Origin of the sequence: uncultured Sphaerotilus sp. (assembly GCF_963924895.1) — a bacterium.
Classification (GTDB): domain Bacteria; phylum Pseudomonadota; class Gammaproteobacteria; order Burkholderiales; family Burkholderiaceae_C; genus Sphaerotilus.
Genome location: NZ_CAWURG010000025.1, coordinates 1 through 57671 on the forward strand (window position 1 = coordinate 1; position 57671 = coordinate 57671).

Annotated in this window: 49 protein-coding genes (1 of these 49 running past the window's edge); 28 read left to right on the forward strand and 21 right to left on the reverse strand. The window is 66.8% G+C overall.

The window, feature by feature from the left end:
* Window positions 1–222: 222 nt before the first annotated feature.
* Window positions 223–1392 carry a glycosyl hydrolase gene (locus AABN02_RS10370; protein ID WP_338414857.1) on the reverse strand — a complete coding sequence of 390 codons (1170 nt, stop codon included), beginning with the start codon at window positions 1390–1392 and terminating at the stop codon, window positions 223–225.
* A gap of 96 nt (window positions 1393–1488) precedes the next feature.
* On the reverse strand, window positions 1489–3282 hold the full coding sequence (locus tag AABN02_RS10375; RefSeq protein WP_338414858.1) for a diguanylate cyclase: 1794 nt from the start codon (window positions 3280–3282) through the stop codon (window positions 1489–1491).
* A 203-nt stretch (window positions 3283–3485) separates the two neighbouring features.
* On the opposite strand from AABN02_RS10375, the gene AABN02_RS10380 reads away from it, so the two are divergent.
* Entirely contained in the window at window positions 3486–4496 is a 1011-nt protein-coding gene (locus AABN02_RS10380; protein WP_338414859.1) for an AAA family ATPase, read from the forward strand.
* Here AABN02_RS10380 and AABN02_RS10385 read toward each other — a convergent pair.
* Both AABN02_RS10385 and AABN02_RS10390 read right to left on the reverse strand, forming a co-directional pair.
* Window positions 4493–6232 carry a diguanylate cyclase gene (locus AABN02_RS10385; protein WP_338414860.1) on the reverse strand — a complete coding sequence of 580 codons (1740 nt, stop codon included), beginning with the start codon at window positions 6230–6232 and terminating at the stop codon, window positions 4493–4495. The genes AABN02_RS10380 and AABN02_RS10385 overlap by 4 nt on opposite strands.
* A 145-nt stretch (window positions 6233–6377) precedes the next feature.
* On the reverse strand, window positions 6378–7115 hold the full coding sequence (locus AABN02_RS10390) for a Crp/Fnr family transcriptional regulator (protein WP_338414861.1): 738 nt from the start codon (window positions 7113–7115) through the stop codon (window positions 6378–6380).
* Window positions 7116–7287: 172 nt separating this feature from the next.
* Between AABN02_RS10390 and AABN02_RS10395 the strand changes: the two genes are divergently transcribed.
* The 10 genes from AABN02_RS10395 to AABN02_RS10440 all read left to right on the forward strand — a co-directional run bounded on the left by AABN02_RS10395 (window position 7288) and on the right by AABN02_RS10440 (window position 18881).
* Window positions 7288–9234 (forward strand): AMP-binding protein, encoded by a 1947-nt coding sequence (locus AABN02_RS10395; RefSeq protein WP_338414862.1) that lies wholly within the window; start codon window positions 7288–7290, stop codon window positions 9232–9234.
* Window positions 9235–10032 (forward strand): ABC transporter ATP-binding protein, encoded by a 798-nt coding sequence (locus tag AABN02_RS10400; protein ID WP_338414863.1) that lies wholly within the window; start codon window positions 9235–9237, stop codon window positions 10030–10032.
* A 25-nt stretch (window positions 10033–10057) separates the two neighbouring features.
* Window positions 10058–10987, forward strand: a complete 930-nt coding sequence (locus AABN02_RS10405) for a branched-chain amino acid ABC transporter permease (protein WP_338414864.1) — start codon at window positions 10058–10060, stop codon at window positions 10985–10987.
* A gap of 24 nt (window positions 10988–11011) precedes the next feature.
* Entirely contained in the window at window positions 11012–12076 is a 1065-nt protein-coding gene (locus AABN02_RS10410) for a branched-chain amino acid ABC transporter permease (RefSeq protein ID WP_338414865.1), read from the forward strand.
* Window positions 12077–12158: 82 nt separating this feature from the next.
* On the forward strand, window positions 12159–13481 hold the full coding sequence (locus tag AABN02_RS10415; RefSeq protein WP_338414866.1) for an ABC transporter substrate-binding protein: 1323 nt from the start codon (window positions 12159–12161) through the stop codon (window positions 13479–13481).
* Between the two features lie 85 nt (window positions 13482–13566).
* Entirely contained in the window at window positions 13567–14376 is an 810-nt protein-coding gene (locus tag AABN02_RS10420) for an ABC transporter ATP-binding protein (protein ID WP_338414867.1), read from the forward strand.
* 44 nt (window positions 14377–14420) lie between these two features.
* Window positions 14421–15683 (forward strand): AMP-binding protein, encoded by a 1263-nt coding sequence (locus tag AABN02_RS10425; RefSeq protein WP_338414868.1) that lies wholly within the window; start codon window positions 14421–14423, stop codon window positions 15681–15683.
* A 125-nt stretch (window positions 15684–15808) separates the two neighbouring features.
* Window positions 15809–16783, forward strand: a complete 975-nt coding sequence (locus AABN02_RS10430) for a tripartite tricarboxylate transporter substrate-binding protein (RefSeq protein WP_338414869.1) — start codon at window positions 15809–15811, stop codon at window positions 16781–16783.
* 87 nt (window positions 16784–16870) lie between these two features.
* Entirely contained in the window at window positions 16871–17515 is a 645-nt protein-coding gene (locus tag AABN02_RS10435) for a response regulator transcription factor (protein WP_338414870.1), read from the forward strand.
* Window positions 17505–18881, forward strand: a complete 1377-nt coding sequence (locus AABN02_RS10440) for an ATP-binding protein (protein ID WP_338414871.1) — start codon at window positions 17505–17507, stop codon at window positions 18879–18881. Before AABN02_RS10435 ends, AABN02_RS10440 begins: the two co-directional genes overlap by 11 nt.
* Here the strand turns inward: AABN02_RS10440 and tyrS are convergent.
* A complete protein-coding gene (gene tyrS, locus AABN02_RS10445) occupies window positions 18865–20091 on the reverse strand; it encodes a tyrosine--tRNA ligase (RefSeq protein WP_338414872.1) in 1227 nt (408 codons plus the stop codon). The two genes, AABN02_RS10440 and tyrS, sit on opposite strands and share 17 nt — an antisense overlap.
* 198 nt (window positions 20092–20289) lie before the next feature.
* Between tyrS and AABN02_RS10450 the strand changes: the two genes are divergently transcribed.
* The 4 genes from AABN02_RS10450 (at window position 20290) to AABN02_RS10465 (ending at window position 23731) form a co-directional block, all read left to right on the forward strand.
* Window positions 20290–21684, forward strand: coding sequence for a peptidoglycan DD-metalloendopeptidase family protein (locus tag AABN02_RS10450; protein WP_338414873.1), 1395 nt, complete (start codon window positions 20290–20292; stop codon window positions 21682–21684).
* The gene (locus AABN02_RS10455) at window positions 21681–22826 is read left to right on the forward strand and encodes an anhydro-N-acetylmuramic acid kinase (RefSeq protein ID WP_338414874.1); all 1146 of its coding nucleotides are present in this window, start codon (window positions 21681–21683) and stop codon (window positions 22824–22826) included. The genes AABN02_RS10450 and AABN02_RS10455 overlap by 4 nt, the downstream gene beginning before the upstream one ends.
* A gap of 93 nt (window positions 22827–22919) precedes the next feature.
* Window positions 22920–23240 (forward strand): DUF1778 domain-containing protein, encoded by a 321-nt coding sequence (locus AABN02_RS10460; RefSeq protein WP_338414875.1) that lies wholly within the window; start codon window positions 22920–22922, stop codon window positions 23238–23240.
* Entirely contained in the window at window positions 23237–23731 is a 495-nt protein-coding gene (locus AABN02_RS10465) for a GNAT family N-acetyltransferase (protein ID WP_338414876.1), read from the forward strand. The genes AABN02_RS10460 and AABN02_RS10465 overlap by 4 nt, the downstream gene beginning before the upstream one ends.
* A gap of 108 nt (window positions 23732–23839) precedes the next feature.
* Here AABN02_RS10465 and AABN02_RS10470 read toward each other — a convergent pair whose 3' ends face one another.
* Window positions 23840–24043 carry a hypothetical protein gene (locus AABN02_RS10470; RefSeq protein WP_338414877.1) on the reverse strand — a complete coding sequence of 68 codons (204 nt, stop codon included), beginning with the start codon at window positions 24041–24043 and terminating at the stop codon, window positions 23840–23842.
* Between the two features lie 517 nt (window positions 24044–24560).
* On the opposite strand from AABN02_RS10470, the gene AABN02_RS10475 reads away from it, so the two are divergent.
* Both AABN02_RS10475 and AABN02_RS10480 read left to right on the forward strand, forming a co-directional pair.
* On the forward strand, window positions 24561–24893 hold the full coding sequence (locus AABN02_RS10475; RefSeq protein ID WP_338414878.1) for a hypothetical protein: 333 nt from the start codon (window positions 24561–24563) through the stop codon (window positions 24891–24893).
* 32 nt (window positions 24894–24925) lie between these two features.
* The gene (locus AABN02_RS10480) at window positions 24926–25150 is read left to right on the forward strand and encodes a hypothetical protein (protein WP_338414879.1); all 225 of its coding nucleotides are present in this window, start codon (window positions 24926–24928) and stop codon (window positions 25148–25150) included.
* A 62-nt stretch (window positions 25151–25212) separates the two neighbouring features.
* On the opposite strand, the gene AABN02_RS10485 is transcribed toward AABN02_RS10480, so the two are convergent.
* From AABN02_RS10485 to AABN02_RS10495, 3 genes are all read right to left on the reverse strand, one after another.
* On the reverse strand, window positions 25213–26679 hold the full coding sequence (locus AABN02_RS10485; protein ID WP_338414880.1) for a glutamate synthase subunit beta: 1467 nt from the start codon (window positions 26677–26679) through the stop codon (window positions 25213–25215).
* 47 nt (window positions 26680–26726) lie between these two features.
* A complete protein-coding gene (locus tag AABN02_RS10490; protein WP_338414881.1) occupies window positions 26727–31493 on the reverse strand; it encodes a glutamate synthase-related protein in 4767 nt (1588 codons plus the stop codon).
* Between the two features lie 182 nt (window positions 31494–31675).
* Window positions 31676–32389, reverse strand: a complete 714-nt coding sequence (locus tag AABN02_RS10495) for a transposase (protein WP_338414882.1) — start codon at window positions 32387–32389, stop codon at window positions 31676–31678.
* Window positions 32390–32539: 150 nt separating this feature from the next.
* Between AABN02_RS10495 and cysK the strand changes: the two genes are divergently transcribed.
* Entirely contained in the window at window positions 32540–33463 is a 924-nt protein-coding gene (cysK, locus tag AABN02_RS10500; RefSeq protein ID WP_338414883.1) for a cysteine synthase A, read from the forward strand.
* A 6-nt stretch (window positions 33464–33469) separates the two neighbouring features.
* On the opposite strand, the gene AABN02_RS10505 is transcribed toward cysK, so the two are convergent.
* The 9 genes from AABN02_RS10505 to AABN02_RS10545 all read right to left on the reverse strand — a co-directional run bounded on the left by AABN02_RS10505 (window position 33470) and on the right by AABN02_RS10545 (window position 43722).
* Window positions 33470–34627: a deoxyguanosinetriphosphate triphosphohydrolase gene (locus AABN02_RS10505; protein ID WP_338414884.1), complete on the reverse strand. Its 1158-nt coding sequence runs from the start codon at window positions 34625–34627 to the stop codon at window positions 33470–33472.
* Window positions 34628–34643: 16 nt separating this feature from the next.
* Window positions 34644–35756 carry a 3-dehydroquinate synthase gene (gene aroB, locus AABN02_RS10510; RefSeq protein ID WP_338414909.1) on the reverse strand — a complete coding sequence of 371 codons (1113 nt, stop codon included), beginning with the start codon at window positions 35754–35756 and terminating at the stop codon, window positions 34644–34646.
* Between the two features lie 2 nt (window positions 35757–35758).
* The gene (locus tag AABN02_RS10515) at window positions 35759–36376 is read right to left on the reverse strand and encodes a shikimate kinase (protein WP_338414885.1); all 618 of its coding nucleotides are present in this window, start codon (window positions 36374–36376) and stop codon (window positions 35759–35761) included.
* A 107-nt stretch (window positions 36377–36483) separates the two neighbouring features.
* Window positions 36484–38490 (reverse strand): Ig-like domain-containing protein, encoded by a 2007-nt coding sequence (locus tag AABN02_RS10520; protein ID WP_338414886.1) that lies wholly within the window; start codon window positions 38488–38490, stop codon window positions 36484–36486.
* Between the two features lie 20 nt (window positions 38491–38510).
* The gene (locus AABN02_RS10525; RefSeq protein WP_338414887.1) at window positions 38511–40697 is read right to left on the reverse strand and encodes a type IV pilus secretin PilQ; all 2187 of its coding nucleotides are present in this window, start codon (window positions 40695–40697) and stop codon (window positions 38511–38513) included.
* Window positions 40694–41257 (reverse strand): pilus assembly protein PilP, encoded by a 564-nt coding sequence (locus AABN02_RS10530; RefSeq protein ID WP_338414888.1) that lies wholly within the window; start codon window positions 41255–41257, stop codon window positions 40694–40696. Before AABN02_RS10530 ends, AABN02_RS10525 begins: the two co-directional genes overlap by 4 nt.
* Window positions 41254–41979 carry a type 4a pilus biogenesis protein PilO gene (locus AABN02_RS10535; protein ID WP_338414889.1) on the reverse strand — a complete coding sequence of 242 codons (726 nt, stop codon included), beginning with the start codon at window positions 41977–41979 and terminating at the stop codon, window positions 41254–41256. Before AABN02_RS10535 ends, AABN02_RS10530 begins: the two co-directional genes overlap by 4 nt.
* A 10-nt stretch (window positions 41980–41989) precedes the next feature.
* A complete protein-coding gene (locus AABN02_RS10540; protein WP_338414890.1) occupies window positions 41990–42646 on the reverse strand; it encodes a PilN domain-containing protein in 657 nt (218 codons plus the stop codon).
* Window positions 42643–43722, reverse strand: a complete 1080-nt coding sequence (locus AABN02_RS10545) for a pilus assembly protein PilM (protein ID WP_338414891.1) — start codon at window positions 43720–43722, stop codon at window positions 42643–42645. The genes AABN02_RS10540 and AABN02_RS10545 overlap by 4 nt, the downstream gene beginning before the upstream one ends.
* A 337-nt stretch (window positions 43723–44059) precedes the next feature.
* On the opposite strand from AABN02_RS10545, the gene AABN02_RS10550 reads away from it, so the two are divergent.
* Window positions 44060–46453, forward strand: coding sequence for a penicillin-binding protein 1A (locus AABN02_RS10550; RefSeq protein WP_338414910.1), 2394 nt, complete (start codon window positions 44060–44062; stop codon window positions 46451–46453).
* A gap of 16 nt (window positions 46454–46469) precedes the next feature.
* Here AABN02_RS10550 and cyaY read toward each other — a convergent pair whose 3' ends face one another.
* Window positions 46470–46841 carry an iron donor protein CyaY gene (gene cyaY / locus AABN02_RS10555; protein WP_338414892.1) on the reverse strand — a complete coding sequence of 124 codons (372 nt, stop codon included), beginning with the start codon at window positions 46839–46841 and terminating at the stop codon, window positions 46470–46472.
* Window positions 46842–46859: 18 nt separating this feature from the next.
* Between cyaY and AABN02_RS10560 the strand changes: the two genes are divergently transcribed.
* The 3 genes from AABN02_RS10560 (at window position 46860) to AABN02_RS10570 (ending at window position 49160) form a co-directional block, all read left to right on the forward strand.
* A complete protein-coding gene (locus tag AABN02_RS10560; RefSeq protein WP_338414893.1) occupies window positions 46860–47027 on the forward strand; it encodes a lipoprotein in 168 nt (55 codons plus the stop codon).
* The gene (gene lysA / locus AABN02_RS10565; RefSeq protein ID WP_338414894.1) at window positions 47024–48310 is read left to right on the forward strand and encodes a diaminopimelate decarboxylase; all 1287 of its coding nucleotides are present in this window, start codon (window positions 47024–47026) and stop codon (window positions 48308–48310) included. The genes AABN02_RS10560 and lysA overlap by 4 nt, the downstream gene beginning before the upstream one ends.
* Before the next feature lie 79 nt (window positions 48311–48389).
* Window positions 48390–49160, forward strand: a complete 771-nt coding sequence (locus AABN02_RS10570) for a ferredoxin--NADP reductase (RefSeq protein WP_338414895.1) — start codon at window positions 48390–48392, stop codon at window positions 49158–49160.
* 195 nt (window positions 49161–49355) lie between these two features.
* On the opposite strand, the gene AABN02_RS10575 is transcribed toward AABN02_RS10570, so the two are convergent.
* Together AABN02_RS10575 and AABN02_RS10580 are read right to left on the reverse strand one after the other, a co-directional pair.
* Window positions 49356–49661: a c-type cytochrome gene (locus tag AABN02_RS10575; protein WP_338414896.1), complete on the reverse strand. Its 306-nt coding sequence runs from the start codon at window positions 49659–49661 to the stop codon at window positions 49356–49358.
* A 223-nt stretch (window positions 49662–49884) separates the two neighbouring features.
* Window positions 49885–50748, reverse strand: a complete 864-nt coding sequence (locus tag AABN02_RS10580; RefSeq protein ID WP_338414897.1) for an amidohydrolase family protein — start codon at window positions 50746–50748, stop codon at window positions 49885–49887.
* Between the two features lie 189 nt (window positions 50749–50937).
* Here AABN02_RS10580 and AABN02_RS10585 point away from each other — a divergent pair, with 189 nt between their 5' ends.
* The 6 genes from AABN02_RS10585 to AABN02_RS10610 all read left to right on the forward strand — a co-directional run.
* A complete protein-coding gene (locus tag AABN02_RS10585; RefSeq protein WP_338414898.1) occupies window positions 50938–51765 on the forward strand; it encodes a crotonase/enoyl-CoA hydratase family protein in 828 nt (275 codons plus the stop codon).
* Window positions 51762–53654: a feruloyl-CoA synthase gene (locus AABN02_RS10590; protein WP_338414899.1), complete on the forward strand. Its 1893-nt coding sequence runs from the start codon at window positions 51762–51764 to the stop codon at window positions 53652–53654. The genes AABN02_RS10585 and AABN02_RS10590 overlap by 4 nt, the downstream gene beginning before the upstream one ends.
* Window positions 53655–53675: 21 nt before the next feature.
* The gene (locus AABN02_RS10595) at window positions 53676–54446 is read left to right on the forward strand and encodes an SDR family NAD(P)-dependent oxidoreductase (protein WP_338414900.1); all 771 of its coding nucleotides are present in this window, start codon (window positions 53676–53678) and stop codon (window positions 54444–54446) included.
* 111 nt (window positions 54447–54557) lie between these two features.
* Window positions 54558–55715, forward strand: coding sequence for an ABC transporter substrate-binding protein (locus AABN02_RS10600; RefSeq protein WP_338414901.1), 1158 nt, complete (start codon window positions 54558–54560; stop codon window positions 55713–55715).
* A gap of 57 nt (window positions 55716–55772) precedes the next feature.
* The gene (locus AABN02_RS10605) at window positions 55773–56810 is read left to right on the forward strand and encodes a branched-chain amino acid ABC transporter permease (RefSeq protein ID WP_338414902.1); all 1038 of its coding nucleotides are present in this window, start codon (window positions 55773–55775) and stop codon (window positions 56808–56810) included.
* A gap of 3 nt (window positions 56811–56813) precedes the next feature.
* Window positions 56814–57671: the 5' portion of a branched-chain amino acid ABC transporter ATP-binding protein/permease gene (locus AABN02_RS10610; protein ID WP_338414903.1), read on the forward strand. Its footprint extends 921 nt past the window's final position; only the first 858 of its 1779 coding nucleotides appear in the window; the start codon lies at window positions 56814–56816; its stop codon lies beyond the right edge, outside the window.

Genomic DNA, 57671 nt, shown 5'->3' on the forward strand with positions numbered 1-57671 from the left:
GCGGGCACAGCGAGAACGCGGACCTGAACGCCGCAAAGAACATACGGGCCGCGGGACACGCGGTCTGGGTCGAAAGGCCCGAAGCCTGTGGAGCGGAGGTCAGACGCGCCAGACCCGTGAGGGGACGACGCGCAGCCGCGAGGAAGCAGGAACCCGCCGAAGGCTCGGCCGCGCAAGCGGTCGCGTCCGCCGGAATCCCCGTCCTTTAGGGCGGGGTGGATGTCAACGCAGAGCCACCACGTCGAGCGCATAGATCTCCGGCAGATGCGCCATCAGCGGGGACCATGCGGCGCCCTCGTCGCGGCTGAGCCAGAGTTCGCCGCTGGTCGTGCCCAGGTACAGCCCCACCGGATCGCCCGCGTCGGCGCACATCGCCTGGCGCTTCACCGTCCACCAGGCCTGCTGGCGCGGAAAACCGCTGTCCTGGCGCTGCCAGGTTCGGCCGGCGTTGTGCGTGACATAGGCCGCCGGCTTGCCCTGCGGACTGGTGCGGGGCCAGACCGTGCTGCCGTCCATCGGAAAGACCCAGGCGGTGTCCGCGTCGCGCGGGTGCACGACCATCGGGAAGCCGATATTGCCGACCTTGGCCGGCATGCCGGCGCCGATCGAAACCCAGTCCGTGGCGGGCTGGTCGAGCCGGTAGATGCCGCAGTGGTTCTGCTGGTAGAGCCGGTCCGGCCGGCTCGGGCACAGCCGCACGCAGTGCGGGTCGTGGAAGGTGACGACGGCCGGATCGAAGCCTTCGACCACGGCCATGCCGCCGACACACGGGGTCCAGGTCTGGCCGCCGTCGGTGGTCTCGTGGACACCGCCGCCGGACATGGCGATCCAGAGGTGCTGGCCGTCGCGCGGGTCCACGAGGATCGAGTGCAGCTTGGGGCCGTCTGGCGTGCCGTCCTGCACCGTGCCCATCCACGCGCGGAACTGCGGGTCGTCGTTCAGCGTGGAAAACGGCGCCCAGGTGACGCCGCCATCCTCGGACCGGAAGAGCCCCTGCGGCGAGGTGCCGGCATACCAGACGCCCGGCTCGCTGGCGATGCTGGGCGTGAGCCAGAAGGTGTGGTCGACAGTGCGCCCGGCCATGCCGGCCGAGGGTTTGGCGAATGCCGGCGGGCGGGCGGCCTCGGCCCAGGTGTGGCCGAAGTCGGTGGAGCGAAACACGGTCGGGCCGAGGTGGCCGGTGCGGGCGGCGGCGAGCAGGGTCTGCCCATCGCGTGGATCAAGCACGAGGTGGCTGATCGTGTGGCCGAGGAAGTGCGGGCCGTCGACACGCCAGGTCTGGCGTTTCGCGTCACCGTGCAGGATCCACGCCCCTTTGCGCGTGGCCACCAGCAGGACCAAGGCCCCGACACGTCGGGAGCGGGAAGACACCGTGCGGGGCAGATCGGCCATGGGAACTCCTTCGAACCAGGCGGCGCCGAGTATGTCGCGCGCCGCGCGCCGAGTCCACCCGTACCGACCCGGTCCGGCCGGCGTTCCGTCCGGGGTTCAGGCTGGCACCAGCCGGCGCACCTGCCCCTTGCCGGACTGCTTGCCCAGGTACATCGCCTGGTCGGCCCGCCGCATCAGCTCGACCACGTCCCAGCCATCCACCGGCGACAGCGCGTAGCCGATGGTCGCCCCGACCGCACAGGGCCCCGTGCGCAGCAGCATCGGCGCCACCAGCGCCTGCTGCAGCGCGGCGCCGATGCGCCGGGCGGCCGCGTCGTTCGGCAGGTCGCCGACCAGCACGACGAACTCGTCACCGCCGGTGCGCGCGGTCAGGTCGGCTTCGCGCACCTGCCGGCGCAGCCGGACACCCGCTTCGACCAGCACCGCGTCCCCCGCGTCATGGCCCAGCCGGTCGTTGATCTGCTTGAAGCCGTCCAGGTCGATCAGGTAGAGCGCCACGAGCCGCTCCGGATGCGCATGCGCCAGCAGGGGCGGCACCGCGGCATGCAGGCCGCGCCGGTTGAGCAGGCCGGTCAGTGCATCGGTGTCGGCCAGCTGGCGCAGGCGGTCGCTGTCGCGGGTGGCGAGTTCGGCGGCGCCGCGCAGCTGCTCGACCCGCATCCCCATCACCAGCAGCCAAAGCACCATCTCCAGGAGCGAGCCGACCTGCAAGGCATTCATGGTGTAGACCGTGGCCGCGACCTCTCCGTTCACCAGCCGGGCCATCGTCACGCCGCCCACGGCATAGAGGGCCCAGCCCAGAAAGACATAGGCGGCGGCCCGGTCCCCCTGGCGCCAGCGCATCCAGGCAAAGGGCAGTGCCAGGAACATCGGCAGCTGGCCCATGAGCTTGGCCACCTGCTGGGCGCTGCGGTAGCCGATGACGTCCGTCACCAGCAGCACGGCCGAGACCGCCGCGACCAGCGCGCCGGCATGCATGACCCGGGACATGCGCGGCGACAGGCCGCGGATGTCCAGCACCCGGTCGATGAACAGGAACGCACCCAGCGCGCTCAGCAGCACGCAGGTGGGCGACAGCACCGCCGAGACCCAGACATGCTCGCCCCAGAGGTGCTGCAGCCCGAGTCCGTTGTAGGAGAACAGGTAAAGCCCGATGCCGAAGACGCTGAGGCCGTAGTAGAGAAACAGCCGGTCGCGCAGGCTGAACCACTGGGTGAGGCTGTACAGCAGCAGGCACAGCATCACGCCGGTGGAGATACCCTGCACCAGCTGCACGCGGTCCTCACCCTGGTGGTAGACATCCGGGGTGACGAAGCGGATGGGCGCGATGACGGTGCCCTCGCTGGCCACTCTCAGCACCAGCGTGTAGCGGCCGGGGGCCAGATCCAGCGGCAGCACATGCGTGCGGGTCGGCAAGGCGCGCCAGGACAAGGGGCGCCCGTCGCCCGCGCGCTGGGCGGCTTCCGGCAGCGGATGGCCATCGTGCAGCACCTGCAGATCCACCAGATCCAGCTGGGGATTGCCCACATCGAGCAGCCAGGTGCCGAGTGCGGACGACCGCAGCTCGATCTCCCAGACCAGCCAGACGGCCCCCCGTCGCTCGCCAAAATTCGCTGCGGGCACCGTCGGCCGCTCCCGATTCGGCAGGCGCATGCGCACATCGTCGAGCGTCCACACACCGCGTTCGTCGTACAGCACCGACACCGCCGGCCAGACGTCCACAACGTGGTGCCGATCGTTCAGCAAGAGCGGTTCACTGGCGATGGCCCCGGATTCGGACGCAGCCTCCAGCGCAGGCCACATGCCGAAGCAGAGCGTCACCAGCAGCAGCCGCAGCCAGTAGCGCGTCGCCCGGGTCCACGCACGCCGGAGTCGGCACCAGACCGTCATTCAGAGCCTTCCAGAATCAGGGAACGTCTTCCGGTTTCGGCAGACGCGCCTAAACCTGAAGCACGGCCGCGCAGCGGAGCGCCCCAGTTCCGGTCGGCAGAACTACCCGCAGTTGCGGGTGCTTCCCCGCTGTGCGCTGTACCTGGCTTGCGGCATGCTAGTCATGACGGGTGTTCCCCTGACGTGTCTTCCGGAGGTTTTGCATGAGCCAACGCTGCACCGATCTCGTCTGCGCCGACCTCGGCCGTTCGAGCGCCATCCCCATCGCGCGGATGCGACACCTCTACCGCCTCGACGAGGTCGAACGTCGCCTGACCCGGCTGGCGCCCAAGGACCACGAGCAGCTGCGCTCCACCTACGAACGCATGCTCGAAAAGGGTCCGGAGCGCTTCCAGGTCAAGCCCTCCGGCCTGCCGGTGATGGACCACCTCTACGACGAGCTGCCCAACTTCCACCCCGTGCTCGACGACGTGCGCCGCCAGCTCGCCCTGTGCGAGGACAGCGGCGATGCGCTGGAGATCACGCCCATGCTGCTGCTCGGCCCGCCGGGCGTGGGCAAGACACACTTCGCCCGCGAGCTGTCGCACCTGCTGGGCACCGGCATGGGCTTCGTCTCGATGAGTTCGCTCACCGCGGGCTGGGTGCTCTCGGGCGCGTCCAGCCAGTGGAAAGGCGCGCGGCCGGGCAAGGTGTTCGAGACGCTGGTGGACGGCGCCTACGCCAACCCGCTGATCGTCGTGGACGAGATCGACAAGGCCGGCGGCGAACACGCCTACGACCCGCTCGGCTCGCTCTACAGCCTGCTGGAACACGACACCGCGCACAGCTTCACCGACGAGTTTGCCGAGGTCGCCATCGACGCGAGCCAGGTGATCTGGGTCGCCACCGCCAACGACGAGCGCGCCATCCCCGAGCCCATCCTCAACCGGATGAACGTCTACGAAGTGCCGATGCCCGACGCGGACGCCGCCCGGCGCATCGCGCTGCGGCTGTACGCCGGCATCCGCGCCGCGCACGAGTGGGGCCGGCGCTTCGACGACACGCCGACCGAGGCGGTGCTGGAGCGCTTCGCCGAGATGGCGCCGCGCGAGATGCGCCGCGCCTGGATGACCGCCTTCGGCAATGCCAAGCTGGCGCGGCGCACCACGGTGGTGCAGGCGGATCTGCCCGACAGCGGTGCGGGCAAGCGCACGCCGATCGGTTTCGTGCACTAGCCAGCGCGCCGTAGCTGCCGCTTGCCGGCCAGCTTGCCGGCATACAGGGCCTGGTCGGCCTGCGCCAGCAGATGGCCGATGTCGGTGCCGTCGGTCGGCGCCAGCGCAAAGCCGATCGTTGCCCCCACGCTGCAGGCGCCCCCCTCCAGCGAGATCGGGGCCTGCACGGACTGCAGCAGCTTGTCGCCGATGCGCACCGCCGCCGCCTCGTCGCGCAACTCGCCCACCACCACCACGAACTCGTCGCCGCCGATGCGCGCCACCAGATCCGCCTGCCGGACCTGCGCGCCCAGCCGGGCCGCGATCTCGATCAGCACCGAGTCACCTGCGTGGTGGCCATGGCGGTCATTGACCGGCTTGAAACCATCCAGATCGATGAGGTAGACGCCCACCAGCGCGGCCGGGCGCGCCCGCTGCAGCATCGGCACCGCCGCACCCTCCAAGCCCCGCCGGTTCAGCACCCCGGTCAGCGCGTCGGTGTCCGCCAGCCGGCGCAGGCGTTCGCCGTCGTGCCGGTCCTGTTCGGCGGCGCGGCGCAGGGTGTCGATGCGGATGCCCATCACCACCTGCCACATCACCATCTCGGCCAGCGAAGACACCTGGAACAGGTGCATCGTCAAGGGCGTTGCAGGAATCCGGCCGCTGATCAGCAGCGCCAGCACGACCACACCGGCCGTGTAGATGCCCCAGCCGATCAGGATGTAGCCGGTGGCCCGGTCCCCGCGGCGCCAGCGCCGCCAGGCGATCGGGAGCGCCAGCAGGGTCGGCACCTGGCCCATCAGCTTCGCGATCTGCTGCGCCTCGCGGTAGGTGATCACGCCGGTCAACAGGAGCAGCAGCGTCACCGTGCAGGCCAGTGCCCCGACCCGCATCAGCCGGGACAGCCGGGGCGAGGTGCTCCGGATCTCCAGCGCCCGGTCGAGGAACAGGAAGGCACCGATGACCCCCACCAGGATGCAGGCCGGCGGCAGCACCTCCGACACCCACAGCGCGTTGCCCCAGACGTGCTGCATGCCCATGCCCTGGAAGGCAAACTGGAAGGCTCCTACCCCGCCGACGCCGAGCGCGTAGTAGGCGAACATCCGGTCGCGCAGGCTGTACCACTGGGCCAGGCTGTAGATCAGCAGCGACAGCATCACGCCGGTCGCCAGACCCTGCAGCATCTGCGCGCGTTCTTCCTGGAACTGGCGGTGCTGCGGTGTCGTCAGCCGCACGGGCACGATCATGCTGCCCGAGGTCTGGACCCGCAGCACCATCAGGTAGCGGCCAGCGGACAGGTTCAGCGGCATCACATGGGTGCGGGTGGGCAGCGGCCGCTCCGACAGGCGCAGCCAGTCGCCGTTGCGGAATTGCGCCGTCAGCTGTCCGTCCTTCAGGACGGACAGGTCGGCGTGGTCCAGCGAGGGATAGCCGACATCCACCAACCACTCGCCGGCGGCCGACGGCGCCACCTCCACGTCCCAGACCAGCCAGGCCACGCCGCCGACTTCGCCGAAGTTCGAGGTGGGCACCTGCGGCGCACGGCGCTCGGGCAAGTGGGCGAGCGCGTCGGACAGCGTCCAGACTGCGCGCTCCTCGATCAGCACGGACAGCAGCGGCCAGACGTCGACCTCGGTCTGCCGGGTGTCCAGCAGCGCGGCGCCCGGCGCGTGCACCGGACCCTCGGCGCGCGCGACCGCCACCAGCAGGCACCCGGCCAGCAGGAGACCCAGCCAGCGGCCCACGGCCACGGCCACGGCCACTCTCCAGGACAACGAACGACAACGTGACATGCAGTCTCGACCTGCGCAGGAACCTCCGCCCACCCGCGCCCATGGCGAACCCGCGTTGCACGGGTTCACCCTCGTTGTCGACGCCTGTCGGCTGAACTTGACGCCGGGCTCAGACCGGATCGCCCAGCGCGTGGGCGGCACTGATCGGCCCGTAGGCGCGCAGTCCCGCCAGATCCAGCACGCGCAGCCCGCCATACTCGATGCGGATCAGCTGCCGCGCCTGCAGCACGCGCAGCGCCTCGTTGACCCGCTGGCGCGACAGCCCGACCAGGTAGCCCAGCTCTTGCTGCGTGATGCGCAGCACCTCGCCCACGCCCGGGTAGAGCACCGGGTGGAACAGCGCCGAGAGGTTGCGCGCGACCCGCGAGTCCGGGTCGTTGATGCGGTCGATCTCGCGCGCGGCGATGAACTGGCCGAGCCGCTCGTTGAGCTGGTTCAGCACGAAGCGGTTGAACGGCAGGCTGTGTTCCAGCAGTTCGTGGAAGACCTCGACCGGCACGCCCGCCACCACCGTGCGCCGCAGGGCTTCGATGTTGTAGCGGTAGGGCTCGCCCTTGAGCAGCGTGCCCTCGCCGAACCAGGCCCCGGGTGGCACGCCGGTGAAGGTGATGGGTGTGCCCATGATGTTGTCGCTGCTCATCTTGAGCAGGCCGTCGACCACCCCGAACCAGTAGGTCGCCGGCCGGCCGACCCGGCAGATGTACTCGCCGGCATCGGCCTGCACCGCGCGCAGGGACGCCAGCGCCAGCTGCCGGTGCGCCGGCGCAAGCTGCGACAGCCACGGGATTTCGGCGATCTCGTGTCCGGTGGGCAGGCGCGAACGCTCGCGCAGGGCGGTCAGGCTCATGCAGATCTCCTCCAGAAAGGGAAACTCCGCTTGGGAATGTCCCTAGGATTGTCGTCAGGCTGACATCCTGACGTCAAACCCGGGCATACGATGCCTCCATCGCGCACTGGCCATGAAGCTTGTAGCGCAGTTTCTTTTTTCACGAACACCCCACAACCCGAGGAGACGCGTGGTGACCACGACATTTCCGCGCCTGCTGCTGGACCATGCCCAGCGCCGACCCGACGCGCCGGCCCTGCGAGAAAAAGAATACGGCATCTGGCAGACCCTGAGCTGGAAAGCGCTGACCGCGCAGGTGCGCCGCATGGCTGGCGGTCTGGCCGCGGCCGGCCTGCAGCGTGGTCAGCACATCGTGGTGATCGGCGACAACCGCCCGCGTCTGACGATGACGATGCTGGCGGCGCAGAGCCTGGGCGCGATCCCGATCCCGCTCTACCAGGACGCCACCGGCCCCGAGTGTGTCTTCCCGCTGAACAACGCCGAAGTCGCCTTCGCCGTGGTCGAGGACCAGGAGCAGGTCGACAAGCTGCTGGAAATCCGCGGCCAGTGCCCGCTGCTGGCGCACATCTGGTTCGACGATCCGCGCGGCCTGCGCAAGTACAGCGAGCCGGGCCTGGCCTCGGTCGACGACCTGCTCGCGGCTGGTGATGTCTACGAGCGCCAGAACGCCAACTTCTTCGAGAAGTCGATCGAGACGGTGCGCCCGGAGGACGTCGCCTCGATGTTCTTCACGTCCGGCACGACCGGCAATCCGAAGGGTGTCGTCCACACCCACGGCTCGCTGACCGACCGCGCGCAGGCGGGCGCCACCTTCGACAAGCTGACCAGCAGCGAAGAAGTGCTCGCCTACCTGCCGCCGGCCTGGATCGGCCAGAACATCTTCAGCTACGCGCAGTGGCTGGTCTGCGGCTATGTGGTGAACTGCCCCGAGTCGGTGGCGACCACGACGATCGACCTGAAGGAGATCGGCCCGACCTACTACTTCGCGCCGCCGCGGGTGTTCGAGGGTCTGCTGACCAGCGTCACCATCCGCATGGAAGACGCCAGCCCGCTCAAGAAGAGCCTGTTCAAGTCCTTCATGGACCACGCCAAGCGCGTCGGCCCGGCGCTGATGGACGGCAAGCCGGTCGGCCTGCTGGACAAGCTGAAGTACCAGCTCGGCGATCTGAGCGTCTACGGCCCGCTGCGCAACTCGCTCGGCATGAGCCGGGTGCGCGTGGCCTACACCGCCGGCGAGGCGATCGGCCCCGACCTGTTCACCTTCTACCGCTCGATCGGCATCAACCTCAAGCAGCTCTACGGCTCGACCGAGACCGCCGTGTTCGTCTGCCTGCAGCCCGACCACGAAGCCCGCGCCGACACGGTGGGCGTGCCGGTGCAGGGCGTGGAGATCAAGCTCGCGCCGAGCGGCGAGATCATGATCAAGTCGCCGGGTCTGCTCAAGGAGTACTACAAGAACCCGAAGGCGACCGAGGAAGTGCTGACCAAGGACGGCTGGTACCACAGTGGCGACGCCGGATTCATCGACGCCAGCGGCCACCTCAAGATCATCGACCGCGCCAAGGATGTCGGACGACTCCAGGGCGGCACGCACGACGGCGCGATGTTTGCCCCGAAGTACGTCGAGAACAAGCTGAAGTTCTTCCCCTTCATCAAGGAGGCGGTGGCCTTCGGCGACCGGCGCGACCGGGTCTGCGCCTTCATCAACATCGACATGGAAGCCGTGGGCAACTGGGCCGAGCGCCGCAACCTGCCCTACGCCGGCTACGCGGATCTGGCCGGCAAGCCCGAGGTGCTGGAGATGATGCGCGAGTGCGTCGAGAAGACCAACGCCGATCTGGCGCAGGACGAGATGCTCGCCGGCAGCCAGATCCACCGCGTGCTCGTGCTGCACAAGGAACTCGACGCCGACGACGGCGAGATGACCCGCACCCGCAAGGTCAAGCGCGGCGCCATCGCCGACAAGTACCAGGTGCTGATCGACGCGATGTACGGCGGCAAGTCCGAGCAGTACATCGAGACCGCGGTCAAGTTCGAGGACGGCCGCAGCGGCAGCGTCTCGGCGACGCTGAAGATCATCGACACGAAGACCTTTCCCGCCGTCCGGAGGGCCGCATAAATGTCCAAGATCGACACCGGCAAGAAGATCGGTGACGTCATCCTCGACGTCGCCAACATCAGCCTGCGCTTCGGCGGCGTCAAGGCGCTGACCGACATCAGCTTCAACGTGCGCGAGCACGAGGTGCGCGCCATCATCGGCCCGAACGGCGCGGGCAAGAGTTCGATGCTGAACTGCATCAACGGCGTCTACACCCCGCAGGAAGGCAAGATCAGCTTCCGCGGCCAGACCTTCAGCCACATGAACAGCCGGCAGGTTGCCGAGATGGGGGTCGCGCGCACCTTCCAGAACCTGGCGCTGTTCAAGGGCATGAGCGTGATCGACAACCTCATGACCGGCCGCAACCTGAAGATGAAGACCAACCTCTTCCAGCAGGCCATCCGCTGGGGTGCTGCCGCGCGGGAAGAGGAAGCGCACCGCGAGTTCGTCGAGCACATCATCGACTTCCTCGAGATCCAGGCCTTCCGCAAGACCCCGGTGGGTCGCCTGCCCTACGGCCTGCAGAAGCGCGTGGACCTGGGCCGCGCGCTGGCGATGGAGCCGCAGGTGCTGCTGCTCGACGAGCCGATGGCCGGCATGAACGTCGAGGAGAAGCAGGACATGTGCCGCTTCGTGCTCGACATCAACGAGGAGTTCGGCACCACCATCGTGCTGATCGAGCACGACATGGGCGTGGTCATGGACATCTCGGACCGCGTCGTCGTGCTGGACTACGGCAAGAAGATCGGTGACGGCACGCCGGACGAGGTCCGCGCCAACGAAGACGTGATCAGTGCCTATCTGGGCACCAGCCACTGAACGCCACGATCACGGGAGCACTGACATGGGATTTTTTCTCGAAACACTCATCGGCGGCCTGATGACGGGCATGCTGTATTCGCTGGTTGCGCTGGGCTTCGTGCTGATCTTCAAGGCCTCCGGCGTGTTCAACTTCGCGCAGGGCGCGATGGTGCTGTTCGCAGCCCTCGCGATGGCCCGCTTCTCGGAGTGGATTCCGGCCCTGCTGCACATCGACAACAAGACGATCGGCAACATCCTGGCCTTCATTGCCGCGATGGCGGTGATGGTGTTCGTGGCCTGGGTGATCGAGCGCTTCGTGCTGGGCAAGCTGGTCAACCAGGAAGGCATCACGCTGCTGATGGCCACCCTCGGCGTCACCTACTTCCTGGACGGCGCCGGCCAGACCCTCTTCGGCTCGGACATCTACAAGATCGACGTCGGCCTGCCCAAGGACCCGCTGTTCCTGTTCGAGAAGTTCTTCGAAGGCGGCGTGCTCGTCGGCCAGGAAGACCTCTACGCCGCGCTGATCGCCGCGACGATGGTGGGCGTGCTGGCCGCGTTCTTCCAGTACACCTCGACCGGCCGCGCCCTGCGTGCGGTGGCCGATGACCACCAGGCCGCGCAGTCGATCGGCATTCCGCTGAACCGCATCTGGGTCATCGTCTGGTCGGTCGCCGGTTTTGTCGCGCTGGTGGCCGGCATCATCTGGGGCTCCAAGCTCGGCGTGCAGTTCTCGCTGTCGCTGGTGGCGCTGAAGGCGCTGCCGGTGGTGATCCTGGGCGGCCTGACCTCGGTGCCGGGCGCCATCATCGGCGGGCTGATCATCGGGGTCGGCGAGAAGCTGTCCGAGGTCTACATCGGCTCGATGGTCGGCGGCGGTATCGAAATCTGGTTCGCCTATGGTCTGGCGCTGATCTTCCTGCTGGTGCGGCCGCAAGGGCTGTTCGGCGAAAAGATCATCGACCGCGTCTGACCCACTCACTCCACGGAGACACCCATGCTTTACCGTGAGAACGGTCAGTTCAAGACCACCTACGCCTCGGACCAGCAGATCTTCCCGATCGCGCAGGACCGCTACGGCATCCTCGCGCTGATCGCGTTCGCGGCCTTCATCGTCCCGATGATCGCCCCCGAATACGCCTTCCGGGCCATCCTGATCCCCTTCCTGATCCTGTCGCTGGCCGCGCTGGGCCTGAACATCCTGGTGGGCTACTGCGGCCAGATCTCGCTGGGGACCGGCGGCTTCATGGCGGTCGGCGCCTATGCGGCCTACAACGCCTTCGTCCGGATCGACGGCATGCCGGTGATCCCCGCGCTGCTGCTGGGCGGCCTGTGCGCGACCGTGATCGGTGTCCTGTTCGGCATTCCCTCGCTGCGCATCAAGGGGCTGTATCTGGCCGTGGCCACCCTGGCGGCGCAGTTCTTTGTCGACTGGAGCGCGCTGCGCCTGAAGTGGGTCACCAACGACTCGTCCTCGGGTTCGGTGAGCGTGGCCGGGCTGCAGGTGCTGGGCATGCCCATCGAGACCCCGGTGCAGAAGTACCTGTTCTGCCTGGCCTTCCTGTGCGTGTTCGGTCTGATGGCCAAGAACCTGGTCCGCAGCAACATCGGCCGCGAATGGATGGCCATGCGCGACATGGACGTCGCCGCCGCCGTGATCGGCATCCGCCCGGTCTACGCCAAGCTGACCGCCTTCGCGGTGTCGAGCTTCATCGTCGGCGTGGCCGGCGGCCTGTGGGGCTTCGTGCACCTGGGTTCGTGGGAGCCGGCGGCCTTCTCGATCGACCGCTCCTTCCAGCTGCTGTTCATGGTGATCATCGGCGGGCTGGGCTCGATCATGGGCAGCTTCTTCGGCGCGGCCTTCATCGTGCTGCTGCCGATCTTCCTGGACAACGTGCCGCAACTGTTCGGCATCCCCATCGACACTGCACTGGCCGCCCACCTCACGTCGATGATCTTCGGCGCCTTGATCGTCTTCTTCCTGATCGTCGAGCCGCACGGGCTGGCCCGACTCTGGTCGATCGGCAAGGACAAGCTGCGCCTGTGGCCCTTCCCGCACTGAGCGGCGCCAGCCCCCCGTATTTCGTACCAAGAAAACCCACGCACTGCGTGTTCTTCCCACCACCGTTGATTCGGAGGCCCACATGAAACTGAAGTCCCTCGCACTCGCTGCATCCATCGTTGCAGCCGTCGCCGGCTCCGTTGCCGCACCCGCTGCCTTTGCCCAGGCCAAGGAGCAGTTCTTCCCCGTGCTGGTCTACCGCACCGGCGCCTACGCACCCAATGGCGTGCCCTTCGCCAACGGCTATGTGGACTACCTGAAGCTCGTCAATGCCAAGGGCGGCATCAATGGCGTGAAGATCTCGTACGAAGAGTGCGAGACGGGCTACGCCACCGACCGCGGTGTCGAGTGCTACGAGCGCATGAAGAGCAAGGGCGCGACCGTGTTCCAGCCGCTCTCGACCGGCATCACCTTCGCGCTGACCGAGAAGGCCCCCGGCGACAAGATCCCGCTGATCACCTCGGGCTACGGCCGCGCCGACTCGGTCGACGGCACCGCCTTCAAGTGGAACTTCCCGCTGCTGGGCACCTACTGGACCGGCGCCAGCGTGCTGGTGCAGCACGTGAAGAAGGCCAACGGCGGCAGCCTGAAGGGCAAGAAGATCGCCCTCGTCTACCACGACAGCCCCTACGGCAAGGAGCCGATCCCCCTGCTCGAGGAACTGGCCAAGCAGGAAGGCTTCACGCTGCAGCTGCTGCCGGTCGCCGCCCCCGGCATCGAGCAGAAGGCCACCTGGCTGCAGGTGCGCCAGTCGCGTCCGGACCATGTGTTCCTGTGGGGCTGGGGCGTGATGAACTCGGCCGCCCTCAAGGAAGCCGTCGCCACCGGCTACCCGCGCGAGAAGATGTACGGCGTGTGGTGGTCGGGCGCCGAGCCGGATGTCAAGGACGTGGGCGCAGGCGCCAAGGGCTACCAGGCCCTGACGATGCAGGACGCGGCCGATGGCAACTCCAAGATCATCAAGGACATGCTGTCCATGGTGCACGACAAGGGCCAGGGCACGGGCGACAAGGACGAAGTGGGCCAGGTGCTCTACATGCGCGGTCTGGTCGCCTCGATGCTGGCCGTCGAAGGTGTCAAGCGCGCACAGGAACGCTTCGGCAAGGGCAAGGTCATGACGGGCGAGCAGGTCCGCTGGGGCTTCGAGAACCTGGCGCTCGACCAGAAGAAGCTCGACGCTGGTGGCTTCGCGGGCGTGATGCGCCCGGTGTCGACCTCCTGCGCCGACCACATGGGCGCCAGCTGGTCCCGCATCCGCACCTGGGACGGCGCCAAGTGGAGCGTGACCTCCGACTGGTACCAGGCCGATGACTCGGTCATCAAGCCGCTGGTGAAGGCGTCCGCCGAGAAGTACATGGGCGACAAGAAGATGACGCGTCGCGCCCCCGACGACTGCCAGTCCTGATCGACTGCACCACCCCGGCACCCGCCGGGGTGCAAAGCCCAGCCCACACTGGGTGGCCTCAGCTTTGCATGGAAGGTGAAACACCATGACGTCCAACATCCTCCTCAATGTCAATGGCATCGAGGTGATCTACAACCACGTGATCCTCGTGCTCAAGGGCGTGTCCCTGCAGGTGCCTGAAGGCAAGGTCGTCGCCTTGCTGGGCGGCAACGGCGCAGGCAAGACGACCACGCTGCGCGCCGTCAGCAACCTGCTGGCGGGAGAGCGCGGCGATGTCACCAAGGGCTCGATCGAGCTGCGCGGCGAGCGCATCGAGAAGCTCTCCCCCTCCGACATGGTCAACCGTGGCGTCGTGCAGGTCATGGAAGGCCGGCACTGCTTCGCGCACCTGACCATCGAGGAAAACCTGATGACCGGCGCCTACACCCGCAAGGACGGCCCGGCCGCGGTCGCGCAGACGCTGGAGAAGGTCTACAACTACTTTCCCCGGCTGAAGACGCGCCGCACCAGCCAGGCCGCCTACACCTCCGGCGGCGAGCAGCAGATGTGCGCCATCGGCCGCGCGCTGATGGCCAACCCGAAGATGGTGCTGCTGGACGAGCCCTCGATGGGTCTGGCGCCGCAGATCGTGGAAGAGGTGTTCGAGATCGTGAAGGATCTGAACACCAAGGAACGGGTCACCTTCCTGCTCGCCGAGCAGAACACCAACATCGCGCTGCGCTATTCGGACTACGGGTACATCCTGGAAAACGGCCGCATCGTGATGGACGGCGAAGCCAAGGCCCTGCGCGAGAACGAGGACGTCAAGGAGTTCTACCTCGGCATGGGCGGCGGCGACCGCAAGAGCTTCAAGGACAACAAGAGCTACAAGCGCCGCAAGCGCTGGCTGGCCTGAGCTGTTCGGTACCCCCCGCCCTCCCCTCTAGAAAGGTTCGCGCCGTGAGCGAGTTCTACGACGCCCAGGAAACCCGCGCCCATGCCCAGCGCGAGGCCGCCCAGTTCACGGCCCTGCCGCAACAGGTCGCCCACGCGGCCGGCCGCACCCCCGCCTTCGCCGACATCCTGGCCGGCGTCGATGCCACCAGCATCACCAGCCGCGAGGCCCTGGCCCGGCTGCCCGTCACCCGCAAGAGCGAACTGCTCGAGCGCCAGAAGGCCCTGCGCAGCCGCGAGGCCTTTGGCGGCTTCTCGGCCATCGGCTGGACCGGCCAGCCCGCGTCCGCCGGTGCGCGCCGGGTATTCCAGTCGCCCGGTCCGATCTACGAGCCGGAGGGTGTCGGCGCCGACTACTGGCGCATGGCCCGGGCGATCTTCGCCGCCGGCTTCCGCGCTGGCGACCTGATCCACAACAGCTTCAGCTACCACCTGACGCCGGCCGGCTCGATGATGGAAACCGGCGCCCATGCGCTGGGCTGCAGCGTCTTTCCCGGGGGTGTCGGCAACACCGAGCTGCAACTGCAGGCGGTGTCGGAGCTGCGTCCGCAGGGCTACATCGGCACGCCCAGCTTCCTGAAGATCCTGGTCGAGAAGGCCGCCGAGACCGGGGCCGACATCTCGTCGATCACCAAGGCGCTGGTCAGCGGCGAAGCCTTCCCGCCGTCCCTGCGCGACTGGCTGGCCGAGCGCGGCGTCGCCGGCTACCAGTGCTACGCCACCGCCGACCTGGGCCTGATCGCGTACGAGACCTCGGCGCGCCAGGGCCTGGTGATCGACGAGGGCGTGATCGTCGAGATCGTGCGTCCCGGCACCGGTGACCCGGTGCCGGACGGCGAGGTCGGCGAGCTGGTCGTGACCACGCTGAACCCCGACTACCCGCTGATCCGCTTCGGCACGGGCGACCTCTCGGCCGTGCTGGCCGGCGACTGCCCGACCGGACGCTCCGCACGGCGCATCAAGGGCTGGATGGGCCGGGCCGACCAGACGACCAAGGTGCGCGGCATGTTCGTGCACCCGTCGCAGGTGGCCGACGTGGTGCGGCGCCATCCCGAGATCGCCCGCGCCCGGCTGGTGGTCGAGGGCGAGATGGCCAACGACCGCATGACCCTGCACATCGAATGCGATGCGGCGCCGGAAGGTCTGGCAGCCCGCGTGGCGGAGTCGGTGCGCGACGTGACCAAGCTGAGGGCGAACATCGTCACCGTCACCGCGGGCGGACTGCCCAACGATGGCAAGGTGATCGAGGACCGGCGCAGCTACCAGTGAGCGGGCGGTCAGCGTGAACGAACCACGGCACGTTACGTAGTTTCCGAAGTGGATCCCGGGCGGTCTGCCGCTAGGATGCGGCGCACCCACCCGGAATCCCGAATGACCGCGTCACTGGAGACACCATGAAGCATCTGATCACCGCCGTCGCACTGGCCGCCCTGTCCCTGGGCGCCTCGGCCCAGACCTACCCCGGCGACAAGCCGGTCACGATCATCGTGCCGTTCGCGGCCGGTGGCCCGACGGACAAGGTGGCCCGCGATCTGGCCGAAGCCCTGCGCAAGCCGCTGGGCGGACAGGTGATCATCGAGAACGTGGCCGGCGCTGGCGGCACGCTCGGCCACACCAAGGTCGCCAAGGCCAACCCGGACGGCTACACGCTGCTGCTGGCCCACGTCGCGATGGCCACGGCCCCGGCGCTCTACCGCAAGATGCAGTACGACGCGCTGACCGACTTCGAATACCTCGGCATGATCAACGAAGTGCCGATGACGCTGATCGCGCGCCCGAGCCTGCCGGCGACCAACTACGCCGAACTCACCAAGTGGCTCGACGCCAACAAGGGCAAGATCAACCTGGCCAACGCCGGCCTGGGATCCGCCTCGCACCTGTGCGGGCTGCTGTTCCAGCAGAGCGTCAAGATCGACATGACCACGGTCCCCTACAAGGGCACCGGCCCGGCCATGACCGACCTGATCGGCGGCCAGGTCGACCTGATGTGCGACCAGTCCACCAACACCACCGGTCAGATCACGGCCGGCAAGGTCAAGGCCTACGCCGTCACGACCAGCAAGCGCCTGACCACGGACGGCCTGAAGTCCCTGCCCACGCTCAATGAAGCAGGTCTGAAGGGCTTCAACGTCACGATCTGGCACGGCCTGTACGCCCCCAAGGGCACGCCGAAGGCGGTGCTCGACAAGGTCAACAGCGCCCTGAAGACCGCGCTGAAAGATGCCGATTTTGTCAAGCATGAAGAAGCGCTCGGCGCCGACATCATCACCGACGCCCGCGTCAATCCGGCCGAGCACAAGAAGTTCGTCGAAGCCGAACTCGCCAAGTGGGGCCCGGTCATCAAGGCCGCCGGCCAGTACGCCGACTGAGCTTTTTTTCCGATCCACCGCTGTTCAAAGGCCGCCCGATCGGGCGGCTTTTTGCATGGCGATCCGACATCCGCCATGATTCCGCCCATGCAAGTGCTGCTGCTCGAAGACGACATCGACCTGGGACAGGCCGTCACCGACCATCTGGAGGCCGCCGGCCACCAGGTGCACTGGTGCAAGCTGATCGCGCAGGCCCGGGAGCCCGGCATGGCGGATTTCGCGATGCTGGACCTCCAGCTGCCGGACGGCGACGCACTCGGGCTGCTGCGCGAGTGGCGTGCCGCGGGACTGCGCCTGCCGGTGCTGGTGATGACGGCCCGCGACCAGATCAGCGACCGCATCCGCGGACTCGAGGCCGGCGCGGACGACTACCTCGTCAAACCCTTCGATCTCGACGAGATGCTGGCGCGCATGTCCGCCATCCAGCGCCGCTCGATCCCCAGCCCGCACCTGAAGGTCCAGGACTGCGAGTTCGATCTGGCCAATCTACGGGCCTGGCGGCGCGGCTCGGGGGTGGACCTGACCGCGATGGAGTGGACGGTGCTGCGGGTGCTTTCCGGCCACATCGGCCGCATCTACAGCCGCCACGACATCGAATCGACCCTGGTGTCCGAGGGTCTGCTCGCCGGCGAAAGCAACACGCTGGAGGTCATCATCAGCCGCCTGCGCAAGAAGCTCGGCGCCACACTGATCACGACCCACCGCGGACTGGGATACCGCCTTGACGCCTGACGCACCACAGTCGCCGGGCACGACGGCCGCGCCGCGCTCCCGACACAGCCTGGAGTCGCGGCTGCATGTGCGGCTGTTGCTGGCGCTGGGTGTGCTCTGGCTGGTGGCGGCAGCCGCTGCCATCTTCGAGGTGCGCAAGGAGACCAACGAGGTCCTCGATCTGGCGCTGGCCGAAAACGCCGAGCGCCTGCTCGTGATGCTGCCGCTGCAACCAGCGGCCGACCCCGTGGACATGGTCCGGGCCCGCATCGACAGCATCGGGCTGCGGCGGGACAGCTCCGCGCCGATCGTCGTCTACCAGGTGCTCGACCGCGACAACCGGGTCCTGCTGCGCTCGGCCCATGCGCCGGTCACGGCCCTCGCGCCCGGCGCACGCGAGGGCATGAGCCTGCATGGCGACTGGCGCGTGGCCACCGTGACGCACCAGGGCGTCCAAGCGCAGTTCGCCGAAGCCGTCTGGCACCGCAATTCCACGCTCCAGAATGCCTCGCTGGCGCTGCTGATCCCCTTGCTGCTGCTGCTGCCGCTGGCGGCACTGGCGCTGCACCTGGTGGTCCGCAAGACCTTCCAGCAATTGCACCCGGTGCAGGAGGAACTCGCCCGGCGCTCTGCCCATGATCTGCAGCCGGTCTCGCTGCAGGAGACCCCCACCGAACTGCTCCCGCTGATGGAGACCGTCAACGGCCTGATGGCACGCGTGCAGGCGCTGCTGGCGGCCGAGCGGAGCTTTTCCGCAAAGATGGCCCACGAACTGCGCACCCCGCTGGCCGCCGCCCGTGCGCAGGCCCAGCGACTGGCCCAGGAAACCAGTGACGACCGTGCACGCGAACGTTCGCAGACGCTGGTGCGTCAGCTCGACCGGCTCACCCACCTGGCCACCCGGCTGCTGCAGATCGCCCGGGTCGACTCCGGTGTCGCACTGGCGCGCCAGTCCATCGACCTGCGCCAACTGGCGCAGATGGTGGTCGACGAATTCCCGCAATCCCGCGACAACACCCACCAGCTGCGCCTGATCACCGACACCTCGCCCGCACAGGTCATGGGCGACATCGACGCACTCGGCATCGCCGTGCGCAACCTGATCGACAACGCGATGAAGCACGCTGGCAGCGAGGCCAGCGTGGTGGTGCGGGTGCTGCCGGACGAGATTTCCGTCACCGACGATGGTCCGGGTGCGCCCGGCGTGGACCTGGCCGCACTGACCCTCCCCTTCGAGCGCGGCAGCACCCTGGCGCGTGGCAGCGGCCTGGGCCTCTCGCTGGTCCAGACCATCGCGCGGCAGTCCGGCGCAGAGCTGCTGCTGACCTCGCCCGTGTCCAACGGGCGCGGCTGGCGCGCCTGCCTGTGGTTCAAGCCACCAGCGTGACGCGCGCGAACTTGCGCTTGCCGACCTGCACCACATAGGTACCGGCCTCCAGACGCAGTGCCTTGTCGCTGATGGTGCTGCCGTCGATGCGCACACCACCCTGCTCGATCAGGCGCTGGCCTTCGCCGCCCGAGGCCACCAGCCCGGACTGGCGCAGCAGCGCCGCGATGCCCAGTGGCGCCCCCGACAGGGACACCTCCGGCAGGACGTCCGGCACGCCACCGCGGGCGCGGTTCTGGAAGTCCTGTTCCGCCGCATCGGCGGCCGCGGCGCCGTGGAAGCGCGCGGTGATCTCCTTGGCGAGCAGCACCTTGGCGTCCTTCGGGTTGCGACCGGCCGCGACCTCGGCCTTCAGCGCCGCGATGTCGGCCTCGCTGCGGAAGCTCAGCAGCGTGTAGTAGGTCCACATCAGGGTGTCGCTGATCGACAGCAGCTTGGCGTACATCGCGTTCGCCGGCTCGCTGATGCCGATGTAGTTGCCCTTGGACTTGGACATCTTCTCGACGCCGTCCAGACCGACCAGCAGCGGCATGGTCAGGATGCACTGCGGCTCCTGGCCATATTCCTGCTGCAGGTGGCGCCCCATCAGCAGATTGAACTTCTGGTCCGTGCCGCCAAGTTCCAGATCCGACTTCAGCGCCACCGAGTCGTACCCCTGCATCAGGGGATAAAGAAACTCGTGGACCGAGATCGGCGTGCCAGCTTTGAAACGGTTGGTGAAATCGTCGCGCTCCATCATCCGGGCCACGGTGTAGCGCGAGGCCAGCGCGATCATCCCCCGCGCGCCCAGCGGGTCAGACCATTCAGAGTTGTAACGAATTTCGGTACGGGCCGGGTCGAGCACCAGACTGGCCTGGCGGTAGTAGGTCTCCGCATTAGCCTTGATCTGCTCGGCTGTCAAGGGCGGCCGGGTCGTGTTTCTGCCAGAAGGGTCACCGATCATCGAGGTGAAGTCACCAATCAGGAAGATCACCGTGTGACCCAGGTCCTGCAACTGGCGCAGCTTGTTGAGCACCACCGTGTGACCGAGGTGGATGTCTGGTGCCGTCGGGTCGAGCCCGAGCTTGATGCGCAGCGGCTGGCCGGTGCGGTGCGAACGCTGCAGCTTGGCCACCCATTCCGCACGCGGCAGCAGCTCTTCGCAACCCCGCAACGTGACATCCAGTGCGGATTGCACGGTTTCTTCTATTTCACTTAAATCATGGGGCATGACGAAACGGGGGGTTATTAGTTCGTAACTTTGGCACACCTCGGTATACTGCGCCGACTTCGAGTTGGCCCGGATTCTAGAGTGTCCAGTGCCTGTTCCAGAGCAGAACAGGCCAGACATCTCCAAGGGGGAGGACGGTGCCGATGGATCAATCAGGACTGGCGTGTCCCGCGCCCGTCACGAACAAAGAACAGACTCGTGAACAATCTGGGCGAAAAAGCGCGCCTGCATCTGGCGCACGCAGACCTCACCGTTCGTCGGCATCCGAAGACGTTCAGCGCCATCGTGACCGCCGTGCTGACCCTCAGTGGTGTCACCGCGTTTGGTGTCGCGCCGCTGAGCATGGTCGATTCGACACCCAAGAATATCCAGACGGTCACAGAGTCCGTGTCGCCGGAAGGGCTTGCCGCCCAAGCCGAAGCACTGGCCGAGTACGAGATGCTGCTGCACCGCAGCGACCTCACACGCTCCACCGACACCGCCGACACGCTGCTGCGGCGCCTGGGTGTTGCTGATCCTGAAGCATCCTCATTCTTGCGCAAGGATCCGGTGGCGCGCACCATCCTTTCGGGTAGACCAGGCAAGATGCTGCGGGCGGTCACGGAGTCGTCGCCGGGCGGTGGCGAATTGCAGGAACTGGTCGTGCGCGGCCCGGCCGCTGAACGCACCCAGCTTGGCTCGCATTTCACCCGCATCACCGTCCGCCGCACGGAGCAAGGCCTGACCTCGGTCAGCGAGCAGGTACCGATGAAGATCGAAACCCGCAGCGGCGCGGCCACGGTCAGGACCACGCTGTTCGCTGCGACAGACGAAGCCCGCATGCCCGACAACATCACGGGCCAGATGGCGGACATGTTCGGAAACGACGTGGACTTCCGCAGGGACATCAGGCCCGGAGACAGCTTCGCTGTCGTTTACGAGGCGCTGACTGCAGATGGCGAACCGGTCACCTGGGGCGGCTCGGCAGGGCGCGTCTTGGCGGGGCGCTTCATACACGGCAAGGAAACCTACGAAGCCGTCTGGTTCCAGGAATCCGGCAAAAAGGGCGAGTACTACAGCCTCAAGGGTCAGGGCAAGCAGAAGGCATTCATGTCTTCGCCACTGGCCTTCTCCCGCGTGACCTCCGGGTTCGCGATGCGCTTTCACCCGATCCTGCAGACCTGGCGCGCCCACCTCGGCGTCGACCTTGGGGCTCCGATGGGCACCCCGGTGCACACCGTCGGCAACGGCGTGGTGAACTTTGCCGGCGTGCAGAACGGCTACGGCAACGTCGTGATCATCGGGCACAGCGGCGGGCGCGAGACCGTCTACGCCCACCTCAGCCGCATCGACGTCAACAAGGGCGCCTCGGTCACTCAGGGTTCAGTCATCGGTGCCGTCGGCGCGACGGGCTGGGCAACCGGCCCGCACCTGCACTTCGAGTTCAAGGTCAAGGGCGCCCAGGTCGATCCGACACAGGTTGCCCGCGCGTCCGAAACCTCCGAGCTGTCCGGCATCACGCGCGCACGCTTCGAGTCGCAATCGAAGCAGATGCACGCGCAGCTGATGGAGTCCATCGTGCGCCCGGTCGGAAAGCTGGCCCGCGTGGAATGAGCGATCTCCGTCCCGACGCGCTCTTCATCGGCCTGATGTCGGGCACGTCGCTGGACGGTGTCGATGGTGTGCTCTGCCGCATCGGCGCCGACGGTCGCTGGCTCGGCGTCCGGGCCCACGCCCACCGGCCGCTCCCTGAACCGCTGCGCGGCGCCCTGATGGCGCTGCAGACCAGCGGTCCGGACGAACTGCACCGTGCCGCCCTCGCCGGCAACGCACTGGCGCTGGTCTATGCCGAGGTCGTCCAGGCGCTGCTCGACACCAGCCAGACGCCCGCCACCGCCATCCGGGCCATCGGCGCCCACGGCCAGACCGTGCGCCACCAGCCCGGCCTGCACGACGGCACCGGCTACACGCTGCAACTCGGCAACGCGGCCCTGCTCGCCGAGCGCACCGGCATCGACGTCATCGCCGACCTGCGCAGCCGCGATGTCGCCGCGGGCGGCCAGGGCGCACCGCTGGTGCCCTGCTTCCACCAGCACGTCTTCGGCCGGCCCGACGCCACGCGCACGGTCGTCAACATCGGCGGCATCAGCAACCTGACCATCCTGCGACCCGGCGAGCCGGCCCGCGGCTTCGACTGCGGCCCCGGCAACGCGCTGATGGACCACTGGGTCCACCACCACCATGGCCGCGCCTACGACGACCGCGGCACCTGGGCGGCCAGCGGCACGGTTTCGCCCGCCCTGCTTGCGGACCTGCTGGCGCAACCCTATTTCGCCCAGCAACCGCCCAAGAGCACCGGGCGCGACCTGTTCCACCCCGCATGGCTGCAGGAGCGGCTGGACGGCCTCGTCCGGACCGGCGCACCCATGCCGCCACCCGCCGACGTCCAGGCCACGCTGTGCGAGTTCACCGCCGCGACCATCGCCGACGACGTGCGCCGCCACGCGCCCGATGCAGCCGATCTGCTGGTCTGTGGCGGGGGCGCCTTCAACGACACGCTGATCGCGCGCCTGAAGGCCCTTCTGCCCGGTCTGGCGGTCCTTTCCACCGATGCGGAAGGTCTACCGGCGCTGGAAGTCGAGGCGGCGGCCTTTGCCTGGCTGGCGCACATGCATGTGCATCGGCGGGCGGCGAATGAGCCGGCGGTGACGGGGGCGGCAGGCTTGCGGGTGCTGGGGGCGTGTTACCCCGCTTGAGGCGACAAAGGCACCCCATCGGAACCGCGACATTGATGTCATGACAATGTCTGGCATCGAGACTATAGTGGGCGCTCGACCTGGAGCATTGCCATGCAAACCACCCCTGCACGCCCACCCGCCAACCGCACCGAAAAGCTCGATCTCCGGCTGACACCCGCCGCCAAGCAGACCCTCGCCGCCGCCGCCGCGGCAGACCGCCGTTCGGTCAGCGAATTCGTGCTGGACAGTGCGCTGGCGCGGGCCGATGACATGCTCGCCCAGCGGCGTCACTTCGGACTTTCCGCTGAACAGTGGGAGGAGTTCCTGGTCGCCCTGGACGCTGCACCGCGTGAATTGCCGGCCGTGGCCAACTTGTTCAGCCAACCCAGTGTTTTCGAGGCCCCCGACAACGACACGGGTTCCGCAGCGTGACGCACCTGCGCATCGAGAAACTGTCGCGCCGACATGCCGTGGAAGCGTTCGATTGTGGGGAGCCTGCGCTCAATCGGTACCTGAGTCGTTTCGCAGCCGCCAACCAAGCGGCGAATGCTGCCCAGACATATGTCGGCCTCGCGGATGACCTGGTGATCGGCTTCCATACGCTGGTCGTCAGCGAAGTGCGATACGAGGACGCACCGGATCGGCTGAGCAAAGGCTTGGCACGACACCCACTGCCGCTGATGCTGCTCGCCCGATTGGGCGTCCACCGGGATTGGCAGGGCCGAGGCATCGGCGCCGGACTACTCAAGGATGCGATGCGCCGCACCGTGCAGGCGGCCGACATTGCTGGCATCCGTGCGCTGGCGGTCCACGCGAAGGATGAAGCCGCGCGGTCGTTCTACCAGCGATTCGATTTCGTGGATTCACCGACCGATGCGATGCATCTGTTTGTACTGGTGAAGGATTTGCGGCGGTATGTCTGAGCGCGCCAACATTGGCTCGCCGCCAGCAGACAAAACAGTCGCCATGCACCCTGCGGACACCACGCCCGCCTATTTCACCTCACGCAGCACGGCTCACATCGGCGTGCTTCACAGCGCACGCGCGGAGTCGCCCACGAGATAGTCGGCCTGTGCTTCCGCGAGGAAGACATCGAGTTTTCCAGCGGCCATGTCCTGTTCGATCTCGCGGTCCCATCGGGCGCTGCTGAACTCGGTGGACCAGCGGCGGGACTCGGCCAAGTCTTCCGGGGGGAGTGCCGTCACGGCGGCTTCGATGGCTTTGACGTTGGTCATGGTCGGCAGGGCTGTGAGGTGGTCCTGCCAGTATGCACCGTCCCGGTACGTATTCAGGTACCCCCCGTTCCTTGTAAATCAACAACTTAGCGGTGCCGTGAACCATCGATTTGGCTGTGATTCATGCTCCACGATCATGTTGCGCAGACATTTCGGGCATCAGCCGATCTATCGAAATCCGCGGGCAGGCGCTAAGCCATTGATTGGAAAAGGATTTTCTGTCTGCGCTACCAGAGGGGGGTACCTGAATACGTACCCGTCCCGTCATCCTCGCGGAAGCGAGGATCTACCGCCAAGCGTGGGTGCCCGCATGCACGGGCATGACGGAACATAAGCCAGCCCCTGAGTCGAAGCAAGCAGCATCAGCTTTGTGGTAATTCATCACAGTCAAACTAGGTCGATTTGAAGTGAAGATCAAAAATTCGTGAAAAAACCACGAGTTTTACGCCCCAAGCCCCAAGCCCCAAGCCCCAAGCCCCAAGCCATAATTGTAGACCATTTTCACTTGGAGTAATTAATGGGATTTTTTGATAGTTTAGCAAAGGCTGCATCCAGTGCTGGCGCATCAATAAAGAAAGCAAATATTGATAAAATAGAAAAGCTATGGAAAGACATGGATCGGCTAAGCACGTCTCGCCTTGCTGATTTATGCAAAGAGCGGGGAGTTGATGATATGGCTGGATGCCTTGCCTTTCTGAAACTTCGCCAGAAAGGAAGTCAACACAGTGTCTCTCTAAACTCAGAAGAAATGGAATCCGTTCGAGATAAAGCAGATTTCATCAAAAGAACTATTGAGCTTTCAGAGGGCCGAGCCTTTTCAGAGATCAGAGAAACAATGAACGGCTTGTAATTATTACAATCGAAACAAAGGAAATAGTCATCATGTTTGATTACTTGAGCAACTTAGGCAAAAGCATAGGTAACGTGGTAGATAAAATATCATCCGGCGATATTTCTGGCGCAGTAAGTGAAGTAGGAAGCTTGGCCGTCGATACTGTCGTTGCCGTTGGCAGCACCGCCATCGACGCAGGAATGTATGTTGTAGAAAATCACGAGGAAATTCTTGAAAAACCAGGGGATGCAGCCGAAAAGCAGCGCAACAAATAATCCAGACCCCATCAAGAAAAAAGCCGCCTATTAGGCGGCTTTTTATTTTCAGAGGTAAATCCTCAACGCGGCAGCGTCGTCGCCCCCATCAGGAACTGGTCCACTTCACGCGCCGCCTGCCGGCCTTCGCGGATCGCCCACACGACCAGCGACTGGCCACGGCGGATGTCGCCCGCCGCGAACACCTTGTCCACATTGGTCTTGTAGCCGGTGTCCTCGTCGGTCGTGGCCTTGGCGTTGCCGCGGGCGTCCTTGACCACGCCGAAGCCGTCCAGCACCGTCGCCACCGGGTTCACGAAGCCCATCGCCAGCAGCACGAGGTCGGCCTTGTATTCCTTCTCGGTACCGGGGATCTCGACCAGCTTGCCGTCCTTGAACTCGACGTGCACGGTCTTCAGGCCGGTGACCTTGCCGTCCTTGCCCGTGAATTCCTTGGTCGAGACGGCGAACTCGCGGGTGCAGCCTTCGTCGTGGCTCGACGAGGTGCGCAGCTTCATCGGCCAGTAGGGCCAGGTCAGCGGGCGGTTTTCCTCGACCGGGGGCTGCGGCATCACCTCGAACTGCGTGACGCTGGCAGCGCCGTGGCGGTTGGAAGTGCCCACGCAGTCGGAGCCGGTGTCACCGCCACCGATGACGATGACGTGCTTGCCATCGGCGCGGATCGGGTCCTTCACCTTGCCGCCGTGGTTGACCTTGTTCTGCTGCGGCAGCAGTTCCATCGCGAAATGGATGCCCGACAGCTCGCGGCCCGGCACCGGCAGGTCGCGCGACTGCTCGGAGCCACCGGTCAGCAGCACGGCGTCGAAGTCGGCCTTCAACTGCGCGGGGCTGATGGTTTCCTTGGCCCAGCTGGTGACCTTGGAGCCCTTGGGCAGCTCGCCGACCATCACGTTGTTCCGGAAGACCACACCTTCGGCCTCCATCTGCTTCACGCGGCGGTCGATGTGGGTCTTCTCCATCTTGAAGTCGGGGATGCCGTAGCGCAGCAGGCCGCCCGGACGGTCGTTCTTCTCGAACAGCGTCACATCGTGGCCGGCGCGGGCCAGTTGCTGCGCCGCCGCCATGCCGGCGGGGCCGGAGCCGACCACCGCGACCTTCTTGCCCGTCTTCGCCTTCGGCGGCTGCGGCACGACCCAGCCCTCTTCCCAGGCGCGGTCGATGATCGCGTGCTCGATGGACTTGATGCCCACGGCGTCGTCGTTCACGTTCAGCGTGCAGGCCGCCTCGCACGGGGCGGGGCAGATGCGGCCGGTGAACTCGGGGAAGTTGTTGGTCGAGTGCAGGACCGTGATCGCGTTCTTCCAGTCGCCCTGGAAGACCAGGTCGTTGAAGTCCGGGATGATGTTGTTGACCGGGCAGCCGCTGTTGCAGAACGGCGTGCCGCAGTCCATGCAGCGCGCGGCCTGGACCTTGGATTCGTCGGCCTTCAGACCGATGACGAATTCCTTGTAGTTCTTCAGGCGCTTCTCGACCGGTTCGTAGCCCTCTTCGAGGCGCTCGAACTCCATGAAACCAGTGACCTTACCCATGGTGCGTTGACTCTCGCAAATGTTCGGTTCGTCGGATGGCGGGGCGCTTACTTGGCCGGAACGGCTTGCGCCGCCTTGCCATCACCCTTGACGTCGCCCTTGGCCTTCGCGATGGTCGCGTCCGCGGCTTTGGTGGCGTTGATCTCGCCGAGGGCGCGCTTGTACTCGTTCGGGAACACCTTGACGAACTTGGTGCGGGCGTCGCTCCAGTTGTCGAGGATGTCGCGTGCACGCAGCGAGCCGGTCCAGCGGTGGTGGTCGTCGACCAGCTTCTTGAGCAGGGACTCGTCGGTCTGGCCCTTGTGCCAGATCGCCAGGTCCATGGTCTTTTCCTGCTCGGCCGACGGCAGCACCTTGTCGAGTGCGACCTGCGCGGTGTTGCAGCGCGAAGCGAAGCTGCCGTCCGCGTCGTACACATAGGCCACGCCACCGGACATGCCGGCCGCGAAGTTGCGCCCCGTCTGACCCAGCACGACCGCGGTACCGCCGGTCATGTATTCGCAGCCGTGGTCGCCCGTGCCTTCGACGACGGTCGTCGCGCCCGACAGACGCACCGCGAACCGCTCGCCCGCCACGCCGCGGAAGAAGGCCTCGCCGCTGGTGGCACCGAACAGCGCCGTGTTGCCGATGATGATGTTCTTCGACGCATCGCCGCGGAACTCGATCGACGGACGCACCACGATGCGCCCGCCCGACATTCCCTTGCCGGTGTAGTCGTTGGCTTCACCGATCAGGTAGAAGGTGATGCCGCTGGCCAGGAAGGCGCCGAAGCTCTGGCCGCCGGTGCCTTCCATCTGCACGAAGATCGTCTCGTCGGGCAGACCGTCCGGGTGGTGCTTGATCAGCTCGCCCGACAGCATCGCGCCGACGGAGCGGTTGACGTTGCGCACGTCTTCCATGAACTGGACCTTCTCGCCCTTCTCGATCGCGGCCTTGGCCTTGGCGATGAGCTTGTGGTCGAGGGCCTTCTCCAGACCGTGGTCCTGGGTGGACACGTGCAGGCGCGGCACTTCGGCCGGCACCGCGGGCTGGAAGAACACCTTGCTGAAGTCCAGCCCCTTGGCCTTCCAGTGGCTGATGGCCTTCTTCGTGTCCAGCAGATCCGAGCGGCCGATCAGGTCGTCGAACTTGCGGATGCCGAGCTGCGCCATGAGCTGGCGCGCCTCCTCGGCGATGAAGAAGAAGAAGTTGACGACGTGCTCGGGCTTGCCGGTGAACTTCTTGCGCAGCACCGGATCCTGCGTCGCCACGCCCACCGGGCAGGTGTTCAGGTGGCACTTGCGCATCATGATGCAGCCTTCGACCACCAGCGGTGCGGTCGCGAAGCCGAACTCGTCAGCGCCCAGCAGCGCGCCGATGACGACGTCGCGGCCAGTCTTCATCTGGCCGTCGGCCTGCACGCGGACACGGCCGCGCAGGCGGTTCAGCACCAGCGTCTGCTGGGTTTCGGCCAGGCCGAGTTCCCAGGGCGTGCCGGCGTGCTTGATCGACGACCACGGGGACGCACCGGTGCCGCCGTCATGGCCGGCGATCACGATGTGGTCGGCCTTGCACTTGGTGACGCCCGCGGCGATGGTGCCGACACCGACTTCCGAGACCAGCTTGACGCTGACGGAGGCAACCGGGTTGACGTTCTTCAGGTCGTGGATGAGCTGCGCCAGATCCTCGATCGAGTAGATGTCGTGGTGCGGCGGCGGCGAGATCAGGCCCACGCCCGGCACCGAGTGCCGCAGCTTGCCGATGTACTCGGACACCTTGCCGCCCGGGAGCTGACCGCCCTCGCCCGGCTTGGCCCCTTGCGCCATCTTGATCTGGATCTGGTCGGCGGACACGAGGTACTCGGTGGTGACACCGAAGCGGCCCGAGGCGACCTGCTTGATCTTCGAGCGCAGGCTGTCGCCGGCCTTCATGGCGTAGTCGGACTCGATGACCTTGGCGCCGATCACGTCCGACACCTTGGTGCCGTCGACGATCTGGATGCCTTTCAGCTCGTTGCGGTAACGGGCCGGGTCTTCGCCGCCTTCACCGGTGTTCGACTTGCCGCCGATGCGGTTCATCGCCAGGGCCAGCGTCGAGTGGGCTTCGGTGGAGATCGAGCCCAGCGACATCGCGCCCGTGGCAAAGCGCTTGACGATCTCGGCGGCCGGTTCGACCTCGTCGACCGGGATGGCCTTGGTCGGATCACACTTGAACTCGAACAGGCCGCGCAGCGTGAGGTGGCGCTTGTTCTGGTCGTTGATGATCTGGGCGTATTCCTTGTAGGTGTCGAACTTGCCCGAGCGCGTGCTGTGCTGCAGCTTGGCGATGGCGTCCGGCGTCCACATGTGCTCTTCGCCGCGGGCGCGCCAGGCGTATTCGCCACCGGCGTCCAGCATGGAGGCCAGCACCGGGTCGTCACTGAAGGCGGCGATGTGGTTGCGGATCGCTTCCTCGGCGACCTCGAACACGCCGATGCCCTCGACCTGGGTCGGGGTGCCCCGGAAGTACTGCTTGACCAGTTCCTTGTTCAGGCCGATCGCCTCGAACAACTGCGCACCGCAGTAGGACATGTACGTGGACACGCCCATCTTCGACATGATCTTGGACAGACCCTTGCCGATGGCCTTGACGTAGTTGGTGATCGCCTTGTCGGCCGACAGGTTGCCCGGCAGCGTCTTGTGCAGATCGACCAGCGTTTCCATCGCCAGGTAGGGGTGCACGGCTTCGGCGCCGTAACCCGCCAGCACGGCGAAGTGGTGGACTTCGCGGGCCGAAGCCGTCTCGACCACCAGACCGGCCGTCGTGCGCAGCCCTTCGCGCACCAGGTGGTGGTGGATCGCGGACAGGGCCAGCAGCGCCGGGATCGCGACGTGCGTGGCGTCCATCGCCCGGTCGGTGATGATCAGGATGTTCGAGCCACCCTTGATCGCGTCCACGGCTTCCGCGCACAGCGAGGCCAGCTTCGCCTCGACACCCTCATGGCCCCACACCAGCGGGTAGGTGATGTCGAGCGCGTAGCTCTTGAACTTGCCGCCCGTGTGACGCTCGATGCCGCGCAGGCGCGCCATGTCGGCGAAGTCGAGGATCGGCTGGGCCACTTCCAGCCGCATCGGCGGGTTGACCGCGTTGATGTCGAGCAGGTTGGGCTTCGGGCCGATGAACGAGTTCAGCGACATCACGATCGCTTCGCGGATCGGGTCGATCGGCGGGTTCGTGACCTGGGCAAAGAGCTGCTTGAAGTAGTTGTAGAGCGGCTTGTTCTTGTCGCTCAGCACGGCCAGCGGGCTGTCGTTGCCCATCGAGCCGATGCCTTCTTCGCCGTTGGCGGCCATCGGGGCCATCAGGAACTTGATGTCTTCCTGCGTGTAGCCAAACGCTTGCTGACGGTCCAGCAGCGATTCGGTGGCCGCAGCGACCGGCGCAGCGTCGGCCGGGATCGAGTCGAGCTTGATGCGCACGTTCTCGATCCACTGGCGGTAGGGCTTGGCCGAGGCGAACTGGTTCTTCAGCTCCTCGTCGTCGATGATGCGGCCCTGCTCGAAGTCGATCAGGAACATCTTGCCCGGCTGCAGGCGCCACTTCTTGATGACCTTGTTCTCGGGGATCATCGGCAGCACGCCGGCTTCCGAGGCCATCACGACCAGGTCGTCGTCGGTGACGATGTAGCGCGCCGGGCGCAGGCCGTTGCGGTCCAGCGTGGCGCCGATCTGCTTGCCGTCGGTGAAGACCATCGCGGCCGGGCCGTCCCACGGCTCGATCATCGCGGCGTGGTACTCATAGAAGGCGCGGCGGCGCTCGTCCATCGTCGCGTGCTGTTCCCAGGCTTCCGGGATCATCATCATCGCGGCGTGGGCGAGCGAGTAGCCCGACATCGTCAGCAGTTCGAGCGTGTTGTCGAAGGTGGCCGTGTCGGACTGGCCGAAGAAGCTGATCGGGTAGAGCTTCTGCAGGTCTTCACCCAGCACCGGCGACTTCATGACGCCCTGGCGGGCGCGCATCCAGTTGAAGTTGCCCTTGACGGTGTTGATCTCGCCGTTGTGGGCGACCATCCGGTAGGGGTGGGCGAGCGGCCACTCGGGAAAGGTGTTGGTCGAGAAGCGCTGGTGGACCAGGGCGAGCGCCGAGGTGCAGCGAACGTCCTTCAGGTCCAGGTAGTAGGTGCCGACCTGATCCGCCAGCAGCAGACCCTTGTAGATGATGGTGCGGCACGACATGCTGGGCACGTAGTACTCGCGGCTGTGCGTGAGCTTGAGCTTCATGATCGCCGCGGAGGCGGTCTTGCGGATCACGTACAGCTTGCGCTCCAGCGCGTCCGGCACGATCACGTCGGCACCGCGGCCGATGAAGACCTGGCGGATGACCGGCTCGGTCTTGCGCACGGTGGGCGACATCGGCATGTCGGCGTCCACCGGCACGTCGCGCCAGCCCAGCAGCACTTGCCCTTCCGCCTTGATCGCGCGCTCGACAGCCTGTTCACACGCCAGACGCGAGGCGCGTTCCTTCGGCAGGAAGATCATGCCGACGCCGTACTCGCCCGGCGGGGGCAGCGTGACGCCCTGCACCGCCATCTCGGCGCGGAAGAACTCGTCGGGGATCTGGATCAGGATGCCTGCGCCATCGCCCATCAGCGCGTCGGCACCGACGGCGCCGCGGTGGTCGAGGTTCTCGAGGATCTTCAGACCCTGCTCGACAATGGAATGCGCCTTCTGGCCCTTGATGTGCGCGACGAAGCCGACGCCGCACGCATCGTGCTCGTTGGCCGGGTCGTACAACCCGCCGGCGGCGAGGGCTTGGATCTCTTGGGGGGACGGATGTCCCGAGGCAGCCTGGTTCATGGCGCACTCCTGCGTAGGGCAAATGGCGAAAGACGAAAGGCAAAGCGAAACCGTGCAAATTTACTGCACTGCAGCGAACCCCTCAAGCAAAACTAAAAGGGGTCAGACTCACTTAAAAGTAGATCAGCAATTTCGCGACATTCAAATGGGGACAGAATGAAGGTCGCCGCGCACCAGCGTGGTCAGACTTCGGCCTCCACGCCCTGTCGTGGTGCGCGCGCCGGGCGGCCGCGCGGGCGTGGCGCCATGGGCCGCTCGGTGGTGGCGCCCAAGCGTGCAAGAAACGCACCAGACCCCAGTGCCCAGCCCTTGAGCGCACTGTCGGTGTGGGCCTGGACCTCGTCGCCGGACAGCGGATCATCGAGCAGGCGCCGCCACGCCAGTTCGCGCTCGAAGGGCGTGTTGCCGGTGGCCCAGTACAGCGCGTGGTCGGTCAGCAGGCTGTCGCGGCGCCGGCCGAGGTGGTGCGACGCGCTGGACCACGGGTAGTCGGTCGCGGCGGTGGGCGGGATCAGGCGCTGCGGGTTCTGCTCGATGTAGCGCATGCAGGCCAGCACGTGCGGGCCGCTCTCCAGCACCGTGGCGCGGAAGCGGCCGTCCCAGAGCGTGCCGACCCGGCCGTGCCGGCGGTTGAAGGCCGAGACGTAGCGCCGGCCGATGGCCTGCAGCATCTTGCTGAGTGCTTCCGCCGTCGGCGGTGTGACGAGCAGGTGGACGTGGTCGTCCATCAGCACATAGGCGTGCACGGCCACCTGCTGCAGCGCCGCCGCCTCGCGCAACGCGGCCAGATAGGCGCTGCGGTCCGTGTCGTCGAGGAAGACCGACTGGCGGTTGTGTCCACGCTGGATCACGTGGTGGGTCAGACCGGCAATGGCAAGGCGGGGCAGTCGGGCCATGGTCGAAAGTGCGGAAACGGAGTGCAGGGCGAGGTCTGGGGCGATCTGGGTCGAGCCGGATTGTGCGCACCGGACAGGCGGGCTGTCGATGGTTCAGAATCCACATTCTCCTTCGACTTGTTCGTTTTGGTACCACCCGGAGTCCCCCCCATGAAAGCTGCCAGCGTTCTCGCCACGATCGGCAACACCCCGCACATCCGCATCAACCGCCTGTTCGGCCCGGGCGCCGAGGTCTGGATCAAGTCCGAGCGAGGCAATCCCGGCGGCTCGATCAAGGACCGCATCGCGCTGGCCATGATCGAGGACGCCGAAGCCAGCGGCGCGCTGCAGCCCGGCGGCACCATCGTCGAGCCGACCTCCGGCAACACCGGCGTCGGGCTGGCGATGGTCGCCGCGGTCAAGGGCTATCCGCTGGTGCTGGTGATGCCCGAGAGCATGAGCATCGAGCGCCGCCGCCTGATGCTGGCCTATGGCGCGAAATTCGTGCTGACACCGCGCGAGAAGGGCATGAAGGGCGCGATTGCCAAGGCGGAAGAGCTGGTCGCCGCCACTCCGGGCGCGTGGATGCCGCAGCAGTTCGAGAACCCGGCCAATGTCGCGGTCCATGTGCGCACCACCGCCGAGGAAATCTTCGCCGACTTCCCCGAAGGCCTGGACGCACTGATCACCGGCGTGGGCACCGGCGGCCACCTGACCGGCTGCGCGCAGGTGCTGAAGAGCCGCTGGCCGAACCTGAAGGTGTACGCCGTCGAGCCGGCCGCCTCCCCCGTCATCAGCGGCGGCGCCCCCGCACCGCACCCGATCCAGGGCATCGGCGCCGGCTTCATCCCGAAGAACCTGCACACCGAACTGCTGGATGGCGTGATTCAGGTCGACGCCGAAGCCGCCCGCGAGATGGCACGCCGCAGTGCCCGCGAAGAAGGTCTGCTGGTCGGCATTTCCAGCGGCGCCACGCTGGCCGCCATCGCGCAGAAGCTGCCGGAGCTGCCGGCTGGTGCCCGCGTGCTGGGTTTCAACTACGACACCGGCGAGCGTTACCTGTCGATCGAAGGCTTCCTGCCCACCGAAGGCTGAGCGGCGTCAGACGGGGCCGTGGTCAAACAGCCGCTGCCCCGTGAGCCGCTCGTGCTCGCGGATGGCGTAGCGGTCGGTCATGCCGGCGATGTAGTCGGCCACCGCCCGGTGCGGCAGTGGCGAGGCGGCGTAGTCGGCCGGCATTTCCTGCGGCCGGTCGATATAGACAGCAAACAGTTCGCGCACGATCTGCTGCGCCCGCGCGGTGGTGTCCATCACCTGCGGGTGGCGGTAGAGCTGCTGCAGCAGGAAGCGCTTGAGCGCGGTGCTCGCCTCGCGCATCGCCGGACTGAATGCGACCAGCGGCGGCAACTGGCGCACCGCGTCGGCGCTGTCCGGCTGGTGCAGCGCCAGTGCGGCCCGCGTCGTGTCGATCACGTCGTAGACCTGCGCCGACAGCATGCGCCGCAGCGTCTCGGACAGCAGCCGGCGCTTTTTCATCTGCGCCAGCTCGGGGTGCTCGGCCAGCGCCTCGTCGCGGAAGCGCGCCACCAGCGGCAGCGCACACACCTGCTCGAAGTCGATCAGCCCGGAGCGCACGCCATCGTCCACGTCGTGCGCGTTGTAGGCGATCTCGTCGGCGAGGTTGGCGAGCTGCGCCTCCAGCGAGGGCTGGGTGCCGTCCAGGAAGCGCCGCCCTACCCCGCCCGGCTCATGCGCGTCGATCCAGCGCGCCACCCGCTTCGCGCAGTGCTTGAGCACGCCCTCGCGGGTCTCGAAGGTCAGGTTCAACCCGTCGAAGGCCGGGTAGCGCTCCTCCAGCACGTCGATCACGCGCAGGCTCTGCAGGTTGTGCTCGAAGCCGCCGTGGTGGCGCATGCAGGCGTGCAGCGCGTCCTGGCCGGCGTGGCCGAAGGGGGTGTGACCGAGGTCGTGGGCCAGCGCGATCGCCTCGACCAGGTCCTCGTGCAGCCGCAGCGAGCGGGCGATGGAGCGACCGAGCTGCGCGACCTCCAGCGTGTGCGTCAGCCGGGTGCGGAACAGGTCGCCCTCGTGGTTGAGGAAGACCTGCGTCTTGTAGACGAGGCGGCGGAACGCGGTGCTGTGAACGATGCGGTCGCGGTCGCGCTGGTAATCGTTGCGGGTCGGTGCCGGGGCTTCGGGATGGCGGCGACCGCGGCCCTGCGCCGGGTCACTGGCGAAGGGCGCGAGGTCGAGACGCATCCGGTGTCGCGCGCGGTCAGGCAGGCTGGCAGTGGGCGGCGAGCACGTCGCGCACCAGGGCTTCCGGCGCGCCCTGCATCCGGGCGCTGCCCAGCCGGTCGATGACGACGAAGCGGATCTCGCCGCCCTCGGTCTTCTTGTCGACCTGCATCAGCGCCAGGTAGCGGTCCGCGCCCAGCGCCGGGCCGACCACCGGCAGGCCGGCGCGTTCGCACACCGCCTTCACGCGGGCCACGAACTCGGCGGGCATCAGGCCGAGGCGCATCGACAGGTCCGCCGCCATCACCATGCCGCAGCCGACCGCCTCGCCGTGCAGCCACTCGCCGTAGCCCAGCCCGGACTCGATCGCGTGGCCGAAGGTGTGGCCGAAGTTCAGGATCGCGCGCAGGCCGCTCTCGCGCTCGTCGCTGCCGACGACGGCCGCCTTGATCTCGCACGAGCGCTTCACGGCGTGGGCCAGCGCAGTCTTGTCGCGGGCCATCAGCGCGGGCAGGTTGGCCTCGATCCAGTCGAGAAAGTCCGCATCGGCGATCGGGCCGTACTTGATGACCTCGGCCAGCCCGGCGGACAGCTCGCGCGGCGGTAGCGTGTCGAGCGTGTCGAGGTCGCAGATCACGCGCACCGGCTGGTAGAACGCGCCGATCATGTTCTTGCCGAGCGGGTGGTTGATGGCGGTCTTGCCGCCGACCGACGAATCGACCTGCGACAGCAGCGTCGTCGGCACCTGCACGAAGGGCACGCCGCGCATGTAGCAGGATGCGGCGAAGCCGGTCATGTCGCCGATGACGCCGCCGCCGAGCGCGAACAGCACCGTCTTGCGGTCGCAGGCGGCGCCGAGCAGGCCGTCGTAAATCAGGTTGAGGGTCGCGGAGTCCTTGTAGACCTCGCCATCCGGCAGCTCGATGGTCAGCACGCGCGGGTAGTGCTTGGCCAGCCCGGCCTGCAAGCGAGCAGCGTAGAGCGGGCCGACGGTGGTATTGGTGACGATGACGGCGGTGGATGCCCTGGGCAGGCCGGTCCAGCTCTCGTCGGCGTCGAGCAGGCCGGCGCCGATGCGGATGTCGTAGCTGCGGTCGCCGAGGGACACCGGCACGGTCTGGGTCGCAGCGGGAGTCATGGTTGTGGTCATCGTCATCCCCGTGGGCTGGTTCGTTGGGCTGGACCGGGCGTGGCAGCCCTGGGCGGGCGAAACGCGGACACCACGCCCGCCAGTTCGAGCTGCATCAGGATCATGTTCACCAGCGTCGGCACGGACGGGCGGCCGGTCTCGATGGTGAACTGTGCGGTCTCGCGGTAGAGCGGGTCGCGGGTCTGGTAGAGATCGCGCAGCTTGCGCAGCGGGTCGGCCACCTGCAGCAGCGGGCGCTGGGTGTCGTGGCGCAGACGGCGGAACAGCTCTTCGGGGGAGGCCCGCAGGTAGACAACGGTCGTGTGGTCGCGCAGCACCCGCCGGTTGGCCTCGCGCAGCACAGCGCCACCGCCCGTGGCCAGCACGAGCCCGCCGCGGTGCGCCAGATCGGCCAGCACCTCCTGCTCGACGTCGCGGAACGTCGCCTCGCCCTCGCGCTCGAAGAAGGCGCGGATCGACATGCCGATGCGACGCTCGATTTCGACATCGGCGTCGAAGAAGGGCATGCCGAGTGCGCTGGCGAGGTGCCGACCAGCCGTGGACTTGCCGGCGCCGGGCATGGCGACCAAGCTGATGGTGGGGTGGGCGTGAGCCGCTTGGGGCTGAGAAGAATTCAACATCGGGCAAAAGAAAAACGGCGCTGGAACAGGCCTGTTCCGGCGCCGTCAGGGCTGCAAGTCTACCGTTTCGCCCATCGGGTCACGGCGACCAAAGCACACTCATAGCATCACTGAATGCGACCAATGTCGAAAGTGTAGGTCGAACCCTCTGGCATCTTGACCGTCAGGTCCACCGCGCCCGACGATTCCAGCGCCTTTGTGCAATCATCAAGTTCGACGGTGATTCGGTGCATGGTCGGGCTGATGGTGGACGGAATCGGCGTGTTGTCCACTTTGACTGACGCACCCTTGGCCTTCGAAGATATCGTGACGGTCGATACCGCTGGAATCGGATTGCCATCCCATCGGGTGCCGGATGTCACCCGATCCGCTGCCGTGTTGCTATCCCGAATGCAAATCAACCGTGACACACGACAGATCGATGTGGTCGGCGACAGGATCAAGCGGTCAGCACCCAAAAAGTCTTGATGACTGGCCCCTTCCGGACAAGTGGCCACACCACCTGCCGGCACTGCCGAAATTCGAGGCAGGCGATGGCTCGACAGTGTGAACACACTGCTGAAACGAACATAGCCGTTGTCACTCCATTTGCCATCGGCCGCCTCACCCTTGATATGCTCTCCATCGGCCATGTCTTCGGCATCATTTTCATTCTTGTCGATGAAGATAGGGCCAAGATCGTTGAATCGCTCGCCTAGTGTGTAGAGGTTGTTGCCATCAGTGTCGTCGAAGGCTTCTTCGCCTTGGGCGAAGGCCAGCACGGTCACGCGCCCATTGGCAGGTCGGAACTCACTGCTGACAAAGTTGACAGTGCAGACGCCGCTGGCGGTCTTGCAACGCGATGGAATCACGCTGGCGCCCTCGGAAACGAAGCTGATAGAGGTGCCATCGGCCACGACATTGCCGAAGCGGTCGTTGAGTTGTACACGGATGGCCGTCGAGGTGCCATCCCTGTACATACCGTTCGGGTTGTACGCCTCAGGCGCGAAGCTGAAGGTGCGGCTCGTGGGCAAGCCGGCATGAATCGCCAGCTCGTTGGACACCGTGGCCAATGTCGTGCCGTCTGCCTTGGCTTTGACACGCACCGGCGACGGCGTCGTGCGGGCGGTCACCGACACCGTGGCCACGCCATCGGCATCAGTTGGCTGCGAAGTCACACCCAGATCGGCCACGCCAGGGATGTCCAGCGAGAAACTCACAGGCATGTTGGGGATGGCGTTGCCATACTGGTCGCGCAAGCGAAACTTCACCTGCGTGGACATCGGGCAACCGCTGCCCGCCAGACAGATGATGTCCGGGGTAGACGAAACATACTCCAGCGAAGTCATTGACGGCGCAGCTGCCACCAGATCGATCTGGCGCTGCTGACTGGTGCCGGTGATCTGGGCGCTGATACGGTCGGTGGTGCCACAGCCCTTGTCGCGGTAGGTAATGCGTGCAGTCGTGCCCGTCACCGACACCGAAGCAGGCGAAAGATCAGCCTTGCCAGCGGCGGCGCAAGTGGACGAAAAAGCCACTGTGACTGGCGCAGAAGACGAAGCACCCTCCACATCGACCGATAAAACACTGGCGCCGTAAGCCGCCACGCTGGCCGGGGTAGCGACCATGTTGCTGAGTACCACGTTGACGGTGGAAACCGTGAAGGCAATTCGTGTAGTCAAGGTCGAGGACGATGAGACATCGGCTGACGCCTTGACATAATCGGCGCCGATCTTGCCAGCGATAGGCTGCAATGTGGCCGATGCATTGCCCAGATCGTCCGTGATGCTGCGCTCCGGCGAGAGCGTGGCGGTGCCATTGGAAACCTCGAAGGCGACAACAGCGCCCTTGATCGGTTTGCCATTGGCATCCTTGACCAGCGCCGTCACCGTACCGGGCGTGGACGCACTCACCGTCGTGCTCGACAGCGACAGCACCACCGTGCCGGACGAACTGGTCGAAACCGTGCCGGAATCCGACGTGGTCGTGCCGCCGGTCGTCGTGGTCCCCGTGGTGGTCGTGCAACTCGCCGAGAAGACGCTGCAGCCCGCATCCGCGCCGCCACCGCCACACGCGCTCAAGGCCGCCGCCAGTGCCAGTCCCCCGACACGCCAGATCATCTTGTTCATTGTCATCACTTCGGTTGGGTTCAGATTCAGCGGGCCGCGGCGTTGCGGTCCGTGATCACCTTCGGCGTCAGGAACACGAGCAGCTCGGTCTTGTTCGACGCGCGAGTCTTGTTCCGGAACAGTGCTCCCAGATAGGGGATGTCGCCCAGGAAAGGCACCTTGTTCACCGATTCGGTCTCGCTGATCTCGAAGATGCCGCCGATCACCACCGTGCCGCCGTTCTCGACCAGCACCTGTGTCTTCACGTGCTTGGTGTTGATCGCGTAGCCGGCGGCAGTCTGCTGGCCAACGCTGTCCTTGTTGACATCGACGTCCAGGATGATGCTGCCCTCGGGCGTGATCTGCGGCACCACTTCGAGCTTGAGGTTGGCCTTGCGGAACTGGATCGCGGTGGCACCGCTGGAGGTCGCCGTCTGATAAGGCAGTTCGGTGCCCTGCTCGATCAGCGCCTTGACCTGGTCGGCCGTGATCACGCGCGGACTGGACACCAGCTTGCCGCGGCCCTCGGCTTCAAGCGCCGAGAGTTCGAGGTTCAGGAAGCGGTTCGACGCCGCACCGAACAGCGACAGCGCGAAGGTCGCCGCGCTCGCGCCGCCCAGCGTGCTGGTGTTGGCGGGCAGGTTGACGAACTGGGTGTTGGCGTAGTCGCCGGTGGCCGACTGGCCCGTCTGGTAGCCGATGCCGCCATACGTCCCGCCCACCGTCACATTGCCCAGCCCCAGGTTCACGCCCGGCACGCCGCCCCGCACGCCACGCAGGTCATTCGCCCCGAGCTTCACGCCCAGCGAACGCCCGAAAGTGTCCTCGGCCTCGACGATGCGCGCCTCGATCATCACCTGGCGCACCGGGATGTCGATCTTGGTGATCATCTGGCCGATCTCTTCGAGCTTGGCCGGGATGTCGGTCACGAAGAGCTGGTTGGTGCGCATCTCGGAGATGACGCTGCCGCGGGTGGAGAGCAGCCGCGTGGCATTGGTCGATCCACCGCCGCCGGTGGTCTGCTGGCCGACGAGCCCCTTGGCCACGTCCTCGGCCTTGGTGTAGTTGAGCTGGAAGGACTGCGTGCGCAGCGGCTCCAGCGCCGCCACCTGGGCCTTGGATTCCAGTTCGGACTTGTCCTTGGCCGCGAGTTCTTCCTTGGGCGCCACCCACAGCACGTTGCCCGACTTCTTCACGCCCAGCCCCTTGGCCTGCATGATGATGTCGAGCGCCTGGTCCCAGGGCACGTCCTTCAGCCGCAGCGTCACGTTCCCGGTGACGGTGTCGCTGGTGACGATGTTGAAGTTGGTGAAGTCGGCGATGACCTGCAGCAGCGCGCGGACTTCGATGCTCTGGAAGTTCAGGGACAGCTTGTCGCCGCTGTAGCCAGGGCCCTGGGTGAGCTTCTGCGGATCGACCTTGACGGGCCGCACTTCCAGCACGAACTGGTTGTCGGTCTGGTAGGCGCTGTGCTCCCAGTGGCCGCGCGGCTCGATCACCATGCGCACCCGGTCGCCGACCTGGGTGGTGGTGACAGCCTGCACGGGCGTGCCGAAATCGGTCACGTCGAGGCGGCGTCGCAAGCCCTCGGAGGCCGACGAACGCAGGAATTCGACAATCAGGTTCTGGCCCTGCTGGCGGATGTCCACCCCGACCTGGTTGCTGGGCAGATCGACGACCACACGACCGGCGCCATCCTTGCCGCGGCGGAAGTCGATGTCGCGCAGGCGCTCGGGCTGGGTGTTCTTCGGCTCGGCGAAATGCACCGGCGCAGCTGCACCAGCCACCGCGCTCGGGGCAGATGGCGCACCACCGGCAGCCACTGGATCCAGCGTGATGACCAGCGTCTTGCCATCGATTTCGGCGCGGTAGCGGGTGGCCTGCTTCAGGTTGAGCACCAGCCGGGTCCGGTCACTGCCCTGGGCCAGCGCCAGCGAGCGCAGATTGCCCTGGTTGACTTCCTGGGTGTTCTGGCCCGTGGCGTTGCGCACGCCCGGCAGGTCCAGCGCGACACGGGCCGGTGACTGCAACGCGAAGCCCTTGGGCACCGCGGTCAGCGGTTCGCTGAACTCCAGGCGAATGACCTCGCTGCCCCCCTGCAAGCCATTGGTGACGGACTGGATGGCGTTCTGCGCAAAGCCGAGTACCGGCGCCGCCGCCAGCAGGGCGAGCGCGGTCAGACGAACACTCCAGCGGTCCGTGGATGCAGAGGCAATCTTGTCGGTGGTCTTCATCGCTTCTCCTGGGCCCGCTCCTGGAGGGCAAGCGTGCTGGTGCGCTCGATCCACTCTCCAATCGCGTCCTGCACGATTTCGCGCAAGGCAATTTCGGTTTCCGTGATGCGGGTGATGCGGCCATAGTTCTGGCCCATGTAATCACCCACCTTGACTTGGTACAGCAGGTTGTCCGCCCGCAGCAATGCAAAGGTCCTGCCGCTGCGCACCAGACTGCCGACCATGCTCAGCGAGTCGAGCGGGTAGGCTTCCAGCGGCTCGCGCCGGCGGTTCATCTCGGGCGAGAGCAGCGAGTTCGGCTGGCGGCTCTCCTGCTTGATCGCCACCTGCAGCTTCTGGATGCTGAACGGCTCGACCGCGCTGCTCGCGAGGTAGGGCTGCGGGTCGAACTTGCGCGGCGGCACCAGGGGCGACACGCGCGGCTTGGCGTCGCGGCGCTGCTCGTCCATCCAGGCCTGCAACTCCTCGTGCGGATCGGAGCAGGCGGTCAGCGTCGTTCCGGCCACCCAGGCCAGCGCAACGGCGGCCAGGACTCTCAGGGTCGGGTAGCGTGGCTTCATTGCGCCCCTCCGGCGGCCTTGGCCTTGGCGATGGCCATGGCCTTGCGGCGCTCTTCGACCTCGGCAGGATCCAGATAGCGGTAGGTGCGCGCGGTGGCTTCCATCGCCAGCAGGCCGGTGCCGCTCGGGACCGACTGGCCCTGCGACAGGCCCGGCATCGTGATGACCAGGTTGTGCAGCGTCACGATGCGCGACAGGTTGGCCACATCCGACGCAAACGCGCCGATGTCGTGGTACTTGCCACTGACCCGCAGCGAGATCGGCAGCTCCGCGTAGTAGTCCTTGATCACCACCTGACCCGGCCGGAACAGCTCGAACTGCAACCCGCGCCCCACCCCCGCCTGGTTGATGTCGGACAGCAGGGCGTCCATCTCGGCCTTGCCTGGCAGTTGCCGCTCCAGCTGCGTCACGTATTCCTGCACCTGCAGCTTCTGCTTGCGCAACTCGTCGAGGTTGATCGCCTGCGCGAGCTTGGTGCGGTATTCGGCCTTGAGGGTCAGCTCCCTGGCCGCCTCGTCGTCGAGCGCCTGCACCTCGTCGGCGATCACGCCGAACCAGGCCAGCACCACGACGACGATCGCCGTCACCAGCCAGGTGGCCAGCTTGGGCAGCAGCGGCCACTGGCCCGGCTGGTTGGGGTTCAGGTTGCGGAACTGCGACTGGACGTTGTCGACCAGGGTCTCGAATTCGATGTTCATCGGGGGACGTGTCGTGTTGGCCATCACGCCTCCTTCACCGGGCAGCCGCCGCGGAGGCAGCAGGCACGGCCGACGCAGCCGCCGGAACGGCCGAGGCACCCGGGGCCGCTGCGCGGGCCGCCTGCTCCAGATCCTGCGGACGCTTGAGCGTCAGGCGCACGGCGAACTCGAACAGGCGCTTCTGGTCGCGCGCCGTCGTGACGGCGGCGGCCTTGATCTCGACCAGTTCGGGTCGCTCCAGCCACGGCGAGTGGTAGGCGGTGTTGCGCAGGAACTCGGACACCCGCTCGTTGGTCTGCGCCACACCGGTCACGGCCACGCTCTGGCCGTCCTGCCGGATCGCTGTCAGGTAGATGCCCTCGGGCACCTGCGCGGTCAGCTCGTTCAGCAGGTGCACGGGCATGTTGCGGTCGATCTGGAAGTCCTCGACCACCTTCTGCCGCGCCTTCAGCGCCTCGATCTCGGACTTCAGCGAGGCGATGTCCTTGATCTGGCCTTCCAGTCGCTGGATCTCCACCTGCAGAAACTCGTTGCGGGAACGCTGTTCGCGCCGCATTTCGCCCAGCACCAGATACCAGGCCCCCGCGATGAGTGCGCCGGCCAGGACCGCCAGACCGATGCCCAGGAAAAAGGCCTGCTTGCGGCGCCTGCGCTTCTCTTCCCGGTGCGGGAGGAGGTTGATCAGGATCATTGCAGGAATCTCCGCATCGCCAGCCCGCAGGCGGTCAGGTAGGACGGGGCCTCGCGGCGCAACTTGCTTTCCCGGACAGCGGAACCGATTTTCATGCCTTCGAAGGGGTTGACCACCTGGGACGCGAAGCCGGTGAACTCGGTCACCCGCTCCTTCAGACCGGGCAGTGTGGCCGAGCCGCCCGACAGCATCACGTAGTGGACCTTGTGGTGCGGGGTGCTCGTGAAAAAGTACTGGAGGGCACGGCCGATTTCCTGGGACAGGCTGTCGACAAACGGCACCAGCAGCGTCGATTCATAGTCTTCCGGCAGGTCACCGGCCGTCTTGCGGTTCTCTGCTTCCTCGAAGGACAGGCCGTACTGGCGGGCAATGAGCTGGGTGAGCTGCGCACCGCCGAAGGCCTGGTCCCGGTCGTAGAGGATGTCCTCGTCGCGCAGCACCTTCAGGCTGGTCGCGTCCGCACCGATCTCGAACAGCGCCACCAGCGCGTCGCGGCCCTGGTTCGGCAGGTTCTCGATGACGCGGCTCATGGCCAGCCGGGACGCATTGGATTCGATGTCGAGGATGACCGGCTTGAGCCCGGCCGCCTCAGCCAAGCCCTGCCGATCCTGCACCCGGTCCTTGCGCGACGCGGCGATCAGCACCTCGACATCGCCGACCTGGTCCGAACTGGGCCCGACGACGCAGAAATCGAGGCTCACCTCGTCGAGCGAGAAGGGGATGTACTGGTGGGCCTCGGCCTCGACCTGCATCTCGAGTTCTTCCTCGCGCAGTCCACCCGGCAGGATGATCTTCTTGGTGATCACCGCCGACTGCGGCATGGCCATCGCCACGCTCTTGGTGCGCGAGCCGCTCTTGACGACCACACGCTTGACGGCATCGGCCACCTCGTCGAACTTCTCGATCTGGCCTTCCGAGATCCAGCCCTTCTCGAAGATCTCGCTGGCGAAGCGTTCGACGATGTACTCACCCGACGCGCTCTGACTCAGCTCGACCAGCTTGACACCGGAAGAGCTGATGTCCAGTCCGATCAGAGACGCATGCTTGCGGCCCAGAAGGATGTCAAGAAAGCTCACGCAGATCCCCAAAGTCACGTCCGGGGACGTGCCGGACAGTTAATAAACCACTTCAATGCTAGCAACAAAGGCATTGAGGCACAAAGATTTTCCCGGATTTTGCATTGTCGCCGCGTTGTCCCCGGAAAGACGAGCGCAAGCCCCCATCCAAGCACAATACGACCTCCCGGACAAGGCGCGATCCAGGGGCGTTACAAACGTATCTCGGCGTTTGTGACCAGTTCCTATAATCCATCGGACGATTCAGGCCAATCTGTACATGAGCGACAACCCTCGACCTCCTTCGACCGACCGCCAGACCCCGTCGCCTCCTCGCCTCCACCCTGCGCTGCGCGTCATGGCGTGGCTGATCGGGTTGCCGCTGGCGCTGGTCCTCACCTTCCTGCTGCTGCTGGGGCTCGCACTGGCTGTGGCCTACCCCAATCTGCCCGAGATCAATGGCCTCGTGGACTACCGCCCCAAGCTGCCGATGCGGGTGGTTTCGGCCGACGGAGTGACGCTGGGCGAGTACGGCGAAGAGCGCCGGAATTATCTCCCGATCAAGGCCATTCCCAAGGTGATGCAGGACGCCGTGCTCGCCATCGAGGACGCCCGCTTCTACCAGCACGGCGGCATCGACTACAAGGGCATCCTGCGGGCCGGCATCGAGAACCTGCACGACGCGCGCAGCCAGGGTGCCTCCACCATCACCATGCAGGTGGCGCGCAACTTCTACCTCTCCACCGAGAAGACGCTGACCCGCAAGGTCTACGAGATCCTGCTGTCGCTGAAGATCGAGAGCCAGCTCAGCAAGGAAAAGATCCTGGAGGTCTACATGAACCAGATCTTCCTGGGTCAGCGCGCCTACGGATTCGCGGCGGCCAGCGAGATCTACTTCGGCAAGCCGCTCAAGGACATCACCATCGCCGAGGCCGCCATGCTCGCCGGCCTGCCCAAGGCGCCGTCGGCCTACAACCCGATCGTCAACCGCAAGCGGGCCGAGCTGCGCCAGCGCTACATCATCAGCCGCATGGTCGAGAACGGCTTCATCACCGAAGCCCAGCGGGACGAGGCCCTGGCGGAAACACTGACCTACCACACGCCGCGCAGTTCGGGCATCCACGCCGAATACGCGGCCGAAACGGCCCGCCAGATGATCTTCGCCCAGTACGGCGATGCGGCCTACACCCGGGGCCTGAACGTCGAGCTGTCGCTGCGCTCGACCGACCAGATGCAGGCCTACCGCACCCTGCGGCGCGGCCTGCTGGCCTTCGAGCAGCGCAAGGCCTACCGCGGCCCGAGTGCCTTCGCCGACCTGCCCCGCGACGAGGACAAGCTGGACGCCCGCGTGGCCGAAGTGCTGGAAGAGCACCCGGATCTGGACGACCTGCGCGCCGCCGTCGTCACCTCGGCGGACCCGAGAAAGGTCATCGCCATGCTGCAGAACGGCGAGACCATCACCGTGACCGGCGACGGCCTGCGCCAGGCCCGCCCCTCGCTGATGGCGGACGTTGCGCCCAAGATGCAGATCCGGCGCGGCGCCGTGGTCCGCATCATGAAGTCGGCCAGGGGCGACTGGAACATCGTCAACCTGCCCGAAGTCGAAGGTGCGCTCGTCGCGCTGGACCCGCAGACCGGCGAGATCCGCGCCATGGTCGGCGGCTTCGACTACGCCAAGAGCAAGTTCAACCACGTCACGCAGGCCTGGCGCCAGCCGGGGTCGAGCTTCAAGCCCTTCATCTACTCCGCGGCCATGGAAAAGGGCTTCTCGCCCGCCACCGTGGTCAACGACGCGCCGCTGTTCTTCGACGCGGGCGTCACCGGCAGCCAGCCCTGGGAGCCGAAGAACTACGACGGCCAGTTCGACGGCCCGATGTCGATCCGGCGCGGTCTGGCCAAGTCGAAGAACATGGTCTCGATCCGCCTGCTCAAGGCGGTCGGGCCGTCCTATGCACAGCAGTGGATCACCCGCTTCGGCTTCGAGGCCGAGAAGAACCCGCCCTACCTGACGATGGCACTGGGCGCCGGCGCAGTCACACCGATCTCGATGGCCGATGGTTACGCCGTGCTCGCCAACGGTGGCATCCGGATCAATCCGGTGCTGATCACCCGCATCACCGATGCCCGCGGCCAGGTCATCACCCAGGCGCCGCCGCAGAGCGGCCAGGACGAGCGCATGCGTGCCATCCCGGCCCGCAACGCCTTCATCACCAGCAGCCTGCTGCAGGAAGTCACCCGCACCGGCACCGCGTCCAAGGCCCAGTCCACGCTGAAGCGCCCGGACCTCTACGGCAAGACCGGCACCACCAACGACTCGCAGGACGCCTGGTTCAGCGGCTACAACAAGGGCCTCGTCGCCGTGGTCTGGATCGGCTATGACACGCCGCGCTCGCTGGGCGACAAGGAAACCGGCGGCGGGCTGGCCCTGCCGATCTGGATCGACTACATGGCGCAGGCGCTGCGCGGCGTGCCGGTGAGCGAATACAGCGCGCCGGATGGCGTGGTGTTCCTCAACAACGACTGGTACTACACCGAGAACAGCCAGGGTGGCGGCGTGCGCTCGCTGGGTCTGGAAGACGTGGCGCCCCGACCAGCCCGGTCGGAAGAGCGCAAGGGCATCCTCGACCTGTTCCGCGACACCGGTGGTACGCCCAGTCCGTCGCCGGCGCCAGACGTGCCGGCACCGCCAGCAGCGCCCGCGCCCATGCCTGCACCCATGCCGGCACCGTCACCCGCGGACGTTCCGCGCTGAGCCGGCTCTGCCCGCCTCAGGCGGGCAGGTCCGGCGGCGTGAAGACCAGCGCGCACCCCCCCTGTGCGCTGGCCTGGGCGGACAGCGCGGCGAAGAACTCGTCGCCGCCGCGGCCGTCGCGCCAGGCGCCGTCGGTCCAGCGGTAGTGGAAGCCCCCGGCGCGGGCCGCCATCCACAGCTCCTGCAGCGGCGGCTGCGTGTTGAGGATGATCTTGCTGCCGCCCGGGAAGCTCAGCTCCAGCAGGCCGCCCGTGCGGTGCGTGTCGATGTCGATCACGTCGTCGTCCAGCCAGCGGTCGATGGTGGTCTCGATGGCGGCCAGTGCCGCATGGGCGCGGCGGGTGTACTCGGCGTCGGAGAGGCCGGTCGAAGCAGAGGTGTGGTCCATGGTCGCTAGAATCCGTCGATGTTCAAAGGCTTGCTGAAAACGAGTTTAGCGCTGTGCGCGGCCGGGGCCTGTGCCCTGCTGCTGTCGGCCTGCGGCCAGAAGGGTCCGCTGACGCTGCCCCCCTCGGACACCCCTCCTTCCCTTCCTGCGGCCGCGGCCGCCCCCGCCTCCACACCCGCACGATGAACCTGCCCGGCTCCCCCTTTCTCGCCCGCGACGCCGCCGGCACCCTCACGCTCGAAGGCCACGCGCTGGCCGGTCTGGCGCATGAATTCGCCACGCCGCTGTACGTGTACTCGCGCCAGGCCATGCGCTCGGCCGCCGCGGCCTATCAGCACGCGCTGGCCGGCCGTCCGCACCTGGTCTGCTACGCGATGAAGGCCAACTCCAGCCTCGCCGTGCTGCAGACCTTCGCCGAGGCCGGCTGCGGCTTCGACATCGTCTCCGCGGGCGAGTTGCAGCGCGTGCTGGCCGCGGGGGGCTCGGCGGACAAGGTGGTGTTCTCGGGTGTCGGCAAGACCCGCGCCGAGATGCGCCTGGCGCTGGAGGCCGGCGTGCGCTGCTTCAACGTCGAGAGCGAGGCCGAACTCGACGTGCTGTCCGAAGTCGCCAGCGCGATGGGCAAGACCGCGCCGATCAGCCTGCGCGTCAATCCGGACGTCGACGCCAAGACACATCCTTACATCTCCACCGGGCTGAAAGGCAACAAGTTCGGCATCTCGCACGAACACGCGCTGGCCGTCTACCAGCACGCTGCCCGCCTGCCCGGCATCGCCGTGCACGGCATCGACTGCCACATCGGCTCGCAGATCACCGAGATCAGCCCCTACCTTGACGCGCTCGACCGCGTGCTCGACCTGGTCGAGGCGATTGAGGCGGCCGGCATTCCCGTGCACCACCTCGATCTCGGCGGCGGCCTGGGCATCACCTACACCGACGAGCAGCCGCCCACCGCCGACGCGCTGATCGGCGCATTGCTGGCCAAGATCGATGCGCGCGGCCACGGTCACCGCGAGATCCTGATGGAGCCAGGCCGCTCGCTGGTCGGCAACGCCGGCGTGCTGCTGACCGAGGTGCTCTACCTCAAGCCCGGCGAACACAAGAACTTCTGCATCGTCGACGCCGCGATGAACGACATGGCGCGCCCGGCGATGTACGAGGCGTGGATGGGCATCGTGCCCTGCCAGCAGCGCGACGACGCGGCGCAGACCTGGGACGTGGTCGGCCCGGTGTGCGAGTCGGGCGACTGGCTCGGCCGCGACCGTGAACTGGCGGTGCAGGAGGGCGACACGCTGGCGATGCTGTCGGCCGGCGCCTACGGCATGACGATGGCGAGCAACTACAACAGCCGCCCGCGCGCCGCTGAGGTGATGGTCGATGGCGCGCAGGTCACGCTGATCCGCGCCCGTGAGACCGTCGAAAGCCTGTTCGCGGGGGAACGCCTGATTGACGGCCACAGCCGTTTGTGACCTTCTACCTCCATCGGGTATCCTCGATCCTTTCGCGCGACCCCTCCGCGCTGGCCCTGTGCCCCTGCCTGCGACTGCCATGAAAGCCTTCAACGAAGAAACCGTCACCTCGGTCCACCACTGGACCGACCGGTTGTTCAGCTTCACCACCACACGCGACCCGGCCTTCCGGTTTTCGAGCGGTCACTTCGTGATGATCGGCCTGCCCGTCAACGGCAAGCCGCTGCTGCGTGCTTACTCCATCGCCAGCCCGAACTGGGAAGAGAGCCTGCACTTCTTCTCGATCAAGGTGCCGGACGGCCCGCTGACCTCGCGCCTGCAGCACCTGCAGGTCGGCGACAAGATCCTCGTCGGCCGCAAGCCCACCGGCACGCTGCTGGTCGACTACCTGAACCCCGGCAAGCGCCTGTACCTGCTGGGCACTGGCACTGGCCTGGCCCCGTGGCTGTCGATCATCCAGGACCCGGAGACCTACGAGCGCTTCGAGAAGGTCATCGTCGTCCACGGCTGCCGCCAGGTGAACGAGCTGGCCTACCAGGACCTGTTCAAGAGCCTGCCGAACCACGAGTTCCTGGGCGAAGTGATCGGCGACAAGCTGGTCTACTGCCCGACCGTGACGCGCGAGCCCTTCGAGCGCCAGGGCCGCATCACCGACCTGATCGCCGACGGCCGCATGTGGAGCGACTTCGGCCTGCCGGCGCTGAACCCGGCCGAAGACCGCGCCATGATCTGCGGCAGCCCTGCGATGCTGCGCGACCTGAAGAAGATGCTCGAAGAGCGCGGTTTCGCCGAAGGCAACACGACCACGCCGGGCGACTTCGTCATCGAGCGGGCTTTCGCCGAGCAGTGACCCTGCACGCATGAAAAAGCGCGACCGAGGTCGCGCTTTTTTTGTGCCTGAATCTCGCCAGCCCATTCCACAGGCGCTGTGGATAACCCTGGGGATGAGCTGAGAATTCAGTACTCAAGTCCTTGATTCACAAGGACTTTTCCTAGATTGCCTCATATTTCAGCAGTGTGACAACGTTCGGACGCTATCCGGAAATCACTTGACTGCGGCCAGCATGTAATCGAGTGCCGCGCCGACGTCCTCGTCGCTCAGCTTGGGGTTGCCACCCTTGGCCGGCATGGCGCCCTTGCCCTTCAAGACGGCCGTCAGCAGTGCCTCGCGGCCGGTCTTCACGCGCGGACCCCACGCTTCCTTGTCGCCAAACTTCGGCGCGTTCGCCAGGCCCGGCACGTGGCACATGGCGCAGTTCTGGTTGTAGACGTCCTTGCCTTCGGCGGCCTGGGACAGGCCGGCGGACAGGGTCAGGGTGGCGGCGGCCAGAACGGGCAGCAGGGCTTTCATGGGGTCTCCTCGGGGCGTTGATTGGACATGGATGGCACGACCGGCACACAGACGTACCGCGGCGGCGGCGTTCCTGTGCAAACTGCGTGCCCCGCCTTCAACGCGCCGTCTGCGGGCCACGAAGACCGGTGTTTACCCGGGCAAGGCCGGGCGCCGTGGCACAAACGGCGCAGCCTGTTGCGCAATGCCGGGACACCGGCGCTGACCAATGGAGCGACGACGCTCAGGCGAAGCCGAGCAGCCGCTTGGCGTTTTCCTTGAGGATCAGCGGCTTGACCTTGTCCTTGAAGCCAGCCTCGTCGAAGTCCTTCATCCAGCGCTCGGGCGTGATGAGCGGGTAGTCGGAGCCGAACAGCATCCGGTCCTTCAGCAGCGTGTTGGCGTACTGGACCAGCTGCGCCGGGAAGTACTTCGGGCTCCAGCCGGACAGGTCGATCCAGATGTTCGGCTTGTGCAGCGCCAGCGACAGGGCCTCGTCCTGCCACGGCCAGCTTGGGTGGGCGATGACGATCTGGATGTCGGGGAAATCGATCGCCACATCCTCCAGCAGCATCGGGTTCGAGTTCTGCAGCCGCAGGCCCCCGCCGCAGCGCATGCCCGAGCCGATGCCCGAGTGGCCGCTGTGGAAGATCGCCGGCAGCTTGTACTCGGCGATGACCTCGTAGAGCGGCCAGGCCATGCGGTCGTACGGGAGGAAGCCCTGCACCGTCGGGTGGAACTTGAAGCCCTTGACGCCGTGCTCCTCGATCAAACGCCGGGCCTCGCGGGCGCCCATCTTGCCTTTGTGGGGGTCGATCGAGGCGAAAGCCACCATCATGTCGCTGTTCTCGCGCGCGGCGTCGCAGATCTCCTCGTTCGGGATGCGGCGGCGGCCGAGCTGCGCCTCGCTGTCGACCGTGAACATCACCAGGCCAATCTTCTTCTCGCGGTAGTAGGCCACCGTCTCGGCGATCGTCGGGCGCCGGTTGGAGCCGAAGTACTTGTCGGCGGCGCGGTCGTACTCTTCGCCGTAGCTGTCGAAGGGGTTGCGGCACGACACCTCGGCGTGGGTGTGGATGTCGATGGCGATCAGGTCGTTGGTGTTCATGGAGCGTACCGGGGTGATTTGCTTAAATTTTGTAATCAATCTAGGAACACAAGACCAGGGTTTACCCGCAAAACAGGAATGATTTAAACCTTGACGCAGTGCAGCAAAGGGTAATTACGGAGCACTCAGAGCGTGCAAATACTTATATTTGTTAATCAAATTTCTCTCGCTTCTGCCGCTCCTCACGCCATGACCACACCCGCCCTCGACTCCACGTTTGTCCCGGCCACGGGCCTGCTGGCCGCGCTCGACCTGCTGCAGATCTCCCAGTCTGGCCCCGTCACGCACCTCCGCCTGAACCGGCCGGCCAAGCGCAACGCCATCAACGACACGCTGGTGGCGCAACTCCACACCGCCTTCGTGAACCTGCCGGCCGAGACCCGCGCCGTCGTGGTCAGCGGCGCCGGGGACCACTTCTGCGCCGGGCTGGACCTGTCGGAGCTGGTGGAGCGCGACATCCACGGCGCTATCCTGCACTCGCGCGGCTGGCACGCGGCGTTTGACGCGGTGCAGTTCGGCAAGGTGCCGGTGATCGCGGTGCTGCACGGTGCGGTGGTCGGCGGTGGGCTGGAGCTGGCCGCGTCGTGCCAGATCCGGGTCGCCGAGGACTCGGCCTACTTCGGCCTGCCCGAAGGCCAGCGCGGCATCTTCGTCGGCGGCGGCGGCTCGGTGCGCATCCCGCGGCTGATGGGCACGGCGCGCATGACCGACATGATGCTGACCGGCCGCGTCTTCGATGCCGACCAGGGCGAACGCTACGGCATCGTCAACTACCGCACCGCCGATGGCGAGGGGCTGGCCAAGGGCATCGCGCTGGCACGCAAGATCGCCGGCAACGCCCCAATGACCGCCTTCGCCGTGATGCACGCGCTGCCGCGCATCGTCGAGATGAGCCCGGCGGAGGGCCTGTTCACCGAATCGCTGATGGCCGCGGCCGCCAGCAACACGCCGGAAGCCCAGGACCGGCTGCGTGCCTTCCTCGAAGGGCGGGCGGGCAAGGTGGTCAAGCAGTCATGAGCACGGCCGTGAACCCCACCGGCCGCTACCGCGACATCCGCGTCGGCGGCTGCACCGACGCCGTGCTGGACACCGGGACCGACGGCCTGCAGCGCCTGCGCGCCACCGAGCCGCTGGGCTGGTTTCCGCCCCGGCTGACCGACGCGCTGGAACAGTGGGCCGCGGAAGCTCCCGACCGCGCCATCGCTGCCAAGCGCGTGCAGGGCGGCGACTGGCAGCGCATCACCTACGCCGAGATGCTGCAGCGCGCCCGCGCCGTCGGCCAGGCGCTGACGGACCGCGGCCTGTCGGCGGAGCGCCCGATCGCCATCCTGTCCGACAACGACCTCGAACACCTGACGCTGGTGCTGGGCGCAATGTGGGCGGGTGTACCGGTGACGCCGGTGTCCTCAGCCTACTCGCTGATCTCGCAGGACTTCGGCAAGCTGCGCCACATCGCCGACACGGTGACGCCGGGGCTGGTGTTCGCCGCCTCGCCGGCCTATGGCAAGGCGATCTCGGCCGTGTTCGGCGCGGACGTGGAAGTGGTGTTGACCGAAGGCACGCTCGACGACCGCCCCGTCACGCCCTTCGATGCGCTGCTGGCCACCGCGCCGGGTGCCTCCGGTGACGCTGCCCATGCGCTGGTCGGCCCCGACACCATCGTCAAGTTCCTCTTCACCTCCGGCTCGACCAAGCTGCCCAAGGCGGTCATCAACACGCAGCGGATGCTGTGCGCCAATCAGCAGATGCTGCGCCAGTGCTTGGTCTTCCTCGCCGACGAGCCGCCCGTGCTGGTGGACTGGCTGCCCTGGAACCACACCTTCGGCGGCAACCACAACGTCGGCCTCGTGCTCTACAACGGCGGCACGCTCTACATCGACGAAGGCAAGCCGACCCCGAAGGGCATGGCCGAGACGCTGCGCAACCTGCGCGAGATCTCGCCGACGATCTACTTCAACGTGCCGAAGGGCTTCGAGGAAATCGCCTTCGCGATGGACGCCGACCCGGTGCTGCGCCGATCGCTGTTCGCCCGCGTGCAGGCCTTCATGTTCGCAGGCGCCGGGCTGTCGCAGGCCGTCTGGGACAAGCTGGACGCCCACGGCGAGGCCGAGATCGGCGAGCGCATCCGCATCATCACCGGCCTGGGCATGACCGAGACGGCGCCGTCGTGCACCTTCGCGGTCGGCACCGACGTGCGTTCGGGCCACATCGGGCTGCCGGTGCCGGGCGTCGAGGTCAAGCTGGTGCCGGATGGCGTGGGCGACAACGCCAAGACCGAGGTGCGCTTTCGCGGCCCGAACGTCATGCCCGGCTACTGGCGCGCCCCGCAACAAACCGCCGAGGCCTTCGACGAGGAAGGCTACTACCGCACCGGCGACGCCGTGAAGTTCATCGACCCGGCCGAGCCGACCCGCGGCCTGCTGTTCGATGGCCGCACCGCCGAGGACTTCAAGCTCTCCACCGGCACCTTCGTCAGCGTCGGCCCGCTGCGCGCCAAGGTCACGCTGGCGGGTGCGCCGTGCATCCAGGACGTGGTCGTGGCCGGGCTGAACCGCGACGAGATCGGATTGCTGGTCTTCCCACGGGTCGACGAGTGTCGCAAGCTCGCTGAGGCCGACGGACTGGAGGCCGGGTCGCTGCCCGTGCCGGAGCTGATGCACACGCCGGCCGTGCGCGACTTCTTCCAGCGCGTAGCCGACCAGCTCTGGCGCGCCGGCACCGGCAGTGCCAACCGCCCGGCGCGGATGCACGTCATGGCCGAGCTGCCCTCGATCGACAAGGGCGAGGTCACCGACAAGGGCTCGATCAACCAGCGCGCCGTGCTGCTGCACCGCGCTGCGCTGGTCGAGGCACTCTACGAAGGCAGCGCCAGCGATCCATTCGTGATCCTGCCGCGCAAGGGTTGAAAAAGGGCTGAAGGAAACACCATGCAGATTCAAGGACACGCCGCGATCGTCACCGGCGGCGGCTCGGGCCTCGGCGAGGCGGTCGCCCGCGAACTCGCCCGCCAAGGCGCCAAGGTCACCGTGCTGGACGTCAACCAGGCCGGCGCCGAGCGCGTCGCCGCCGACATCGGCGGGCTCGCGCTGCGCTGCGACATCACCGACAGCGCCAGCGTCACCGCCGCACTCGACGCCGCCGAAGCCGCCCACGGCACCGCCCGCATCGTCATGAACATCGCCGGCATCGGCAGCGCCAAGCGCGTGATCCAGCGCGACGGCTCGCCCGCGCCGCTGGAGGACTTCGAGCGCGTCGTGCGCGTGAACCTGATCGGCACCTACAACGTCGTGCGCCTCGCCGCCGCCCGGCTGGCGAAGGCCGAGCCGCTGGAGGGCACCTCGGGCGAGCGCGGCGTCATCATCAACACCGCCTCGGTCGCCGCCTTCGACGGGCAGGTCGGGCAGGAAGCGTATTCGGCCTCCAAGGGCGGCGTGGTCGGCATGACCCTGCCGCTGGCGCGCGATCTGGCGCAGTGGGGTATCCGCGTCTGCACCATCGCGCCGGGCCTGTTCGCAACGCCGCTGATGAACGAATTGCCCGAAGCGGTGCAGCAGTCGCTGGCCGCGTCGATTCCGTTCCCGAAGCGCCTGGGCCAGCCCGACGAGTTCGCTGCACTGGCGGCGCACATCGTCCAGAACGGCCACCTCAACGGCGAGGTGATCCGTCTGGACGGCGCGCTGCGGATGGCGCCACGGTGACGAACCGACACCATTCGGCGATAAACCGACCAGTCGGTCGGGAATATACGCATGGATTTTGACCCTTCTCAACGGCACATTGCCACCACCCACCGACACCCGGAGGAAGACATGACCCCCTCGAAGAACGCACCGACGCTTCTCAAGACCCTGGTCGCCACAGCCGCGCTGTGGGCGGCCTCTGGCGCAGCATGGGCCGACATCAACATCGGCATCAGCCTGCCGCTGACCGGACCGGCCAACGGCCTGGGTATCCCGATGCAGAACGGCATCAAGCTCTGGCCCGCCTCGATCGGCGGCGAGAAGCTCAACGTGGTCGTGCTCGACGACGGCTCCGATCCGACCAAGGGCGTGCAGAACGCCAAGCGCTTCGTCACCGACAAGATGGACATCGTGATGGGCTCGGCCGCGACGCCGGTGGCCATCGCCATGTCCGACACGGTGGCCGAGGCCGGCACGCCGCAGTTCATGTTCTCCCCCGCCGTGCTCCAGGCCGGCAAGGACAACTGGGCCTTCCGCCTGCCGCAGTCGAACGCGGTGATGTCCCACGCCATGCTCAAGCACATGAGCAAGCTGGGCGTGAAGACGGTCGGCTTCCTCGGCTACACGGACGCCTACGGCGAAAGCTGGCTCAAGGACTTCCAGGCCGAAGCCACCGCCATGGGCCTGCCAATCAAGGTCATCGCGACCGAGCGCTTCGCCCGCACCGACACCGCCGTGACCGCCCAGGCCCTCAAGCTGACGGCCGCGAATCCGGACGCGATGCTGATCGTCGCCTCCGGTTCCGGTGCTGCCATGCCGCACAAGGCCATCATCGAGCGCGGCTACAAGGGCAAGGTCTACCAGACCCACGCCGCCGCCACGCGCGACCTGATGCGCATCGGTGGCAAGGACGTCGAGGGCGCCTACGTCGTCTCCGGCCCCTGCGTGATCGCCGAGCAGCTGCCCGACGACCACCCGTCCAAGAAGATCGCCACCGACTTCGTGCAGAAGTTCGAGAAGGTCAACGGCCCGGGTTCGCGCAACCAGTTCGCCGGCCACGCCTATGACGCCGCGCTGGTGCTCGAAAAGATCATCCCGATGGCGCTGAAGAAGGCCAAGCCGGGCACGCCCGAGTTCCGCGCCGCCCTGAAGGACGCCACCGAGACCATGGGCCGCACCGTCATCTCCCACGGCGTGCTGACCTACTCGAAGGACAACCATTGGGGCTACACGACCGAGACCGGCGTGATCCTGAAGGTGGTCAACGGCGACTGGAAGGTCGAATAAGTCTGTTGCGGCGCGGCCTTGGCTGCGCCGCCCCCACCTGAACCGGAACCCCCTCCGATGGACTTCTCGATTGCAAGCATCCTGGCGCTCGACGGCATGACCAATGGCGCGGTCTACGCGCTGCTGGCCACGGCGACCGTGCTGCTGTTCGCCGTCACGCGGGTGATCTTCATCCCGCAGGGCGAATTTGTCGCCTATGGGGCGCTGACGCTGGCCGTGCTGCAGACCGGCAAGGTGCCGGGCACCGTCTGGCTGCTGCTGATCATGGCGGCGGTGGCGGCCGTGGTCGAAGCGGTCCACGGACTGCGCCAGCGCCGCCCGGCGGGGCTGGTGGCCAAGGGCGCGGTGCTGACCCTGGCCCTGCCGCTGGTGATCGCCACGGTCGCCATGGTGGCCGCGCCGCTGAACCTGCCGCTGGTCGTGCAGGCGCTGCTGACGCTGGCCATCGTCACGCCGCTGGGCGGGCTGACCTACCGGCTCGCCTACGAGTCGCTGGCGGACGCCACCGTGCTGGTGCTGCTGATCGTGTCGGTGGGGGTGCACTTCGCGCTCACCGGGGTGGGGCTGCTGTTCTTCGGCGCCGAGGGTTACCGCAACCCGAGCTTCTGGGACGCGCGATTCAACGCCGGCCCGCTGATGCTGACGGGCCAGACGGTCATCATCTTCCTGGCCTCGGCCGCGCTGATCGTGCTGCTGTGGCTGTTCTTCGAGCGCTCGCTGTACGGCAAGGCCTTGCGCGCCACCGCCGTGAACCGCCTCGGCGCCCGCCTGATGGGCATCTCGACGGTGCAGGCCGGCCGCCTCAGCTTCACGATGGCCGCCTTCATCGGCGCGCTGTCGGGCCTGCTGATCGGCCCGACCACCACCGTGTTCTACGACTCCGGGTTCCTGATCGGCCTGAAGGGCTTCGTCGCTGCCGTGTTCGGCGGGCTGGCGAGCTACCCGATGGCGCTGGTCGGCGCGCTCGGCGTCGGTCTGCTCGAATCGTTCGGCTCGTTCTGGGCCAGCTCATTCAAGGAGGTGATCGTGTTCACCTCCATCCTGCCGGTGCTCCTGTGGCGTTCGCTGCGTGACCCGCATACTGAGGAGGATTGACCCGTGGCGGCTCGCACTCGCTGGTTCCTGTTCTTCGCCGCCCTGCTGGCCCTGCTGCCAGTGCTGCCGGTGCCGGAGTTCTGGATCACCCAGCTCAACTACATCGGCCTCTACGCCACCGTCTCGCTCGGCCTGGTGCTGCTCACCGGGGTCGCCGGCCTGACCTCCTTCGGGCAGGCGGCGTTCGTCGGCGTCGGCGCCTACACCGCGGCCTTCCTGTCGGTCAACTACGCCATCTCGCCCTGGCTGACGGTGTTCATCGGCCTGGCGATCACGGTCGCCGTGGCGCTGATCCTGGCCGCCGTGACGCTGCGCATGTCGGGCCACTACCTGCCGCTGGCGACCATCGCCTGGGCGCTGGCGCTCTACTACACCATGTCCAACATGGACTGGCTGGGCAAGTACGACGGCATCCTGGGCGTGCCGGCGATGACGCTGTTCGGCATGAGCCTGGCGTCGGGGCGCAGCTACTTCTACGTGATCTGGGTCGTCGCGCTGCTGGCGGCGGTCGGCGTGGTCCACCTGCTGGACTCGCGCACCGGCCGCGCCATCCGCGCGCTCAAGGGCGGCGTGACGATGGCCGAGGCCATGGGCATCTCGACCTACCGCTACAAGGTGCTGGTGTTCGTGCTGGCCGCCATGCTCGCGTCCATCTCGGGCTGGCTGTTCGCGCACTTCCAGCGCACGGTGAACCCCTCGCCGTTCGCGCTCGGCAAGGGCATCGAGTACCTGTTCATGGCCGTGCTCGGCGGCGTGGGCAATGTCTGGGGCGCCTTCACGGGGGCCGCGCTGGTCAAGATCGTCGAGGAGCAGCTCCAGAACTGGCTGCCGCGCCTGCTCGGCTCCAGCGGCAATTACGAG

Excerpts from the sequence above, each read along its gene's own strand:
- AABN02_RS10370 (WP_338414857.1), bottom strand. The coding sequence starts at position 1,392 with ATGGCCGATCTGCCCCGCACGGTGTCTTCCCGCTCCCGACGTGTCGGG.
- AABN02_RS10375 (WP_338414858.1), bottom strand. The coding sequence starts at position 3,282 with ATGACGGTCTGGTGCCGACTCCGGCGTGCGTGGACCCGGGCGACGCGC.
- AABN02_RS10380 (WP_338414859.1), top strand. The coding sequence starts at position 3,486 with ATGAGCCAACGCTGCACCGATCTCGTCTGCGCCGACCTCGGCCGTTCG.
- AABN02_RS10390 (WP_338414861.1), bottom strand. The coding sequence starts at position 7,115 with ATGAGCCTGACCGCCCTGCGCGAGCGTTCGCGCCTGCCCACCGGACAC.
- AABN02_RS10400 (WP_338414863.1), top strand. The coding sequence starts at position 9,235 with ATGTCCAAGATCGACACCGGCAAGAAGATCGGTGACGTCATCCTCGAC.
- AABN02_RS10405 (WP_338414864.1), top strand. The coding sequence starts at position 10,058 with ATGGGATTTTTTCTCGAAACACTCATCGGCGGCCTGATGACGGGCATG.
- AABN02_RS10410 (WP_338414865.1), top strand. The coding sequence starts at position 11,012 with ATGCTTTACCGTGAGAACGGTCAGTTCAAGACCACCTACGCCTCGGAC.
- AABN02_RS10415 (WP_338414866.1), top strand. The coding sequence starts at position 12,159 with ATGAAACTGAAGTCCCTCGCACTCGCTGCATCCATCGTTGCAGCCGTC.
- AABN02_RS10420 (WP_338414867.1), top strand. The coding sequence starts at position 13,567 with ATGACGTCCAACATCCTCCTCAATGTCAATGGCATCGAGGTGATCTAC.
- AABN02_RS10430 (WP_338414869.1), top strand. The coding sequence starts at position 15,809 with ATGAAGCATCTGATCACCGCCGTCGCACTGGCCGCCCTGTCCCTGGGC.
- AABN02_RS10435 (WP_338414870.1), top strand. The coding sequence starts at position 16,871 with ATGCAAGTGCTGCTGCTCGAAGACGACATCGACCTGGGACAGGCCGTC.
- tyrS (WP_338414872.1), bottom strand. The coding sequence starts at position 20,091 with ATGCCCCATGATTTAAGTGAAATAGAAGAAACCGTGCAATCCGCACTG.
- AABN02_RS10455 (WP_338414874.1), top strand. The coding sequence starts at position 21,681 with ATGAGCGATCTCCGTCCCGACGCGCTCTTCATCGGCCTGATGTCGGGC.
- AABN02_RS10460 (WP_338414875.1), top strand. The coding sequence starts at position 22,920 with ATGCAAACCACCCCTGCACGCCCACCCGCCAACCGCACCGAAAAGCTC.
- AABN02_RS10470 (WP_338414877.1), bottom strand. The coding sequence starts at position 24,043 with ATGACCAACGTCAAAGCCATCGAAGCCGCCGTGACGGCACTCCCCCCG.
- AABN02_RS10475 (WP_338414878.1), top strand. The coding sequence starts at position 24,561 with ATGGGATTTTTTGATAGTTTAGCAAAGGCTGCATCCAGTGCTGGCGCA.
- AABN02_RS10480 (WP_338414879.1), top strand. The coding sequence starts at position 24,926 with ATGTTTGATTACTTGAGCAACTTAGGCAAAAGCATAGGTAACGTGGTA.
- AABN02_RS10485 (WP_338414880.1), bottom strand. The coding sequence starts at position 26,679 with ATGGGTAAGGTCACTGGTTTCATGGAGTTCGAGCGCCTCGAAGAGGGC.
- AABN02_RS10490 (WP_338414881.1), bottom strand. The coding sequence starts at position 31,493 with ATGAACCAGGCTGCCTCGGGACATCCGTCCCCCCAAGAGATCCAAGCC.
- AABN02_RS10495 (WP_338414882.1), bottom strand. The coding sequence starts at position 32,389 with ATGGCCCGACTGCCCCGCCTTGCCATTGCCGGTCTGACCCACCACGTG.
- cysK (WP_338414883.1), top strand. The coding sequence starts at position 32,540 with ATGAAAGCTGCCAGCGTTCTCGCCACGATCGGCAACACCCCGCACATC.
- AABN02_RS10505 (WP_338414884.1), bottom strand. The coding sequence starts at position 34,627 with ATGCGTCTCGACCTCGCGCCCTTCGCCAGTGACCCGGCGCAGGGCCGC.
- aroB (WP_338414909.1), bottom strand. The coding sequence starts at position 35,756 with ATGACCACAACCATGACTCCCGCTGCGACCCAGACCGTGCCGGTGTCC.
- AABN02_RS10515 (WP_338414885.1), bottom strand. The coding sequence starts at position 36,376 with ATGTTGAATTCTTCTCAGCCCCAAGCGGCTCACGCCCACCCCACCATC.
- AABN02_RS10520 (WP_338414886.1), bottom strand. The coding sequence starts at position 38,490 with ATGACAATGAACAAGATGATCTGGCGTGTCGGGGGACTGGCACTGGCG.
- AABN02_RS10525 (WP_338414887.1), bottom strand. The coding sequence starts at position 40,697 with ATGAAGACCACCGACAAGATTGCCTCTGCATCCACGGACCGCTGGAGT.
- AABN02_RS10530 (WP_338414888.1), bottom strand. The coding sequence starts at position 41,257 with ATGAAGCCACGCTACCCGACCCTGAGAGTCCTGGCCGCCGTTGCGCTG.
- AABN02_RS10535 (WP_338414889.1), bottom strand. The coding sequence starts at position 41,979 with ATGGCCAACACGACACGTCCCCCGATGAACATCGAATTCGAGACCCTG.
- AABN02_RS10540 (WP_338414890.1), bottom strand. The coding sequence starts at position 42,646 with ATGATCCTGATCAACCTCCTCCCGCACCGGGAAGAGAAGCGCAGGCGC.
- AABN02_RS10550 (WP_338414910.1), top strand. The coding sequence starts at position 44,060 with ATGGCGTGGCTGATCGGGTTGCCGCTGGCGCTGGTCCTCACCTTCCTG.
- cyaY (WP_338414892.1), bottom strand. The coding sequence starts at position 46,841 with ATGGACCACACCTCTGCTTCGACCGGCCTCTCCGACGCCGAGTACACC.
- AABN02_RS10560 (WP_338414893.1), top strand. The coding sequence starts at position 46,860 with ATGTTCAAAGGCTTGCTGAAAACGAGTTTAGCGCTGTGCGCGGCCGGG.
- lysA (WP_338414894.1), top strand. The coding sequence starts at position 47,024 with ATGAACCTGCCCGGCTCCCCCTTTCTCGCCCGCGACGCCGCCGGCACC.
- AABN02_RS10570 (WP_338414895.1), top strand. The coding sequence starts at position 48,390 with ATGAAAGCCTTCAACGAAGAAACCGTCACCTCGGTCCACCACTGGACC.
- AABN02_RS10575 (WP_338414896.1), bottom strand. The coding sequence starts at position 49,661 with ATGAAAGCCCTGCTGCCCGTTCTGGCCGCCGCCACCCTGACCCTGTCC.
- AABN02_RS10580 (WP_338414897.1), bottom strand. The coding sequence starts at position 50,748 with ATGAACACCAACGACCTGATCGCCATCGACATCCACACCCACGCCGAG.
- AABN02_RS10585 (WP_338414898.1), top strand. The coding sequence starts at position 50,938 with ATGACCACACCCGCCCTCGACTCCACGTTTGTCCCGGCCACGGGCCTG.
- AABN02_RS10590 (WP_338414899.1), top strand. The coding sequence starts at position 51,762 with ATGAGCACGGCCGTGAACCCCACCGGCCGCTACCGCGACATCCGCGTC.
- AABN02_RS10595 (WP_338414900.1), top strand. The coding sequence starts at position 53,676 with ATGCAGATTCAAGGACACGCCGCGATCGTCACCGGCGGCGGCTCGGGC.
- AABN02_RS10600 (WP_338414901.1), top strand. The coding sequence starts at position 54,558 with ATGACCCCCTCGAAGAACGCACCGACGCTTCTCAAGACCCTGGTCGCC.
- AABN02_RS10605 (WP_338414902.1), top strand. The coding sequence starts at position 55,773 with ATGGACTTCTCGATTGCAAGCATCCTGGCGCTCGACGGCATGACCAAT.